The organism is Algoriphagus sp. (assembly GCF_024305035.1).
GTDB lineage: Bacteria > Bacteroidota > Bacteroidia > Cytophagales > Cyclobacteriaceae > Algoriphagus.
This window is the reverse complement of sequence record NZ_JAMWZB010000004.1, coordinates 115343-173013: the sequence shown is the minus strand read 5'-3', so window position 1 is coordinate 173013 and position 57671 is coordinate 115343. Positions and strand designations below refer to the sequence as shown.

Below are 57671 nucleotides of genomic sequence, written 5' to 3'. Positions count from 1 at the left end.
ATCCCTATCGTTCCTTCCGCCGAAACAGCAACAGCTAAGGTGTCCAATTTTCCCTTAGAAGAAACTACCAACTCAGCCTCCTGATTCTTTACTTCATTCAAGGCAGTTTGTAATTCATCAAAAAAGTAAATCTCTTGGCCATTTACGGCAAGAATTTTATCTCCAGGATCAATCCCTGAGGCCTTGGCCGCCCCATCAGGAGCTACGTCCAACACATCAAAAGGAAATCGAATACTGATGAATTTGTCAAAAGCCTCCTCTGAATCAAAGGTGTTGATAAAACCTCGTGGAATCTCCACTTTCAGTTGCTCCCCATTTCGCTCTACCGTGTAGAATCCATTTTCACTTAGAAGAACACTTCCACTGCTAAGTTCATTAATGCTCTCATAAGGCTCACCATTGACCTCCAAAATCTTATCTCCAGTCTGTAATCCGATTGACTCCCCATATTCATAGGCAACAATTCCATTTTCCACAACCTGATCCCGTGAAAAGTACGTTTCCCCATTGTTATAAACCAGAAATACGAAGATGACAATCCCTGTGATGACGTTAACGATTATACCTCCAAGCATGACAATGAGTCGCTGCCAGGCTGGTTTGGAACGAAACTCCCAGGGTTGTGGCTCAGCGGATAATTGGTCGGTATCCATGGATTCGTCTACCATTCCGGAAATTTTCACAAATCCACCCAGTGGAATTGCCCCGATTGAATATTCAGTCTCTCCCCACTGAAACCCTGCGATTTTTGGAGGAAATCCGATGGAGAATTTCTCCACACGCATGCCAAATAGTTTGGCAGTTAACAAGTGACCCAATTCATGAAGCCCGACTAGGATTGACAATCCCAGGAGCAGTTGGCCCACCATAATCAAAGTATCCATTAGTATTTACGCTTAATTAATTCTTTTGTAATTATTCTAGCCTGCTCGTCGGTGGCGATGTAATCCGCAATAGTGGGTTTGGACACAAAATCCACCCGGTCCATCGTCTCGGCAATCAAATCCGACATCTCCAGAAAGCCAATTTGATCTTTTAGAAACGCATCCACAACCACCTCATTCGAAGCATTGAGCATACAGGCCGCATTTCCTCCCTTTTCTAAAGCATCAAATGCCAACTGAAGGTTCCTGAATGTTTTTAAATCCGGCTGCTCAAAGGTCAGATTGGGGTAATTGATGAAATCGAAGCGCTCGAAATCACTTTTCAATCGATGAGGATAGCTCAGAGCAAATTGTATGGGAATACGCATATCCGGCAGTCCAAGTTGTGCTTTTAGCGAGCCATCCTCAAATTGCACCAACGAATGCACGATGCTTTGAGGATGTACGACCACATCGATTTGGGAGGTATTCAACCCAAAAAGCCATTTGGCCTCAATGACTTCCAAACCTTTGTTCATCAGGGAAGCCGAATCGATGGTGATTTTAGCTCCCATATCCCAGTTGGGGTGCTTGAGTGCTTGGACTTTAGTGACTGATTGGAGATATTCCCTGTCCTTTCCTCGAAATGGTCCTCCAGACGCGGTGAGAATAATTTTTTCAATCCGATTATGAAATTCACCTACCAAGCATTGAAAAATCGCCGAATGCTCCGAGTCCACCGGATAAATATTGACCCCAAACTCTTTAGCCAAGGCAGTGACCAAATCTCCTGCGACCACGAGCGTTTCTTTATTGGCCAAGGCAATCTGCTTGCCGGCTTTGATCGCACTAAGGGTAGGCAACAATCCCGAGTATCCCACCAATGCAGTTAAAACCACATCAATAGTTTCCATCTCGACGATTTGCTCCAGTGCCTTTTGACCCGCAAAAACTTTGATGTCATGGGGGATCAATGCCTCCTTTACTGTATTGTAATTTTCGGGGTTGCCAATGACCACAGCATTGGGAGTAAATTCCTTCGCTTGGGCAATTAGCAAATCGCAATTATTCTGAGCGGTGAGTACCTCTACTGTAAAATCATCCGGATGCTGGCGAATCACCTCCAACGTTTGGGTACCAATACTCCCAGTGCTTCCAAGGATGGCTACACGCTTAGCTTCTGTCATTCATTACTTTTTTAAAGAAAATTAACCCCCACAAAACGGGAAGGTTTAGCTGATAGGCTGACAAAATTACAAGATGCCCCGACTTTTCCTTGTACAAATCGTCAGTTTTTCCGTTTGGGAAAAATTTTTGAGAGGACTTTATGAAGAATTCCTGGATTTATTGCTAAAAAGCTTTGCAAAAGCAGGAAATGACTACCCACTATCTTACCTAAAATCAGAATTGATTGGGTTAAAAAATGTGAAGGAAACAAACCGGAGGATTTTTCTTCCGTCAAATTGAAAAACTATGCGCATGGAACATTTTCTCAAAACCACCGGAATATCATTTGTGGCGGGATTGGCAGGTGCGGCTCTTTGGACCACTTCCCTTGTCCATGAACCTCAACCAAACACGATTTCCAGCCCGCCCATTGAATCAGTCAACACCTCTTTCTCCGAGCAGGCGGCCACGAGCCAAGGTTCGTTCCATCGGTCCGATCCTCCGCTTTCTTTTGTGGAAGCTTCAACAAACAGCACCGAATCGGTAGTTTTTATAAAAAATTTCTCAGGTAGCGATCCCCGAAGGAATAGCATGTTTGAGTATTTTTTTGGCACAGGACCCACTCAACAGGTGAGTACGGGATCCGGAGTGATTATATCCGAAGACGGTTACATTGTCACCAATAATCATGTCATTGACCGTGCCGAAACCATTGAAGTGGTTCATAAGAAACGAACCTATCAAGCCCGATTGATCGGAACCGATAAAAATACCGATATCGCCGTTTTAAAAATCGATTCAGAAAATCTTCCTGCCATCAAAAGAGGGTCTTCCCGCGATCTTCAAATCGGTGAATGGGTACTTGCTGTAGGAAACCCCTTTAACCTCACCTCCACGGTCACCGCTGGAATTGTATCTGCAAAAGAACGACAAATCAATATATTGGGGGGTGATTTCCCTTTGGAAAGTTTCATCCAAACCGATGCTCCCATTAATCCGGGAAATTCGGGAGGAGCTTTGGTCAATGTTTCGGGAGAGTTGGTGGGGATCAACACGGCAATTTTGTCTAGAACCGGTTCCTACACCGGATATGGTTTTGCCGTACCCGTGGATATCGCGATGAAAGTAGCCAATGATTTGATTCAATACGGCGAAGTTCAAAAAGCCATTCCTGGAATTGAAGCTGTGGAAATCACCCCTGAGCTGGCTGAAGAAATGGAAATCGCCTCATTGGACGGAGTAATCATCAAACATGTCATCAAATCTGGAGCCGCTGAGCAAGCAGGTTTACAGCGAAATGATGTGATCATTCAACTGGGAGACCAAGCCATTTCAGGGATGGGAAGTTTTGAAGAAGCACTCTCCTATTATTATCCGGGACAAGAATTACCGGTTACCTTTACCCGGAAAGGCAAACGGATGAATGCGACCCTAACGCTACAAAATCTGGAAGGTGGAACCGGAGTCATTAAACGCGAATATTATAGCTCCAGATTACTTGGCGCCCGCCTGGAAGCAGTGAATACGATTGAAAAAGACCGCTTAGGAATTGCCTACGGAATTAAGATCTCCGCCTTGAGCAGGGGGTATTTACGGGATTTGGGACTGAGAGATGGATTTGTGATCACCCAGATTAATCGTGAACCGGCACGCGATCCCAAAGCGGTTGGCAAGTACCTGGAAGAATACAGCGGGAGGCTTTTGCTGGAAGGAGTCGCTCCAAATGGTCAACCTTTTATGCAAAGCTACACGGTCAGGTAAGAAAGGGAGGGATTCCTCCCTCCTTTTCTTTTTTCTAAATAAAGGTTAACTTTTAGAGCAGTTACAAGCTATGTCGAACATGAAATCCCTCCCCCAATCTTGCGAACAGTGTTTTGAGGAATTCAAATCCTCACTGGAAGACCTTAGGGTTTATGGTCAACGAAGTAAAAAAGGATCACTTTCTGAGGCTCAATCCAGAGAACTGATCACTAGTTTTGAGGTAACTCATGAATTAGCACTGAAAGTTTTAAACAGCTATTTTAAAAAATATGGCAAAGGACCTTTCACCGGTTCGCGTGATCTGACGGTGGAAGCCTTTCACGCCGAGCTGATCGATGAGGGCAAACCTTGGCTGGATATGGTGATCGACCGAATTCAATACAATCCTGTCTATGACATTGATACCCAAGGAATTTTTATTGAAAATATTCTAAAGATATATATATCTTTAATGGAGCAATTCGAAGAAACGATGGAAAAAAAGCTGGATCAATAAGACCGCATTTTGAATTTTTTCTTCAACTCGGTGATTGCATTCCTAAACGAACTGTCCGTTTCAATCATATCATTTACGGTATGAACCGCATGGATCACTGTAGAGTGATCGCGACCGCCAAAATGATAACCTATCGATTTTAGAGAGTGATTGGTAAATTCTTTTGAAAAATACATCGCCACCTGACGCGCTACGACAATTTCCTTTTTACGGGTTTTGGCTTTCAAATCATCCAATTTAATCGAATAGTATTCCGAAACCGTTTTTTGGATAAAGTCAATCCCCACCTCAGTCTCAATATCCTTGATGATATTTTTCATCACCGTCTTGGCCAACTGAAGATTGATTTCCATACGGTTGAGTGAGGCATGAGCAATCAAGGAAATTAAAATCCCCTCCAACTCCCGGACATTGGTATCCACCGTGTAGGCCAAGTATTCGACCACATCATCAGGTATAAAAATCCCTTCAGACTGCATCTTTCGACGGATAATTGCTACTCTGGTCTCAAAATCAGGCATTTGAAGATCAGCAGTCAGTCCCCATTTAAATCGGGAAAGGAGTCGCTCTTCCAAGCCTTTCAAGTCTCTTGGAGGGCAATCCGAGGTCATAATGATCTGCTTTTTATTTTGGTGGAGGTGATTAAAAATATGGAAAAACATCTCCTGGGTACGATCCTTTCCAGCCAAAAACTGGATATCATCGATGATCAATACATCCACCTGCATGTAAAAATTAGTAAAGCTTTTTACATTCCCGTCCTTGATGGAATCCATGAATTGATTCACAAATTTCTCAGAGGAAACGTAGAGTACAAATTTAGTCTCCGGACCATTCTTAATTTCATTCCCGATAGCCTGTACCAAGTGGGTTTTCCCTAAACCAACCCCTCCATAAACCATTAAAGGATTAAAAGAAGTGATCCCCGGCTTAGTCGCCACAGCAAAGCCAGCGGATCGAGCAAGTCGATTACAGTCACCCTCAATGTAGGTCCCAAAGGTGTAATTTGGATTGAGATTACTCTGGGTCAAAGCCTCTGCACCTAGAGACTGCATTTCAAATGGGGTAACCTTTTGCTCAGTGACGAGTTGATTATTTCCTTTCTTGGAACCGTGATTTCCTTGTGGATAGGACACCACATAAGGCTGATTGGCAGAGTTCCCTTTATCCACCACTACGGCATATTCTAGTCTGCCACTAGAGCCCAGGGTTGTCTTAATGGCCAATTTCAATTCTTGGATATAGTTATCCTCCAACCATTCAAAAAAGAATTGACTGGGGACCTGAATAGTCAGACTGGTCCCCTCTAGCTTCACTGGATTTATTGGCTTAAACCAAGTTGAAAAGCTCTGCTCATTCACGTGTTGCTCGATGACACGTAAACATTCATTCCAAACTGCGCTAGCTTCTGAACTCATTAGAGAAGATTTCTGAAAAACAAAGACCCGGACGGATTTCTACAAGGGGGTCAAATTTGTAGAAAATTCACTTAAATAAAAAATGTTTTGAAACTTGAAAATCAGGATTTTTGTTTATTCCTCTGATTGACCAAATTAAATTCCGTAATTCTGCTTTACCGAAAAAGTTGAATGAGCTATTCCAACGGAACCCCTTTCATTCAGCTTAAAATATAAATTCTAAGGCTAGCCAGGAAGACAGAATTGATCACAGTAAATTCACAGGGTTTGGGACAATTTATTAATTTTGAAATGCTCCGGTGGCGAAAACCCATCGGGCACTTGACTAAAACCCAATATGACCCATCCCGATTTTTATCCATTTGAACCCAGATCCAAATCCGACTGGATCAAACAGGTGGAAAAAGACCTGAAAGGAAAAGATTTTGAACAGTCGCTGGTAAGCTATGCCTGGGGAGAAATCCGCCAAGAACCTTTCTACACGCAAGAAGATCTTGAAGGCTTCAGCCAAGCCATGAAATTTCATCCAGATCCTGAGCTGCCCGGAGTGGGGGTTAGGTATTGGTCAAATGCTGTCTTAATCCAAAATACGGAGGAAAGTCAAGCGAATAAAATTATCCTAGATCACCTCCAAAACGGGGCCGATGCGCTGATTTTGCAACCTGAAGGAAATGAAAACTGGGATTTGCTTTTCAAAGATGTCTTAGTGGAATACATCGGTGTTTATCTCCTTCCATCAAAAAACAATCTGGATCCTGTTTTTGAATTCATCAATTGGGTAAAATCCAAAAAATTACCCTCCACAGCTTTGCAGGGCGCTGTACTTTGGTCCCCTACGACCTCTCTTTTTGAGGGAGAACCTATTCTAGAAAAGGGGCTAACACTCGGAGTCGAATTACTTCATTTGCTCAGCTCCTTTCCTAAATTCCACGCTTTCACCTTGGATTTGGCGCGCTATGCCAATTCCGGTGCCACTGGCATACAAGAAGTCACCTTCGGATTAGGCGAATTAATTGAGTTGATCGTCCAATTGGAAGAAAAAGGAGTTGATCCGAAAACCTGTCTTCAAACTATCTCCTTTCACAGTGCAGTGGGATCTGAACATTTTCCTCAGATCGCCAAACTCAAAGCCCTTCGAAATTTGATCGTTGAAATCGCTGCCAAATTCAACGTAAAGCTGAATCAAGAAGACATCCATTTACTTTGCTCTACTTCCACCTGGAGCAAATCATTAGTGGACAAAAACTCAAATTATATCCGACAAACTTATGAAGCGATTTCTGCTGTTTTGGGAGGATGTAATGCCCTTTGGGTTTGCCCGGCAGAGAAAAATCCCGGTATTCTGGAACAAAGAATTGCACGAAACATCTCCGCACTCCTTCGGGAAGAAAGTTATTTTGATAAAGTCATCGACCCCGCAGCGGGTTCGTATTACCTAGATAAAATTCAATCCAGTTTCGAAACAGAAATCAAAAACCGAATCGCTGCACTTGAAAAGGTCGGCGGATGGATACAAAATTTTTCTAATCGCACTCTTCATGCAGAAGTCAGAAAAAACCGCGAAGCAATCCAAAGTCAAGTGCTCAACCAAGAAAAAACGGTTGTGGGTGCCAATCGATACAGCCCTGAAGAGAAATTGGTCAACAACTTGGAATTTGAACCGATTCACGAAGCAGAACATGAATTGAACCCAAGCCGAGCAACCTACCTTTTAGAACGCCAAACCTTACGCTCATGAGACCAGATTTCACCCAATGGAACTCCCAAAAAAGTGAGCTCAATCATTCTGAAATTAAGCAATGGGAAGCTCCGGAGCAGATCGCAATTCCCTCAGTTTTCAAATCTGAAAAGATCATCAAGCTTCCACATCTTAATTTTTCAGCTGGAATTGCTCCTTTTCTGCGGGGCCCCTATTCGACTATGTATGTGCAACGGGCGTGGACGATTCGGCAATACGCGGGTTTTTCCACAGCCGAGGAATCAAATGCATTTTACAGGAGGAATCTAGCTGCCGGGCAGAAAGGTCTTTCGGTGGCTTTTGATCTGGCAACTCATCGAGGATATGATTCGGACCACCCCCGAGTCGAAGGGGACGTTGGCAAAGCCGGTGTGGCCATAGATACCGTTGAGGACATGAAAATCCTGTTTGATCAAATCCCACTGGATCAAATGTCTGTTTCCATGACGATGAATGGCGCAGTAATTCCGGTTTTGGCCTTTTACATCGTAGCTGCCGAAGAGCAGGGGGTAAGTCCCGAAAAGCTGAGTGGAACGATTCAAAATGATATTCTGAAGGAGTTTATGGTGCGAAATACTTATATCTATCCACCACTTCCAAGCATGGATATCATCGCAGATATCTTTGAATATACTTCCAAAAAAATGCCTCGGTTTAATTCCATTTCAATTTCGGGTTACCACATGCAGGAAGCGGGAGCGACGGCTGATATTGAGCTGGCCTACACCTTAGCCGATGGTTTGGAATATTTAAAAACAGGTGTTCAAGCTGGACTTGATATCGATGATTTTGCCCCAAGATTGTCTTTCTTTTGGGCAATTGGGATGAACTATTTTATGGAAATTGCCAAACTCAGAGCGGGAAGATTACTCTGGGCCAAAATCGTTCAAAAATTCAACCCCAAAAATCAAAAATCCCTAGCATTGAGGACACATTGCCAAACTTCGGGATGGTCTCTGACCCAGCAGGATCCTTTTAATAATATTGCACGCACTGCCATCGAAGCCCTCGGAGCAACCATGGGACACACCCAATCCCTGCACACCAATTCTCTGGATGAAGCCATTGCCCTACCTACAGATTTTTCTGCCCGAATTGCAAGAAATACGCAGTTGATTTTACAGCAGGAAACCGGAATCACCCAAGTGGTAGATCCATGGGGAGGTTCCTATTATGTCGAATACCTCACCGACCAATTGGTTCAGCGCGCCTGGACTTTATTAGAAGAAGTGGAAAACCTAGGCGGAATGGCCAAAGCCATCGAAGCGGGTTTGCCCAAACTTCGAATAGAAGAGGCTGCGGCAAAAAAACAGGCACGGATTGATGGAGGCAAAGATATCATTGTGGGAGTTAACCGCTACAAGGTCGATGAAGATTCGGAAATTGAGGTCCGTGAAGTGGACAATCAATCCGTTAGAGAGTCTCAGATCAAGCGACTGGAAAATGTCAAGCGAACTAGAAATGCTCAGGAAGTTGCTCTACGACTGGAGGCAATCACCCTAGCTGCCAAAAGCAGAACAGGAAATCTACTGGAACTTGCCGTAGAAGCCGCCCGAAAAAGAGCTACTTTAGGTGAAATTTCTGAGGCGATGGAAAAGGCTTTTGGAAGACATCAGGCCCAAACTAAATCGATTACCGGAGTATATGCCGCTGAGGTGAAAAATCAAGATTCATTTAAAAAAGCTACCGCACTTGCCGATCAATTTGCAGAAATAGAAGGCCGAAGACCGCGTATCATGATTGCAAAAATGGGCCAAGACGGACACGACCGAGGTGCGAAAGTCATTGCCACTGGATTTGCTGACTTAGGATTTGATGTGGATATCGGACCTTTGTTTCAAACTCCAAAAGAAGTGGCGGAACAGGCAATCGAAAATGATGTGCACATCGTTGGAGCTTCTTCATTGGCAGCAGGACATAAAACCCTTGTCCCACAACTCATCGAAGAATTAAAGCACCTCGGCCGATCGGACATTATGGTCGTAGCCGGAGGAGTAATCCCTACAAAGGATTATGACTTTCTCTTTGAATCGGGTGTAGCGGCAGTTTTTGGGCCGGGAACAGTACTATCCGAAGCCGCAATTTCGATTCTAGAAAAAATGCTGGCTGCCAACTAAACTTGAGTAAAAAATTCCGGACAAAAAAATAAGAAATGCCTAAAGTTCGGAATTGTACACCAAAACCGGCCCCCCCCCCCCTGGCAAGCCAGGCTCGAAGGGGGACCTACATACCTACAATCTGAAAAACGATTACTTCGAATATTATCTTCTTGCTGAAGCTCATTGTAGCGTTTGACCTTGGCTAAAAATGCAGGAACATTTATCCGATTGGAATACGCAATATATTTCCAAGGACCTCCGCAGGGTTTACTTCCAAAGGCAACAAAACCCCATTCGGAAGCGTCTAGGCAAAGCTGAGACTCGGCAAGTTCTTCTATTTCCTGTTCAAGCAAAGCCATTTCAGTAAAGAGGTCTACCTGCTGTTCACTTTCAAAGCCAAAGCATGAGGAAAGCAAAAGCATGATAACTAAAACGTAGTTTAACTTCATATCCTTTAGAAAAACAGTTGTGTTAATTACGAGATTTCATCAAAAAACGATACAAAAACTTTTAATTTCTCTTCAGAGGTAAGGCTTTAAAAGCTAAATATCAACACGAATTTACCCCCCCCCCAAACAACAACTCCTCGACCTATTCGCTTATCTTCAACTATGGGGAAAAATTTGGCACTTCTTGTACTTCCGTTAGTTTTAATGAGTGGTTGCACAAAAATTGATTTGCCTTCTATTCAAGAAGCTCCCTATGGGATCTACCACGCTGAGTCCATAATTACTCCTATTCCTATTGATTTCTCGAGATCAGGCAGACTGGTCACCCAACACATCAATGATTTTTCATATGGCAGTAAATATTTTTCCATTGAATGGCGTCTGAATAAAGAAACCCCCATCATGGACGTTGACTATTTCAAATTCGCCGAATGGTATAATGAAGAAACTATGGAAGATGAAATTATCTTGGACTGCTGCGGGATGACCCGAAGAATTGTAAAACTAGGCGAAACCAACAGCCTTGAATTAAGTTTTAATGGGAATGATGGTGCTTACTACCAAGACCCCTATTTGATAAACACTAATTTTGAACTAAAAAAATTAGAATACTCTCCAAATGAACAAGGCATCTTACTTGTGGCCCAGCAGCAGGTTTATGAGTTTGTATCCGAAGAATTTATGGATATAGAAATTACCTACAGATTTAAATTTGGAGAACCCGCTATTGAGTATTGAACTGGGTAAACATAAAAAAACCACCTGGAGTTAGGTGGTTCAATTTTTTTAGAATCTTGATTAAATCACATCTTCTCCACGCAATTTAATTATGGCTCCTTCGAGCAATTCGGAAATTCGAATTTGGCAAGCCAATCGGGAGGTAGGATAATATTCAGGCAAATTCTCCAATTGATCCAACTCAACATCTGTGGCTTCACCTAATTGGTCATTCCCCTCAAGAACTTCAATATGACAAGTTGCACAAAGTGCCATTCCCCCACAGGTCGCCAAAATAGGATATTCAGAGGCTTTCAAAATTTCCATCAAACTAAAGCCCATGTCATCTGGAGCTTCAATCTGTTGACGATTTCCGTCTTGATCTTCAACTGTAAAATTTACCATGCCGCAAATTTAACCTTTAGAATGAATTGACACCATTTACCGTGGTATATTTGAAGCTCAATTTTTGGTCAGGATAGACATATTTAAAAGCAGAGTGCATCATGATCGCTGCCTCATGAAATCCACAAAGAATCAATTTCAATTTCCCCGGATACGTATTGATATCCCCGATTGCATAAATACGCTCCACACCGGTAGAATAATCTCTAGTGTCCACTTCGATGGCATTTTTGTCTATACTTAAACCCCATTCGGCAATTGGCCCCAATTTGGGACTCAAGCCAAAAAGTGGAATCAAATAATCAGACTCGATCTTAATCTCTTCCTTCGTTTTGGACTCCAACGTCACTGCATTCAATTTTCCATTCCCGCTGACTTGTTTCAGATTTGCGGATAATATTAAATTTATTTTGCCTTGATTTGCCAGGTCAAAAACTTTGGCTGCTGAATCGGGAGCACCTCGGAAGGTCTCATTTCTGTGTACAAGGGTTACTTTTTTGGCAACATTGGCCAGGAAAATAGTCCAGTCCAAGGCAGAATCTCCACCTCCGGCCAAAACCACATTTTTATCCCGGAACGTCTCCGGATTTTTCACCATGTAAGTCACGCCCTTGCCTTCAAAAAGCTCCAGGTTTTCCAAAACAGGTTTCCTCGGCTCAAAACAACCCAATCCTCCTGCAATCACAATTACTTTCGCGTGAACATGGGTTTTTTCATTAGTGGTGACAATAAATGATCCGTCCTCCTGTCGATCAAGATGATCTACCCGCTCTCCAAGGGTAAATGTGGGCGAAAATGGCTTAATCTGCTCCATCAGATTATCTACCAACTCCTGTGCTTTTACCTCCGGGTATCCCGGAATATCATAAATAGGTTTTTGAGGGTAAATCTCCGAAAGCTGCCCTCCCACTTGGGGTAGAGCATCAATGAGATGACAGCGCATTTTAAGCAATCCTGCTTCAAATACTGCAAATAAGCCAACAGGTCCGGCTCCGATGATGCAAAGGTCTGTATGAATCATGCTGTGAATACTTTATGGGAAAACCCCTGAATGATGATTTTTGTTCGTATAGAAATTATTAGTACACTAACTTTATTCCTCAAGCAATTGTCCGTCCAGATTCTGGTAGATCGTATTGAGAATCCGCTTAAATTCATCAAAATCCTGCTCACTGAGATTTTCCCAAGCTTTTTGACGAATTTCTAGAATTTTTGGTCGCAAGGCAGTGACCTTGGACAGGCCTTCTTCAGTCAAGTTCAAATGAAAACTTCTTCGATCTTGCGGGTGAGGAACGCGCTCCACATAGCCTTTTTTACTTAGTAAATCCACAATCCGGGTCAAGGTGGGATGATCTTTGAAAACCAAATTCGCTAATTCGGTTTGGCTAAGTTTCCCATTTTCTGAGAGATTTTTCATCACCAGCCATTGATCCACCGTCACGTCAAAAGCTCCGTCTTTAAATTGCTGCTGGGCATACTGCTTTACTTTTCGGGCCGTACGGTCCAGCAAAAAGGAATACTTTGCAAACTGCTCTTGTGTCATACCAATAATTAGTGTGACAAATATATAAATAAAGTTTTTGCAAAAAGCAATTCCCTATAAATTTGATAGGAAAAGCATACTTTTCATTCTGTCAAAAAATCAATCAATTCTCTCAGACTGGTAAATTCCTTTCCTTTGTAGCGAAGAAGAAAAGGATCATTTTGAACTATAATCGGATCAATTAAATTTTGAAAACCCGCCTTCAGAAGCGCTTTTTTTACCCAAAAGGTCAAAAAATCCTCTCCCACTATTTCGATATCTGAGTATTTCTCCCTGAGTCCAAGCCTTCCTCTGAGTGGATCGAACTCGTATCGGTCAGTCGGGAAAAGCTGACTAATCTCCCCAGATATCACCAAGTCTTCGGGCTTGCCAGACCTCAACGGAAGTCCGCAGGAGAGTAACCAAAACTGATCCCCGAACTCTAAGGCAATCTCTAAATCATGCGTTACTACTAAAATCGCCTTATTTTCTAGGTGAGCTATTTCCTGCAAAAGCAGCATAATTTCATGCCGATTGACCAAATCCAAATGAGCGGTAGGCTCATCCAAAATCATTACCGGTGTATTCTGAGCAATGGCTCTGGCTATGAAAACTTTTTGCCGTTGTCCATCTGAAATCTCATTGACCAATTCGTTTCGGATATATTCCAACTGGGTAATTTCTAAAGCGCGATTGACAGCTGCCTCATCCTCCAAATCCAAAACCCCTGACCAAGTTAGATAAGGTGTACGACCTAAAGAAACCAATTGCTCCACGGTCAGTTGACCTGCGATATGAGGTTCTGAAAGCACCACTGAAAGCATTCTTGAACGGGAATGATGGGTAAAATCACAGACTTTCTTCCCCATCAATTCCAAGGTTCCTTCAAAAGGAATCAACTGTCCCATCATGGCTTTTACCAAGGTGGACTTCCCAACCCCATTGGGTCCAAGCAAACAGGTAAGCTCTTTGGTTTTCAACTCAAAATTAAGCTGATCCACTATCACTTTCCGCTGTTTTCCTTTCAGATAACCCAGAGAAAGGTGCTCACCTTTGATTGCTATTTTTCCCATACCTAAAATTCTTTACTAAAGTTCCTTCTCAGGACCAATACAATCACTACCGGAGCACCAATGAGAGAGGTAACTGCATTAATGGGAAGGCTTTCGGCCATACCCGGCAGCTGCCCAATGCTATCACAAATCAATAACAAAATTGCACCTAAAATTCCCGAAGCAGGAAATAGAATCCGATGATCGGCGGTTTTGAAAATAATCCGTGCCAGATGGGGCACAGCAATTCCCACAAAAGCAATCGGACCACAAAAAGCGGTAATCGCTCCAGCCATCAGACCTGTACTCCCGATCATCCACCACCGTAAACCAAAGGTACTAATACCCATACTTTTGGCATAGGGCTCTCCCAGCAAAAGGGCGTTGTATGATCGAATTGAAAACAAAAGTGGTAGCATCCCGGCCAGGACGGTAACCGACAAAACAGCTACCTGATTCCAGGCTAGACTTCCCAGACTACCCATTGACCAAACCGTAAATAATTTGAGTGCTTCTGCTCCCGAAAAATAGGATAGTACTGAAATCACTGCAGAAACCGCTGCACCGAACATAATCCCTACGATCAATAAAGTCATCGAATCCTTCACACGCCAAGCCACCAAACTCACCAAAGAAAGTACCAATCCTGCCCCAAGTGTGCCCGCTAGAGAAATGGTCCATGGATGAATACTGCCCACCGCGTACCCAAAGATTGATCCGGCCAAAATCAAAACCGCTACTCCAAAACCCGCACCCGAACTAATCCCCAACACATAGGGTCCGGCCAAGGGATTCTTAAAAAATGTCTGCATCTGTACTCCGCTCAAGCTCAGACCCATCCCCGCTAAAATAGCCACAATTGCTTTAGGAAAACGATACGTGAGAATAATCTGCTCATAAGAGCTCCTGCTCCATTCCGAAAATAGCAGGCCGGTGATTATCTCTGAAATTGAAATACTGACCGAACCCAAACTGATATTGATCAGAAAGAAAAACAGCATCAGGACGAGCCCAAAAACCAAAAAATATACGGGTCTATTTCTATTCATGGATTTGGGTATAAAAATATAACTCATACTCCGGAAGCAGCTCTGGATGTAAGATTTTGATTAAATCCTTCAGCACCCAATCCGGACGCATGTAGCCTAATTCAAAATATTCAAGTCCTCCTTTGGGTCCTTTCTTCCCGGTATAAGTATATACCTTTTTCTTTTTAAAAGCCTCAAAAACCCGATATCGGGGTTCGGAAGCGACCATTTCGGTCAAACTGTTGAAATCCGCCGAACCAATCCAGAATTCGGCATCCATGCCTTGATCCAAAACATATTCATAACTCAGTTCCAGACTACCTGTACCTCTTTTAGTTTGAAAAATATATTCTCCTCCCGCGTTATTTAGAATCTTCGCACCCCAGCTATCCGCTCCCGGCGCGAACCAAACATCCTGATAAAGGACTCCTGATAAAACGGTGGGATTTTTTCCGCTACTTTTTCCCTGCACCAATTCCAATGCAGCCAAATAATCTTGTTCGATTTGCTCAAAAATTTCAGTGGCTTCCTTGAGGTTTCCGAGTAAAAGCCCGGTAAATTTGATCCATTCGGCTCTTCCTAGCGGGTGCTGCTCTACGTATTCCCCATTGATCACGGCAGGAATTCCCGATCTTCGGAGAAGCTCCAGGTTTTTCAGATTATCACCCAAAGTGGAAATCATCACCCAGTCAGGCTCCAAATCCAGGATCATTTCACTATTGGCTGAAGGACCGGAACCCAAATCGACCAGTTGCTTTTGATCGATCAGGTTCCATACGTTTTCTGATGAAATCAAGTCAAAATTTGGAAATCCGATCAACTTTTCGGTTTGTCCCAGCAAATCCAAATGTGGAATCTGAGTAGTCGAAGTCAGTACCACTTCATTGACGGGTAATTGAATTACTGCATCATAGCCCTGAGGGTTCTGCTGACTTCCTGCTTCCAAAATTAAATACCGAAACTCTTGATCCGCCCCAGTCCATGGCTGAGACACACTCAACACCCAAAAATCCAACCCCCGTTGAATTTCAAATCCTTGCGCATAGTTGAGTTCAATTTGTTCCAGGTCAATCTGTTCCTGTTCAGGGGTAGCGCAGGCGTAAAAAATGCCCATGTTTAGGCAAAAAACGAGTCTAAAATTTAAGAAAGTTTTCAATGGAATGATCAGGTAATTTTGACCCAAATAAACAGGAAGGAAAATCCGAATACAAAAAAATCTTTACCAGTCTTGCATTACCACAAGAATACCCATTATGTTTGCATTGGAAACGGGTTCTTAAAATCGGTTGATTTTAGGATTAAAAGGGAATTCGGTGTAAAACCGAAGCTGTCCCCGCAACTGTAAGTCTGATCCGCCCTGATAAAATCAGGATTTATCGGAAAATGCTTTTGCTCACACCAGCCATTGGTCTCCAATATCGAGACTGAGAAGGCAGCAAAAGTCAGACGAGCCAGGAGACCTGCCTGATTCTGTAGATTCTGTGCTTTCGGAGGAAAAGCGAAGAAGATATGCATCAGCCATCGGATTTTCCGATTACGTTCCATTTCTTCCCATTTCTCTTCAAGCCCGAATCGAATTAACCAATCTATAATTCGATCAGGCATGATTTTACTTCTATGGGTTTTATCCTTTTTCGGCCAAATTCCGGAAAAGCAGGATACGGTTTCTTTATCCGAAATTGAAGTGAATGCGGCTGTCCTGGAGCGATACAGCCAAGGACAAAAGCAAATCACCTGGAAAAAAGAGGATCTTTCACTAGTCGGATCGCAAAGCCTAGCAGACCTGCTTTCAGTCCAAAGCCCGGTTTTCATTCGTCAATATGGCCCGGGGATGCTAGCCTCCCCTTCTTTTCGAGGGACCTCAGCGGGACATACAGCGATTTTTTGGAACGGCATGCCGATAACCAGTCCTTCTCTTGGACAAAGTGATTTAACGCTTCTTCCGGTTTTTGCTTTTGAATCCGCAAGTTTACATTTTGGATCAAATGGTGCCTTAATCGGAAATGAATCCATCGGAGGAAGTATTCATCTCAATTCGGAGAGTAAATTTAATGCCGGCTCTACCTTTTTGTTCACTCAAGAACTCGGAAGTTTCGGCCAATTTAACACCCAAGCGAAGGGGCGGATTTCCACTGAAAAATTGATCGCCCAAAGTAAAATTTATCGTCAGTTTTCTGAAAACAATTTCCCCTTTCGAAATTTAGCCCTCCCTGAAACTCCTATCCAACGACAAGCTCATGGGCAAGTAAGTCAATGGGGATTTGTTCAAGATTTTGGATGGAAAATTACCAGCAACAAAAAACTCAAAACTTCGCTTTGGTTTCACGAGGCGGACCGGGAAATTCAAGCCCCATTGGGATCGGTAACCCAAGATCAGCAGCAGGATCAAAGTCTGCGTTGGGTGATGGATTACGAGCAATATGCAGCCAAGAGCACCTTTCAGCTAAAAACTGGTTTCGTTGTCGAAAATCAGATTTTCAATAAAAGCCTTAACCGGACTAAACAATTTTTACTTGGAACCGAATGGGACTATCAGGTAAATCCGCATTGGTTCTTTCATTTGGGAGCGCGATTTATTCATCAGATCGGAGAGCTCAGCACGTATCAGGCGGTGGATCAACGGGTTGAACTTTTCCAGTCGGTCAAATTTGAACCGGCAGAGAACTTGAACCTTGCATTGAATTTGCGACAAATTTCTTACGATGATCAAGTTCAACCCTGGATTCCTAGCTTGGGAATGGGCTGGACTTTTTGGAAAAAAGGAAATCAGGAGCTAAAGTTAAATCTCTCGGCAGGTAAAGGATTCAAGGTACCCACCTTAAATGATCGATTTTGGTTTCCCGGAGGAAATCCCGATCTCCTTCCTGAAAACTCCTGGACATCCGAAGCTGGATTGGAATGGAAATCCGGAAAACTCAGCCAAAGCCTGACTGGCTACCATATGAGCGTGGATGACTGGATTATTTGGTTGCCACAGGGAAATATCTGGTCTCCACAAAACATCCGAAAAGTGAGATCAGAAGGAATCGAATACCAAGGAACATTCCGCTTTCCTACAGGAAAGGTGAAATGGGAAAACCAATGGCAGTATAGCCTAAACCGAGCAGTTTCTGTTCGAAAAATCTCCGACAACGATTCCAGTGTAGGAAATCAACTTCCTTACACACCCCAACATCAGGCCAATTTTTCCATGAAGGCAAAGTATCAATCGGTTTACCTTTTACTCCAAAACAGTTTCACCGGGGAACGAAATGTTACCGCAGATAACCCTCGGACCTTAGACGCCTATTTTCTCAGCAATTTGACTATGGGATTTTCTGAATTTGCACTTGGCGATTTCAAAATCCCAATCCAATTCCGCATTCAAAATCTTTTCAATACCGAATATCAGGTCCTTTACCTAAGACCGATGCCGGGCAGATCTTATCATTTTAATTTATCCATTCAGCTATGAAAAAACACCTATTTCAATCGAGTAAACTCGTTGTAATCTTACTTATTTTATTTTCCTGCACGGAAAATCAACCCGAAGTTCCCCGTGGCGAATTTGAATCAGGCATCCTAATCCTCAATGAAGGTGCTTTTGGCAGCAATGACGGGGAAGTATTTCATCTAGACCCCTCCACCGAAGAGCTAAAACCCAATATTTTCGAATCTGCCAATGGAAGACCCTTTGCAGGATTACTCCAAGACATCGTTTATGAAAACGATCAACTTTACCTCGTGGCCAACACCGGGAAAATTGAAATCGTGGACGCTGGGGATTTTACCAGCACCGGTGCTGTAACCACTGATTTGGACCAACCACGTTCCTTAACTGTTAATTCGGGAAAAATTTTCATTTCAGATTATGGTCCATACGATGCCGATTTCAATACACCTGAATCCTACATCGCCGTGGTACAAGAAATAAATGGTGGAGGTGTCAGCAAAAAAATCCCCGTATCTAGAAAACCTGAAGATTTGATTTCTGTTGGAAAATTCATTTTGGTAGCCGGCTCAGAAGAAGGCATGGTAGAAGTCATTGACGCGAAACAGGAGGAAGTCGTCGAAACCATTGAGGTAACAGGTAGTCCCAAAGTATTCTTTGAGACTAACGGAATCATTTATCTTTACGCAATTGATGCATCGGAAGTCAGGTTTTATAGTTTTAATTTGGAGAATTTCACCATCGCCTCCACCGATATCTTTCCTATTTCCATGGCCACTGGCAAAATCGCATCTGGAAATGACGGCATGCTGTATTTGATCAGAAGTTCCGGGTTTCCGGATTACGTAGATGCTGTCGCGACACTTTCGCTTTCAAATTCGACGGTAAATCCAAATTGGCATGAGGGTTCCGGTTTTTATGGAATCGGAGTGGACCAAATTAGGGGAGAAATATATTTGGCAAATTCAAATGGATTCCAGGGAAATGGAACAGTCACTGTACTGGACGAGAGCGGGAATGAAGTCGATGAGGTTGAAGTCGGCCGAGGTCCCTCCGGGTTCTTGATCCGCTGATTGATCATGACTCCGCCTCAAAAGGGCGGAGTTTTTTCTTCTTTTCGTGTTCGTGTTGGTTTTCTAGCTCAAAAATCTAGTCTGTAAAGCCCATCCCATCGGGATCAATCTGGAAGGGATGGTAATTCAAGCCAAGTTTTCCGTTTTTGAATCCCATGGCCAGTGGTCAAAAGAAGTTCGATTCGGAGATCAAAAACGGATTCCTTCCATTCTTCAGTCCGAGGGATTTGATGAAATTCACTCAAGGCCTGCCCAGCCTTTCCCCTCAATTTCTTTGCAGTTAAGAGCAATTCCTTTCCCCCACTTCTTAGTATTATTCCTACTATTTTCTTTAATTTTAATGGATCCACTCTCAAAAAGCTCACCAATGAATTAGGATGATCTCCTCCTGAGTTGAGGGAACATTCAAAAAAATGCTGATTTGAGCATCTGCTGGATAGCGAATATTAAGTTTAACTTCCAGTTGCTCGTCCCTTGATGCTCCAGGAAATTCAGCATTTCCTCATCCAATCCCATGTGAATCCATAAAAAACTAACCTTGAAACTTTTTTAGGGATACATTGATCGAGTCACTGATTCCGGATTTGTGAACAAGCCATTTTCTAAAGACAAATGGGCTTTGGGTTTCATAGCGTGTGCTTTAGTGCTAACGTCTAATTTCCTCTCCACCTTTGTATGGTACAGTCCCTGTCCAAAATTTTTAAACCCTTTTTGAGCATATTTTTAATAAAAACAGAAAAAACCTTAGTTATCATCACGCAATCCCCTGCCTTACAGCACGCTGCATTTTCCATCTCCTTTGCTCTAATTCGCTAAGAAAGCACAAACAATTGGAAAGAAATCAAGCCCAGGAGCAGGAAAAACAAATGGTCCTCAGGATAAGAATATTTTTGTCAATTCTCGGGCAAAAGTCATCGGACTTTTTTTTCCGTTTTGCACTTCCTTTTCTCCTCTTTGAAGCATTTTTTTAACCTCAGGATGTGAATAAAAAAGCTTTCCTAAAATCGCTTGCACTGATTCATGAAGCCAAGTTAAGCGTTGATCAGCTCGATTTTTCTCAAACCAGCCCGAACGGATCATATGATCCTGAAAAAGCTGGATGGTATTCCATACCTCATGAAGACCCTCCCGAGTTTGAGAAGATCCGATTAGCACTTTCGGAGCCCAAGAATTTTCTCCCAACGGAAACAAATGTAAGGCATTGGAAAAATTGGACTTGGCCCGTTTGGCTGCAGGAAGATTATCCCCATCTGCTTTGTGAATCAAAAGTGTGTCGGCCATTTCCATAATTCCTTTTTTGATACCCTGCAGTTCATCCCCGGCCCCGGCTAGCATCAGCAGTAGAAAAAAATCCACCATTCCTTTTACAGCCACCTCGGATTGTCCCACACCTACAGTTTCAACTAATATGACATCAAACCCCGCCGCTTCACAAATGAGCATTGCTTCCCGTGTTTTGGCACTGACTCCTCCCAGCGTACTCCCTGAGGGACTAGGTCTGATAAATGCCCGCTTGTCGGAAGCCAGTTTTTCCATTCGGGTTTTGTCTCCGAGAATACTTCCTTTCGTCTTTTGACTACTCGGGTCTACTGCTAAAACGGCTACTCTTTTTCCTTTCTCCAAAAGTAAACTTCCAAAAGCTTCAATAAACGTACTCTTCCCCACACCGGGAACTCCCGTAATCCCAATCCGTATGGACTTTCCTGCATGGGGTAAAAGCTCCTGAACCAATTTCCCCGCAAGCTCAGCATCGGAATTCAAATTACTCTCCACCAGGGTAATCGCTTGAGAAAGAATCACCCGGTTTCCCGCTAGGACACCCTGCTTATATTCATCTAAACTTTTCCTTTTAATCATCACCAAAGTAATTAAACCGTTCTTCACTCATGGGCGTCTTCAAAAAACTAGCCACTAAATAAGGACGGTGAACTGAATCAAAATACGGTTCCCTTGGTCCCACTTTCACCACTTCCTTTATTGCGCTTGAAAAGAAAAAAATCAAAGTTCTACCATATTTGGTATGAGGCATCTGCTTCGCATATTCTAGCATCATTTCTCGGTCTGCATCAATAATTTTGATGGTATAAATCCTCAAAACCGGACCGGTGTTATTTTCATTACGGTAAAAGTCCATCTCTTCCAATTTTCCTTCAAATTGGCTTAGATTACCACCTGAAAAGCTAGCTACAGAAATATAAGCAATTAATGTTACCACGGTAAGAGCGAGAATAAGGAAGATAATGCGGTTAGTTTTCAAAATCTTTGGGGCTTAAACTGTTTAGGCCTTAATTTAGCCGAAAATTCTGACATGGGATTCGAATACATCAAAGCACTTCACATCATTTTTGTTGTCACTTGGTTTGCAGGGCTTTTCTATATCGTCCGATTATTTATCTATCAGACCGAAGCGATGGAACGACCGGAGGCAGAGCAAAAAATTCTCAAACCTCAGCTTGATCTCATGGCCTCAAGACTGTGGTACATTATTACTTGGCCGTCCGCAATTCTTACCCTGATTTTTGGCACCTGGGTGCTGATGTACCGGTTGGGTTATCTGGAGTTAGGCTTTATGCAGGCAAAATTGGGATTTGTCCTTTTGCTTTATATCTATCATTTGGGTTGCCATAAATTATTTAAAGAATTACAAAATGGGCGAACTCGCTGGACCTCCACTCAGTTAAGAATTTGGAATGAAGCTTCCACTCTGCTTCTTTTTGCAATTGTCTTTTTAATTGTGCTCAAGAATACCTTAAGCATGATTTGGGGAATTGCTGGACTAGTAGGACTGGGCATCATCTTGATGCTTGGAATCAGAATTTATAAAAAATATCGCACCAAATCTTAAATTTTAAATGCGCAGGTTTCAACTAATTGTTGGTTTAGCACTTACCGGCACGATTTCATGGCAATGTAGCTCTGGAAATAACGATTCCAATGAGCCTCTACCCAAGTTGGGAAATTGGCATGTGGAAGAAACTAAGGTAAACGGTGAGATCAAACAAGACACCGTTTACCACAAAATTGCCGACTTTTCTTTTATCAATCAAGAAGGTCAGGTTGTTGACAATTCGACCGTCGAAGGAAAGGTGTATGTTGCAGATTTCTTTTTCACCACTTGCCCCACAATTTGTCCCATCATGAAAAAAGAAATGCTACGCGTCTATGAAGCTTATGGTAAGAATCCCAATTTCAAAATTCTCAGTCATAGCATAGATCCAACCCACGATACACAGCAAGTCCTGAAAGAATATGCCGAAAAATTAGGCGTAGAAAATGCCTCCTCGTGGAATTTTCTGACTGGGGATTCAGAAAAAATTTATGAAATCGGTCAGACAAGCTACCTCACCACTGCGATGGAAGATCAAAATGAACCGGGAGGATTTCTACACAGCGGAGCATTTGTCCTTGTGGATCAAAATGGCCACATCCGTGGGGTGTATGACGGCACAAAATCCGAACAAGTAGACCGATTGCTTGGCGATATTCCAAAACTGCTTACTCCATGAAAAAAACGCTATTTGTTTTATTCGCATTAAGCTGTGCCTGCGCTCCCAAATCCACTAATGAAGAAAATGAACTTGCTAAAATATCGGATCCGGAAGTTATGCAATATGCCGTGATTGGAAAAACACTTTACGAAAGCTATTGTGGAAATTGCCATCAAAACGACGGACGAGGATTGGGCAAATTAATACCTCCACTTCGAGAGGCCGACTATTTCAAAAAAAGCATCCATCGATCGGTTTGGATTATGCGCCACGGACAAAAAGGAGAAATCATCGTAAATGGGCAAATCTATGATCAACCCATGCCTGCAAATACTTCGCTCAAGCCTTTGGAGTTAGCCCAAATCACTACCTATCTATATAATATTTGGGGAATGAACGAAGGGGTAATTACATCTTCCGAGATTGAAAAATACTTACGAGAAAAACCCGAAAACTACTGATTCCCCAACGATTTTTCAGCCCGTTCCAATACAGTCTTAATTTCATCATTTACTTTGGAGATTGATTTCATTTGTTCGTTAAGGTAAACCTCCACTTCCTCCTGAGTTTTCTCTCCGTCCTCAATTTCGTATTGCCTCATCCATACAAACATCCCCTCATAGGCTTGGTTAAGATCATAGGAAAGTGCTTTAAGCTCTTCAAGTTGAGTCGAATTTGCTAATGCTGATTGCTCCATCTCCTCTATTTTATCTTTGGCTTGTTTTTCAAAAGATTTTAACTTTCCCATCAGTGGCATCACTTCATCATGCACCGCAATTACCTCTTCTCTCAGCTGCGCATTAGTCTCTTCTAGACTTGGTTTACAGGCAACTAAAAAACCTAATGTTAATAAAATCAAAAGTGGGGTAATTCCTTTCATGATTATTTTCCTTTTTAAAGAATTGGTTATATTTAATCTTTTTAAAATCTTATTTCTCTTTTTATTTCCTCAAATGTATTAAATATACTGGTAGGTTAGTAATTTTAACCGTTCTAAAATTCACCTTTATGAAACCATTTTGTTTTGCTGACGGATTGATTGTCCCAACAGCTTCCGCTACGATTCATCCTTCTGACCTGGGTTTAATCAGGGGATACGGAATTTTTGATTTTTTTAGGACGGTGAATTACAAACCCTTATTTCTTGAGGATTACTTGAATCGATTCATTGCATCTGCTGAACGGACATTTATTCCTCTGCCCTATAGCCGAGAAGACCTGACCAAGATAATTTTTGAATTGATTGAAAAAAATGACCTAAAAGAAGGAGGTATCCGGATGGTTTTAAGCGGAGGAATATCTGAAAACCACTTTTCTCCCGGAGAAGGAAAGCTTTTTATTTTCGCTGAGTCTTTGGTTTTCCCTTCAGAGGAAAAATACCAAAATGGGATTAAACTCCTTACTTTGGAATATGTTCGGCCCGTAGCCGAAATTAAAACCACCAATTATGCCCTGGCGGTTTGGCATTCGGCCGGGTGGAAAAAACAAGGTGCAGAAGATGTACTCTACCATCAGGGAAATTACATAAGCGAAAGCTCACGAAGTAATTTTTTCCTAGTAAAAAACGGAGAACTCATTACTCCAGATAGTAATATCCTTTTGGGAATTACCCGGAAGCGTATAATTGAATTGGCTGGAGGGGCACATGTTCGTCCCATGACCATGCAGGAAATTCGGGATGCGGATGAGGCCTTCATTACAAGTACGACCAAAGTCTTGCTACCGGTGACTCAAATTGATGACCTGAAGATTGGATCTGGAAAGCCTGGCCCCGTGTCGCTAGGGCTCTTAGAAAAATTCAGACAAAAAGTAAAGGAAATCAACCCCAATTAAACTAAAAAACGGCCCGAAAGCCGTTTTTTAGTTTAATCAGTCCAACAATTCCGCATCGGTTAAAATGTACATCAATTTTTCAGGATCTTTGGAATTCAGGGTAAGTTTTCCTCTGACTCTGACTCGCTTGGAAGTATATTTAATCGGAGTAGCCATCATGACTTCCATCACGGTCTCGGGGCCCCCTGACCCACAAAAGAAACATTCCGCCAAAGGTAGGCTGGAAAGGATGATGTGTTCAGGTTTAAACATGCCTTCGAAAGGTATAATGTAACCGTCTGCCTCGACGACTTTACCTTCAAGACTTTTGATTTTATCGGAAAATACCGGTACGTAAAGTTCACCGAAGTTATCCTCACTTATTTCATAACTCACTTCAGAGAGATTTCTCCAGACATTGTCGCTTTGGGCGTGAACGATAAACGGGAGCAAAACTACGACAAGACTTGCTAGGGATACATATACTTCTTTTCTCATTCTATTCATTTTCTGCTGCTAATTACGCTTTTGTCAGCTGCTTTGCAATACTTGTTTGATAAGCAGTCCAGGCAGGAATCAGGGAAGCTGCTATTCCTACCAATAACGCATAAACGACAATCCAAAGTTCTTGTTTCAAAAACACCCAAGGCTGAAGCGAGGCGGCTACACCTTGATCATTTTGGAAAACCAGTAGCGCCAAAAAGGAGTGACCCAAAATTATCCCAAAAATCGCCCCCAAAGTAGTCAGGATTATCCCTTCCAAAAAAACCATCATCAGGAGTTGCAGCCCAGACGCACCTATTGCTCTTAAAATGGCCAAATCATACTTTCGCTCTTTGAGTGAATTATACAAAGCAATAAAAATTCCCAACCCTGAAATGGCAATCAACACAAAAGCTAAACCTTGCAGTAAACTAACCCCTACCCCCAAAAGCTCAAAAAGTCGCGACATCTCAAAAGTTGGCGAAGCGGCCTGCATTGAGGTGGCTGAGTTAATCATTCGAGGCAATTGTACCGCAGCCATTGGGCTACGATATTGGACCAAAAGGGCGGTTACATCCCGATCAATCTCAGTTTTTGGAAACCCAGTTTTGGCTACCGGACTATGGAATTTTGCCTGATGCTCGGCATCACTTTCCTCGACAAGCTCTGTATTTTCCTCCTCATCGTGGGTCAGCCAAACAGATTCCAGGGAAGTCATCACGAGTCGATCCACTACAGTTCCTTTCGGTTCTAGGACCCCCACTACTTTAAAATCATGTGCTTCATGATCATGACTTCCCTCGCTTATCCCGTGACTCCCTGTAAATGAATCTCCTACTTTCAGACCGCTTTTTCTAGCCACAGTCGCTCCCAACACTACTTCAAATGGTTTTTCCCAAGCAATCCCTTCTTGATAATTTACCTGATGAAGTGCCAAATAATCATGATTGGTTCCAACCACACGATAGCCTTGATAATTGTCCCCCAAAGCCAATGGAATGGTACTTTTTACCAGGCGACTTTGATTGAGTCGCATCGCCTCTTTCATGGGAATATTCCCCGTAGGAAAATCAATGTGATACACTGCCGATAGAATAATCTGAAGGGGACTCCCCTTGGCTCCCACGACCAAATCTATCCCTTCAGCATCCTGTGTCATTTTCTTTTCAACCTGATTTTGAATCAACAATAAAACCGTGATGATTGCGAGTCCTAGGGCCAATAACAATAGGTTTAACCCAGTAGACAAAGGCTTAAATGTCAGATACTTCCAACTTAATTTAAAAACATTCATGAGGCTTTGACTTCTATAAAATTGGGAATGTGGTTCTTGACACGCTGATCGTGGGTTACAATAATCAAAGCCGCCCCGATTTTTTGGGATTGGGACTTCAGCAGACCGATGACTTTTTCAGTATTCTGATCATCCAAGCTGGAGGTTGGTTCATCTGCCAGTATCAACTTTGGGGAGTTTGCCAAGGCCCGTGCAATGGAAACGCGTTGTGCTTCTCCTTCGCTCAACGTCCGAACCGAAGCATTGATTTTGGACCCAATCCCCAATTCTTCCAGTAAGGGCTGGATAGCTTGTCCCGAGGTTTTGGCAAAAAAATGCGCCATTTCCAGGTTTTCTTTGACCGAAAGTGGGGCAAGTAAATGAGGCTTCTGAAAGACAATCCCAATGTTTTTCCCCCGAAATAAATCCAATCCAGAACCGCGGAGCTGATTAATTGCTATTTCATCCAGGACCACCGAACCGCTCAGCGGCTGAAGGAGTCCTGCCAGCAAATTGAGCAGAGTGGTTTTTCCACTTCCTGATTTCCCCAAAACCAGTAATGCTTCAGAGGAATTCAATTGAATATCAGGAAATTTTAACAGGGCCTGACCCGGATGGGCAAAGCTCAAATCTTTGGTGGTGAATAACATGAATAAATTTAATCTACGGGTACAGTCACATGAAATATAGTACCTTTTCCTACTTCACTAGTAAAGTTAATATCTCCTTTGAGTACTTCAAGACACTTTTTGACAATGGACAACCCCAATCCAGAACCCTCAACGATCCCGACATTGTGTGCTCTAAAAAAACGATCGTAAAGCTGACTTTGCTCTGCCTTTGGTATCCCAATTCCTTTATCTTGAATTTTTGCAATCAAACGACCATCCTCATAGGTAAGGGTAAATTTCACCTCCCCTGCTTCTTTGGAGTATTTGACTGCATTGGATAGGAGATTTTCAAAAACCTGATAAAGCAGCTCACTATCGGAAACGATCACTTTGGGTAGATCGCCTAACTCGGCTTTTATTTTGACATCGTTTTCGATCCCTGCTTTGACCGTATCGAGTACTTCCTTGATAAAAGCCTGGACAAACATCTTTTTGGGCTTGTATTCCATTTTGTTTGCGTCAGCTTTCCCGAAAAAGAGAACCGAGGTCAGCAAATTATTAAGCGCTCGAACAGAATTTTCAATTTTCATCGCATGTTTTGCGATTTTCTGTTTGAACGGGTGATCCTTCTCGGCATAGAGTTGCAGGAGCTGGGCTGAACTCAAGATTGAGGTGAGGGGTGTTTTAAATCCATGGGAAACATTCAATACAATTCGGGATTTCAGCTCATTAATTTCACGTTCCTTCTCCAGGGCTTTGGTCAGTTCTTTATTGGCCTCGTAAAGTTCAGCAGTTCGTTGTTTTACTTTTTCCTCCAGTTCATTGTTGAGTTTCTGAAGTTCTTTTTCCTTTCTATCTTTAAAGATCGCCAACTCAATTACCATGTTTAGTTCACGGATATTGAATGGTTTGATAACGTAGGCGCTCGGATTAGTTCCCACCACTTTATTGAGGGTTTCTGCATCAGAGCTAGCACTCAAATAAACCACAGGGATATCAAATTTCTCATTGATTATTTCAGTCGTTTTGATTCCATCAAGCTCTCCTGAGAGATTGATATCCATCATGACGATCTCTGCGGGATCCTCTTCCAATATCTGCAGTGCCATCTCTCCAGAATCCGCAATACCTATAATTTGATGGTTATTTTTTTCCAACGCTCGCTTCAATAAAAGTGCAGAAACCGAGTCATCTTCTACGATTAAAACCTTTAGGCTAAACATGTATTAAAATTTGTTTTTTGAAAATACAAAAATTATGAATTTGGCAAGGGAATTTCTACGATTACTGTGGTTCCTTCGCCTTTTTGGCTGGCAATACTGATTTTACCGGCAAGCAGATCTACCAAATGCCTGGTAATACTCAGCCCTAGTCCCGTTCCTTCGAATTGCCGCTGATGGCCTGTACTTTCCTGCTCAAAGGGATCAAATACCTTCTCCAAAAACTCCTGAGACATTCCTACCCCCTGATCGCTTACCTCCATTTTCAAAGCTTGATCACTGATCGCTACCTTGATCAAAACATTCCCTTTCCAAGAATATTTGATGGCATTACCCACTATATTATTTAAAATAATCTCTATAAATCTTTTGTCAATCCAAACCTCTTGATCTCGGTCGGGCAACTCGACCTTTAAATCCAACTTCCGATTATGGGCCAAAACTTGAAACGATTTTATCAAGTAGGTAATGAATTCTCTGATGGGAGTTAGCGTATAGACCACTTCCATTTTATTGGCCTCAATTTTGGCCATATCCAAGAGAGAATTAATCGTCTGAAGTAGTCGTTCCCCACTTTGAAGGATAATATCAAGCTGAGAAATCAGTTTGGGATTTTCAGAATGTGTCATCATGATATGTTCGGCACCACCAATGATCCCGTTGAGTGGCGTCCGGATTTCATGACTCACATTACTCAGCAAACTGGTTTTAAATCGATTGGCTTGTTCGGCTTCCTCTTTGGCTTCTCGGAGTTTGGTAGCAATGGCCTTTTCTGAAGAAGTATCCCGAATCACCGTTAGAATTACTTTTCGATCTTTTAATCCATCCTCCTGAATCACCCGGTTGAACAAGGCCACATCCAATTTTCCTTCAGGCACCACAATCTGGGCTTCCATTTCAAACCCTTCCTCATCGATTTGATTCATTCGATTTTCAAACTTACTCCTAAAGGAATCCTGACCATTCTCCTTAAAAATCAAGTCACTGAATTTTTTACCTGATAATTCCTCTGGATCAAGTTTCAGCCAGTTGGCCATTGCCGGATTGGCCGCTATGATCGTGTCCCCATCGTAGCTGAGTGCCAAGCCATCTTTTGAACTGTTCCACACATTTTTAAATTGCTCTTCGATAAATAACTTTTCCTTATCCGAGCGGTCAAACGCAGTTTTGAGCGAACCTACTTTTTGGAATTGTCTGTACAGCACATTGATCAAAATACCGATGGCAATAAAAACCAAAGCCACCAAAACCAAGAACCAGGCCCTTAAATAAAACGGTTTTAGAATTCGAAAAGGAGCACTGACAATGGTTTTGGAAAAGGAATTTCCGGAATAGGAAGATTTTAACTCCAACTGGTAATCACCAGGAGCTAAATTCCCAAAAAACAAAGTGGACGACTTGGGATCGGTAATGATTTGCCAATCCTCTCCCATTCCCTTAAGCCGATAATGGATCCACAGGGGCTGAGATTCATTGAATCCCACTGCCGTAAAATCAACTTCAAGAGAGTTTTTACTTGCTGGAAAACTCCTGTTTTTCTGAGTTAACAGCTCATCCCCGATCTTCATTTTCCCCAAACTGACTTTCGGATTTCCCTGGGCCAAAAAGTCCTCTGACTGGAAAAACATCGAAAACCCTCTCACCGTACCGATCAACAAATTCTGATCTTCGGCTTCAATCAAAGCTCCCCGGTTGATTTCATTGGCAATTAACCCATTGGACTCATTATAGTGAAAGAACAGATCTTTTTGTATTCCAAAAATCCCATCATCGGTCCCGGCCCAAATCCTGTTTTTACTATCTTTCAACAGAACAAAAACTGGTCGATTGATCAATTCATCGGTCAGGGAATAAGGCATGACTTGATCATCTTTGATGATTTTCAGCCCACTTTCAGTTCCCAAAAGAATTCCTTCCTCCGTTTCTAGAAAATCATACCCTTCGGCAATGACCATTCGATCATTTTCCACAAAGGGGACAGGATTGTCCAGCTTGGAGGCACGCAAAATTATCAATCGCCCATCAGAAAGTAGGGAGGATTTGCGGAGATAGAAAAAAGAATCTCCCAATAATTCTGTGATTTCCTTTTTTAGATTTCTATCGTAGAGCCTTTGTCCACGGGCGGAAATTGGCGCAACGAATACATCTTTTGGACCTGTGATGATCAAACTATCTCCGACGGCTTGCACATTGGATATACTAACCCCGGAACCTGGTGGAAATAACTGGACTCCTTTCGTTTTTGTATCCACCAACCCCACTCCAGACCAGTTTGCCGAAAACCAGACCTGCTCCTCTTTCCCTTTTGTAAAATTAATGATTCGTCCAGTTGGAATCCCATCGGGAAACTCATCCCGATAGAGAGTTTGGAGCTGATAGCGAGAATAGTATTGAATGCCATTATTGAAGCCGAAAAGGTATTCCCCTTCTTTTACCCGGTGAATGGCCGTGACTTCTTCACCCAAAAGCTCCGAATTCCAATAGCCATAATTCTGAAAAATAAGGCTATTGATATTGACCAATCCCCGATTGGTGCTCATCCACAGAATCCCCTCTCGATCAATAAAATAATCCTGGATATTAAAGGAGTTGAGAATAAATTCCAGTCCCAATTCCAATGGCCGATTTTCACCGGTTTTCAGTTTTCGCAATGGGGAATTGAAATGATAAAAAATATTTTCCTTGTCAAATCCCAACCCGAAATACTCAGTTGCAAAAAAATAATCTTTCGAAAAATTCCGATCCAAAAATTCCTCTGGAAATCTCAACCCCTTTCCTTTCGCCAGGTAATTTTTCCCTAAAAAATAATACTGATCATCAGGTCCTTTTTTCACATTTACCGGTAGCGATGGCAAGGTGAGTCCTTCCAAAGAAATGGGGATCAATTCCCTCCCATCTAGTAAGAAGATTCCTTTTTCAAAAAAACCATAAATTTGATTGGAAAATTTTTCAAGCGAGTGCAATCGCCCTATGGTCTCGACCTCACGGTTAATTTTTGCTACTTCTCCCCCTTCAACCCAAGTAAAAAACTCAAACTCCGTCTCCAGGAAAAAAAGCTGATCCTTCCCACTTCCAAAAGATTGAAAGTGAATATTTGAACTAAATTCGGCAGTGACAGGTTGGTTAAAATCAAATTCTTCCCATTTTCCATAGCCGCCTTTAAAAAGTTTGGGAAGACCAGAGTTATTGTAAATCCAGACGAAGCCCTGCTCATCGACATGAAGCGATACCTGAAAATCAAAATTGGAATACAGCGAATCCGGCAAAGCAAAAGTCTGGATACCATCAGAATAAAAAACACCTCTCGATGTTGAAAACCACATTCGCCCCAGGCTGTCCTGCTCAATCTGAAAAATGTTTTGAACTGGTAGTTTCACGCCTTTGGGCATCGTGTTATACTTAAAGGATTGCCCAAATCCCAAAGAAATATCCACCCATAAAAGTAGAAAGAGTAACGAAAATCGAACACGGTTTCCCACGGGAGCGAAGTTAAAAAAAGAAATTCGATGTCAAATAACCTAGAGAATGTTAATCAATTCTTTTGTCAGCGGGTGGTTTCTCTTATTTTTGTGCCAAACTTTAAAATTCGAAGCATGAGTGTACTAGTCAATAAAAATTCCAAGGTAATCGTACAGGGATTTACCGGGTCTGAGGGCTCATTTCACGCCCAGCAAATGATTGAATACGGTACCAACGTCGTGGGTGGTGTTACGCCAGGCAAAGGCGGAACAACTCATTTGGAAAGGCCAGTTTTTAATTCGGTAGAAGAAGCTGTTCAGAAGACTGGTGCAGACACCTCGATTATTTTTGTACCACCGGCTTTTGCCGCTGATGCCATCATGGAGGCTGCAGATGCTGGAATTCAAGTCATCATCACCATTACTGAAGGTATTCCTGTGGCGGATATGATGAAAGCTAAACCTTACATCAAAGAGCGTGGTGTTACTTTGATCGGCCCCAACTGCCCGGGAGTCATTACTCCGGGAGAAGCTAAGGTAGGGATCATGCCTGGCTTTGTTTTCAAGCCGGGACGCATCGGCATCGTCTCTAAATCGGGAACTTTGACCTATGAAGCAGCAGACCAAGTAGCTAAAGCAGGTCTAGGCGTATCCACTGCCATCGGAATCGGAGGAGATCCTATCATCGGAACTTCCACCAAGCAAGCGGTACAACTTCTGATGGAAGATCCAGAAACGGACGCAATCGTCATGATCGGTGAAATCGGCGGGAATTACGAAGCCGAAGCAGCTAAGTGGATCCGTGAAACTGGAAACAAGAAACCAGTGGTAGGATTCATCGCCGGACAGACAGCTCCTCCGGGAAGAAGAATGGGCCATGCGGGTGCAATCATCGGTGGAGCGGATGATACCGCTGCTGCCAAAATGAGAATTATGAAAGAAAATGGCATTCACGTAGCCGAATCGCCTGCTGAAATCGGAGCCGTGATGGCTAAGGTTTTGGGCGTAAACGCTTAAGGATAGACCTTTTAAAATATAGAAAACCCGCTTTGAAATTAATCAAAGCGGGTTTTTTATTGATAATTTTTATTCAACTAGAGCCATCTTAATCCCTCAGGATAGCTGTATCCATTTTTTGAGTTTTCTACTCCGCTTGCAAAATGGATTCAATCATCTCTTCAATATCCTTTAAATGATATTGCATGATTCCAGCACTGTAACGAGCACTCGCAGAAGCAGCCGCTGATTGGATATATTTCAACTCAGCACGAACTGCGGCGCTGATATCAGACCGATTGCCAGCATCCTGCTCCATTAGGGAAACTAACCTTTCGACATGAGCCCGTTGAAGATTTCTTCGAAAGGCATCTATGGGTTTTGTTCCGGAAAGCTCCAACCACAGTCCCTTTCGTAAATCACTCAGCATAGCAGTCAAAGTGTACGCTTCATCCCCATTGAGCGCTTCATTTTCAATCATACGTTCCAAACGGTCTCTTCTCAGTAGATTTCCAAGCATTCTTGACTGCATGGAGCCAATCGCGTCAACCGCACCACTAGGTTCGATATTATTGAGGATTTCCTTTTGCAGCAACCATTCCGGGGTGGTAAATACATCTTGGATCAAGAAATCCATGGATTCTTTTTGAGATGCTTTGGCGATTGGCTGATAAGTAAATCCTTCCTGATCAGAGGTTTTCAACTCCTCATATACCCCTCCAACATTAGTGACCACATGCCCTGCAAACCGGGACCACACTCCAATCAATTCCCCATAAAGCTCTTCCAAATCAGCATATCCTTCCCCCGGTTTTGTGGTCCATTTGGCTAAATTGGGAGCTACGATTTTCAGGTTAGCCAATCCATACCGGGTGGCTTTGACCGGATCATTTCCGACCGATTCGGTTTGCGAACTCGGGTCAAAGGAATTGGAACCCCCGAATAGAAATTTAGGATCACCAGCTTTTTCAGCGATCCACTGATTTAGGGTCTCCTTTTCTGCTTCCGGAGAATCGGCTCCAGGGATATATCGATAGCCCCAGTTAATCGCGTACTCATCATAAGGCCCCAACATTCTCACCCAGCGAACTCCCTCATCACCTGGTTGAGCGACATAATTGTAGCGGGTATAATCCATGATCGTAGTAGCCAATCCCCATTTTTGGGTAAACGTTGCCGATCGAAGAGAATCCGTGGGATAAGCAAAGGAAGCTTTCATATTATGGGGCAAACCCAAAGCATGCCCTACCTCATGAGAAATCACTCGTCGCATCATTTCACCGATTTCGGCTTCAGGAGTATCCAGGGTTCGGGCCGATGGGTTGGCAGCTCCTGTTTCTAGAAGGTAGCGATTTCTGTAAGAGCGAAGGTGGTTATGATACCAGATAATATCACTTTCGATGATTTCACCTGAGCGCGGATCAGAAACACTAGGCCCAACTGCATTTCGGGTGGTCGAGGCAACATACCTCACCGTAGAGTATCGAGCATCCTCAGGACTCCAATCCGGATCCTCTGCCTTGCTTGGTGCATCCTTAGCAAGGATCGCATTTTTAAATCCGGCCGCTTCAAAAGCCACCTGCCAATCCTCAATGCCTTGTTTAAAATATGGCCTCCATTTTTCCGGGGTAGCTGGATCCAAATAATACACAATCGGCTTCACAGGCTCGACCAACTCTCCTCTTGCATACGCTTCAGGATCTTTGGGTTCCAATCTCCATCTTCTGATGTAGGTTTTCACCTCAGACTTAAGTGCCTCGGATCCATAGTCAATCTGACGAACGGTAAACCAGCCAACCCGCGGATCATGAAGTCGAGGCTGCATGGGAACTTTGGGCAGCAAATACATGGATTGACTCATTTCCATTGAAATCGTCCCAGATTTAAAATTAGAAGGAGGGGAAGTTGCATTGTAGGTCATGTCATGACGCACTTCGATATTTTCCGGATAGCTTTCCATTCTGCTGATGTAGCTTCTGGCTTTGTCCAAATTCCTGACTTTGTAATTGGTTCTCATGCCAACAGAAAGGCCACTGAGTGAAGGATTGTCAGAAAGGAATAAATCACTAACCTCAATCAAAGCTGCCGTAGAATCCGCATTGAACGCTTCGATCGAAAATGCCGCTAAAATAGGATCGTAATTATTGGCTGAAACGGACAGCTGAATAGGCAGGGAATCATTTGCAACACTTCCAAAAGATATAGATCTTAAGTGAATCTTATTTTCGACTCTTGACCATCGAATGACCTGCTCATTAGTTTTAGATCCGGCATTCAAATATCCTCCTCCGAGACCTTCCGCGATTTTGGAGATACGACTCACCCATAGCATATCGGTATTGAGCAATTCAAAAGGAATTTCATAGTACCGCTTCTCCCCTACGGTGTGGACCTTAAATAAGCCATCATCCGAAACCGCGTCAGCAGTGACGATATCCCCATACTTTTTAAAAGGACTCTTTTTTTCTGGTTTTGCCACCTGAGTGGTCTGTGCAGGAGAGGCTCCCGCGTTTCGTTTATTCTTTTTTTGACCGTAACTCATCCCTGAATTCAACAGGAACAAGACCATCAATAGTTTGGAAATATTTTTCATAGAATTTTAAGTAAAATCAATAAGAAAAGTAGAGTTGAACTCAGTAGAAAACAAGCGGACATTTATGATCGGTAAGTTCAGGTATTTTAATGCCGGAAATCGGACTTCCTATTTCCCTGGAAAAAAACGGAACAGTAAAAATTGGTCGTCCTAAATTCAATTGTGGCGCATAAGTAGAAATGCCGGTAATCACCATTTCCTCATCTAATTCCCTACCTTTGCGGCTTCAATATCCAGAATATGATTTCAGTCGATAATGTGACCGTACAGCATGGCGGCACAGCCCTCTTTAGCAATATTTCCTTTGCCATCAATGACAGTGATAAGATCGCCTTGATGGGAAAAAACGGTGCCGGAAAATCCACCTTGCTTAAAATTATAGCAGGTCAGTCCAAACCAACCTCCGGTGCGGTTTCTGCTCCAAAAGATTACGTGGTTGCCTACCTGCCCCAGCATTTGCTGACCAGTGATGACTGCACTGTCATGGAGGAAACTTCCAAAGCCTTTGCCTCCTATCTGGAAATGAAAGATGAAATTGAACGTATTAATGAGGAGCTGACCGTTCGGACAGACTACGAGTCGGAGGAATATTACAAACTCATCGAAAAGGTCTCTGAGCTCAGTGAAAAATTCTATGCGATCGAAGAAATCAATTATGAAGCGGAGGTTGAAAAAGTACTGCTGGGTCTGGGATTTGAGCGCGAAGATTTGATTCGTCAGACTTCAGAATTTTCCGGCGGATGGAGAATGCGGATTGAGCTAGCCAAAATCCTACTTCAAAAACCGGATTTGATTTTACTCGATGAGCCGACCAACCACCTGGACATTGAATCGATTCAGTGGCTGGAGGATTTTTTGATGAATAAGGCTAAGGCGGTTGTGGTGATTTCTCACGACAGAGCCTTTGTGGACAATATAACCACCCGGACTATTGAGGTAACCATGGGTAGGATTTACGATTACAAAGCCAAATATTCCCATTATTTAGAGCTGAGAAAAGAGCGTAGAGAGCAGCAGCAAAAACATTACGAAGAGCAACAAAAATTCATAGCCGACACCACTCAGTTCATCGAGCGATTCAAAGGCACCTATTCCAAAACCCTGCAAGTTCAGTCCCGGGTTAAAATGCTTGAAAAACTGGATATCGTAGAAGTGGATGAAGTGGACTCTTCTGCGCTCAAGCTACGTTTCCCCCCATCCCCGAGATCAGGGAAATACCCCGTGGTGGTGGAAGAATTGAGTAAGCGCTACGGGGATCACTTGGTATTCAAAGATGCCTCGATGACCATTGAACGAGGACAAAAAGTGTCTTTTGTCGGTAAAAACGGTGAAGGTAAATCCACCCTGATTAAAGCAATCATGGGCGAAATCGATTATGAAGGAAAATGCGAATTGGGACACAACTCCATGATTGGATATTTTGCTCAAAATCAAGCTTCGCTTTTGGATGAATCACTGACCATTTTCGAAACAATTGATCAGATAGCTGTCGGTGAAATCCGGACCAAAATCAAGGATTTATTGGGCGCTTTTATGTTTAAAGGCGATGATATCAACAAAAAGGTCAAGGTTCTATCCGGCGGTGAAAAAACCCGATTGGCTATGATTAAACTTCTCCTTGAACCGGTCAATCTTTTGATTCTAGATGAACCAACCAATCATCTGGACATGAAGACAAAAGACATCATCAAAGATGCCCTAAAGGCTTTTGACGGAACCTTAATCGTGGTTTCTCACGATCGGGACTTTTTAGATGGTTTGGTGACCAAAGTTTTTGAATTTGGCAATAAACGTGTCAAAGAGCATTTTGAAGATATCAATGGATTTTTGAGAAATAAAAAATTGGAAAACCTCAAAGAGGTTGAGCGATAAAAAAATCCCGGAATTACTTCCGGGATTTTTCTTACTTCATTTTCGAAAATGGTAAAGCAGTAAAAAATTTGGCATCAACTCGTTCGACGATTTTACCGCTTTCTTCGGAGGCATCCCGCACTTTGATCCATTCCGGATCATTGACAAAGCGCCGAAAAGCTTCCTCAAATTCAGATTGATTCTCATGTCCCAACAAATAGACGAGTTTGGGTTGATTCCCATCTTTTTCCACCGTTAGAAAATAGGGATAATTTTTCAGCCCTTGCTTTTCAAAAAGTGCTCGGGTATGGTCCTTAAACCGCGTTTGAATAGATTCGATTTTTCCCTCAAAACAGTGATAGGTTCTGAGCTGAAAAATCCCGCTTGCAGAAGGCTTGGGCAAGTCATTGAGCCCTGGTGCCAATACCAGGAAGGTTTCCTGAATTGATTTGACTAAGGGACCATTTTCTCTGGACGCTTCATAAACTTTTTTCCACTCTGGATCATTCAAAAAAGATTCCCACATTTGATCTCTGGAGGCTTTATCAGGATAGCCTAGAATATAGGTCAGGGTATTATCCGATTCATCTACAGGCAGAAAATAGCCGATATTTTCCATACCGGCTCGCTCAAAAAGTTTAGTGGTGTGATTTTCAAAACGTTTGATCAAATCTGGCAATTTGCCTTCATGAGCAGTGTAAACCCGCATTTCAAAATAGTTCGAATCTGTAAACGGTGAATCCTGTGCCGACACAGAAAAAACGAAAATGAGCGAGAAAATCGCAGTAATTAGCTTGTTCATAGGTAATGGGTTTGATCATTGTGATTTCAGAAAAGTAAAGTACTGCGAAAAATTTACCTTTGAAACCAAAATTGAACAAGAAACTTAAAAATCCGATTTTTTTTAAAGTCAACTTGACTCCCTTACATCAATCGCTTAATGGTCCACACAATAATGGCTAATAGAAAAACAATGATGGAAATTTTATTGATACCATGCATCATTCGAAGATTGATATTTGATTTTTGATTAGGGTCAGGCTTTTGGAATACCCGAACGAAGTAATTCCCTACTTCACCCAACTTGAAGAATTCTTTCAGTTTTGAATTATTGGACATAACGGCTTAGTTTTCGTTAAAACAGCTTGTGTAGGAGAATAGTTTGCGCTGGAATCGGAAGATTTTAAATGGTTTCCTGTTCGATCCACATGCCATCTTCTCGAATAATATTGATCAGCTCGTCTACAGCTTTCTCAGAAGGTACAGATCGCTTGACCACTTCTTTTCCTTTGTAAAGGGTAATTTTTCCTTTTCCCGAACCAACATATCCATAATCCGCATCTGCCATTTCGCCCGGGCCATTAACGATGCAACCCATGATTCCAATTTTGACACCTTTGAGGTGATCGGTTCGCTTTCTGATCATTGCAGTTGTTTCTTGCAAGTCAAACAGTGTTCGACCGCAGGAAGGACAGGAAATATATTCGGTTTTTGACATGCGGGTTCGTGCGGCTTGCAATACCCCAAATCCTACCGAATTGTGCAGCTTGATTTGCTCAATTACATTTTCGCGCGAATGAAAACCTTCCTTTTCGAGCGAAAGCATTATGCCATCTCCAAGGCCATCCACCAGCAATCCTCCTACATCTGTGGCCGCGTAAAGCATAGTTTGATCGGCTGCCTGATCGGGATAACTCACCTTGACGGTCACAGGAATCTGACAATCCGCCTGAATTAACTTGACAAATGCACGTCTCAAAGCCGGCATGGCATGCGTATTTTCTGTTTTCAAAATAAGGACCGTGTCTTTTCGATCCCGTACAGCCTGAATCGCCTCATCGATCTGAAGATCTGTGATTTCTAAAAAATTCAATTCCGAATGAAAGGTCTGAAATACGTTGAACTCATCAAGTGAAAAAAGAGGAAATTTATTTTTTTGATCTTTTAAGTGCATCCAAACTGAGGCATTTTGAATTTCCTTCATGCCATTCGGTAGCATAAATGGAATCGGATTGATGCCGGAATAAACAAAGTCACAGCCTTGGTCATTCATTTTCCATTTATCCAGTTCGGGCAGATAAAAATGCCCAACCGCTTTCATTTCTTTTTCGGTAATCCGATCTATTCGGGAAATATCTGTAATCACGCGTGGCACATTGTGATCCCCAAAATTGAAAACTTCCCAACTCTTTCTTTTGGTATATTCAAAAGGATTAATGGGATAATCGGATATTTCGGCAATGGAAGCATGAGCGTTCCGCTTGGTATAGCGATCGATTAGCGCTCTGGCTACTGGGGCTTCAAATTCGGGATCTTCTGTCAAGGAAACCCGAACAGTATCTCCCAGTCCATCTTCCAAGAGCGTCCCGATTCCCACTGCGGATTTTATCCTTCCATCTTCTGCCTCACCTGCCTCAGTCACACCTAAATGAAGCGGGTAAGGCTTGAACCCCCCTTCATCCAGCTTTTGGACCAACAAGCGATAGGCCTGAACCATGACCTGTGTATTGGAAGATTTCATGGAAATGACAATCTCATGGTAATTCTCATCCGCACAGATCCGCAGAAATTCCAAGGCAGACTCCACCATTCCTAAAGGCGTATCGCCATATCGGCTCATGATTCGATCCGATAGGGAACCGTGGTTGGTTCCAATCCGCATGGCAGTACCATTCTCTTTGCAAATTTTGATCAGCGGAAGGAATCGCTCCCGTATTCGCTCCAATTCCTCCTGATAGCTGGCATCGGTATATTCAATTACTTCGAATTTCTTCTTGTCAGCATAATTACCGGGATTGATCCGAACTTTTTCCACAATTCCAGCGGCAATCTCAGCGGCATTTGGGGTAAAATGAATATCAGCCACTAAAGGTGTATGATATCCGAGTTTTCGCAATTCCGCCTTGATATTCCGGAGATTTTCAGCCTCTTTGATACTGGGAGCGGTGATTCTGATCAACTCACAGCCTGATTGAATCATCCGGATACACTGCTCCACCGAGCCCTTGGTATCCATCGTATCCACGGTAGTCATGGACTGAACCACAATGGGATTATCTCCTCCAATGATCACATCACCGATTTTTACCGGAATGGTTTTTCTTCGGGAATAGCTCGTCAAGCTATTGCAATAATTTGAATTCAGGGGTTTGATTAGGGGTTCCATAGCTTATAAATCTCCAAGTTGTGGACGGATAATTACTTCCTCAACTACCGTTTGAGGAGAAAGGTTGTAGGCAGACCACACCGACTCAGCCACATCACTGGCTTTCATGAATCGCTCGATCGGCAAATCAACTCCTTCCCAACTTGCCGTATACGTAGCTCCGGGCAAAATAGAAGTCACCTTGACTTGATGGGGTTTCATTTCCTCCCGAAGACACTTGGTCATTCCCAGCATAGCCCATTTAGAAATAGCATAGCTCCCACCATTGGGATAGGCTGTGAGTCCAGCAATTGAACCGATACTAAAAATATGTCCAGAGCGACGCTTCATCATTTGCCCAATCAATGCCCTGGTGAGGTAATAGGAAGAAAAAAGATTGGTGTGCATCATCAATTCAAAATTTCCATCCGGTTCGTCATGAATTGCCCCAGGCAGAAATAAGCCGGTATTGTTAACCAAAACATCTACTTCACAAAAATTTTCCACCTGCTTGGCAAAGCGCAATACCTCTTCTTTTTGAGACAAATCGGCCACTTCGGCCAAAACTTGAATCGATGGAAAATGATGTTCCAATTCCTGTTTGAGAATCTTCAAATCTGACTCATTTCTAGAACAAGTAGCGATCGAAAATCCTGCTTCAGCAAACCGTTTGATAATCGCTCTTCCGATGCCTTTGGTACCACCGGTAACTAAGATGCTTTTGGGCATTTTATTTCGTATTTTAATAGTTAGTATGACAACTATCTGCCGGCGACAAAGTTACATTTTTTTATCAAAAGAGTGCAGAAACCTGCATTCTCCCAATATGAACGATTCGATTGAGTCCCTGGGAATTTCGGCCCTCGTAAGCCAAATTGACCTGCAATCCATTTCCGACTTTTTGAAGCCAATTGATCGACCAGGTCACATTGGTTCCCGGTGTCAGTGCCTGAAGCATTTCATACCCCACAGGGGAATTTGGTTCACCATTGTAGTTGATCTCTATCCATTTCAAACTACCTGTCAGGGTCGTTTTTATAGCTTTGGCAAAACGCAAATCCAACCCCAATTCATGCGTGCTTGCTTCCTCGGAAAAGTCTTCATTGGCCCTGTTTATTTTGGAGGTAAACGAATAGGTCCCGGTAGTCCGAAAAAAAGCAGATGGCTGCCAGGCAAATTCCGGCCCAAAACGCTGTTGCTGAATCTGATAATTTCGGTTTTCTAAAAAATCAGAGGCAGAAATTCTCCTCCCCACTCCTCCCAAAAGCCGAAGCGTGGTCCTATTGGAAAAATTGTATCGGGTATTCAATTTCCAGTCTTTTTGGATCAAATCCTCAAATCCACCTGACAGCAATTGCTTCAGCTGAGAATCATACAACGAAAGATCAAAACCATAGGAAGCCGAAGCCCGATTAAAGAAAAAACTCGACCGGATAACTTGCCTCAATGACAATATCTGCGTTCGTTCTATTCCTCCGATAAACGGTGATATTCTAGCCAAAAAATCAGAAGAGGTGATTTTTTTCTCCACGCTTAAGCTGGAGGTGTTGGAGAATTTATACAAAAATGATTTTAGCACACCTCCCTCTTTCCAACCTTCGGGGAATCTCGCCTGCACTCTGTAATTCAGCAGTGAAGTATAGGCCTGCACATAAGTATCGGTAGGCACAAAAATCTTGATATACAGTTTTTCTTCCGGATTGATTGCCAAATAAAATTCATTCAACTGCTGAATTCCATCCTCATTGTCGTCTCGCCAGGTGTGCGTCCCATCGCCATTGGGAGCGGGGATAAAAACATACTCCCGCTGCAATTCCCGTCCATTTCCAATCGCGTAACTCAATTCATTTCGAATTAAGTTTTCGCCTAAAGTCCCACTGTAATCTAACTTTCCCATGACCGTTTCCTCAGTGGTCAATTCCCGCTGAACATATTCCAGCTTTCGAAAAGTGAACGTACTGGTCAATTGATGTTTTTCCCATTGCTTTCCAAAGGAAAAGTTAGAAGTAAACGCATCGGTATCATCTTGCAACACCCCGTCAAAGGGAAGTCGATCTTTTCTCCAAGCTGCATCCAAACGAAAAGTGGTAGAAGCAGTGTCGGGATTCTGAAGATAGAATAAGTGCTCGGCAAAATTCATCGCTGTACTGATTACCGAATCCGTTTGGGTATCGATCAAGGAATTTCTATCTAACCAAAATTGGTAACCGGGCACTAGTAATTTGGACCGAAAAGAAATATTCCCCAAGTATCGGATCCATTCCGAATGGGTAGAATCCAAGGTACTTTGCAGATTAAAAAATTCATTTTTCACCAGCAACCGATCTCCTATTTCAAAATTCCATGTTGCCTTATGTTGGGTACCATCCACAACACCCCGTCGATTTCGTGCGTAAAACAGGTAATCAAATCGATTGGAATTATCTTTTTCCAGGTTAAACCCAGCTTTAAAAAGTCGCTCAGATGCTGCCTCGGAAAGGATTTTGTTGGTCAACCCCCAGTCTCGGTCAAATTCAATGTATCGAAAGCGATCTATAAAATTAAAGTTGGACGAGTTGTATTCCAGTTCCGTCAATCCGGAAATTTTATAGCCCTCGATCAAATTCAAGTCCCGCTGCTCAGATTTGTAACCCAACTTCCAGGCTAATCCCTGATTGTCTTCATTATCCAGTTCGGAAAACAAATTTTGATCCCGATTCGAAAATGCAAATTCGGTATAAACCTGATCCCAATCGCTAAGATTGACTCGAGCTCCCGCCGTGAGCATACTTCGGCTATCAGGGGCTGGCAGCTGTGTCAATATCGAATAATCTCCCTGAGAAACCCCATTGATTGGCGGAATATATTCATAGACTGTTCCATTGGAAAGCTGATTGACTCGGCGGTAATTCCCATTTCCCTGTCCTACTTGGGCAAATGACAAATCAAAATTCGCACGCTCAGGATCGGTGGAATACCGGTAGTAAATCAGCAGGTTGCCTTGCCCATCCTCTTCGGTGACTCGCTCGTACAAAATCCGAGTTGGATCAAAAGCCACACTATCCATACGGGGGATTTGGGCATTTTGCACCTGATCCCCAACTGAAGCCAAAAGTGCGGTTTCTTCGGGAGAAAATTCAGCAAATAAGGGGCGGTTTCGATTATCTTTTTCTTGGTAATAATTCAGGTATAGTTCTACTTTTCCATTGGTCTGCAAATGGTTGGCACCCACAATAGAGCGGGAATAATTTCGCTCAGCATATTCAAAATCCACCCGAAGACGAGAATATTGGGTAATCAAAACTTTGGGAGTAAAGGTGATTTCAGCTTGATTATAGTCGATCACATAGTCTGCATTAAATCCTCGCTGAAGAAGTTTCCCATCCAAGAAAACCCGTTCAGAATTTGCCATGACAATGATAAATCGCTCATTATTCGGGCCAATTAAGCGGTAGGGTCCTAAAACTCCTTCCAGGACGGGTACCTGAATCGAGGCGAATTTCCCTTTGGCAATTGAGGCGAATCCCTGCGTGCTGGCTTTCCATTTTTCACCTATGTCATACTGGGTGGTCAGCTTAAGACCCTGCACGTTTTTATAGTACCTAAGAAATTCTGACTTTCTTTCCTGCAAAACAACGTCTCCGGCAGCCAATCGAAAGTCATTATTGAAAAGCTCAATCAGCACATTGTCAAAATCCTGAATTTGCTGGGTATTTCCTTCTGGCTGAAAAGGCACGTTTTGATCGGTAATACTCGCACGAATGTTAAGGTTTTCGGCAATTTCACCTTCAAGCTGTAAATTCAGACTGGAGTTGATAAAAACATTTTGTGCATTGCCAAAGGATATCCCGCGGGTGAGACTTCCACTTTTGTATAGGTTACTCGAGGGAAAAAGTTCTTCATTCAAATCCCAATCACTCCGATGAATAGTTCGGTTATCAGTAAATCGAGCCAAGGAATCATAATCACGGCTCAAGGTTCTCAAAGCGACTGGCCGATCCAATCTCGTAGCAAAAGTTCGGTAACAAAGCCATAGGGAATCTAAATTTGTTGAAGCTGAAGAATCCAGCCTGATCTGATTGGAATTGAGGTCAAAAAGAAAGGCTATGCTAGTTCCCTCCGGATCACTGAGCCGAATGCTTTCCTCAATTCCAGAAAGCGAGTCCAGTTCTATCCCTTTAGACAAAGACATCGCCGAAACCCAACGACATTTTTCTTGGGCCAGCCCGTTCAGGTTTACCGCACCCAATAAAATCATCATCCCGAATAAAACCTTTTTTTTCAAATCAGCCTCTTTTGTCCGTCAAGGTACTAAAATAGGTGATTATTCAACCAGGGGAAAGGTTAAGTAAAAAGTAGTCCCCTTATCAATCTGTGTTTCATACCAGATCTTACCGCCAGCTGTTTCTACCCCACTTTTTGCGATCGCCAATCCTAGTCCGGATCCGGTGGACTTGGTGCTGAAATTGGGAATGAAAATCTTATCTCTCAACTCTGCCGGGATACCTTTTCCATTATCTGTGATTTCCAGAAAGACGGCTTGTTCGGACATCCAAAGCCAAATTCTGATTTCAGCTTGCTGATCTTCTTCCACTGCTTGAATCCCATTGATAATCAGATTTGAAATTACTCTTCCAAATAATTTATCATCACCCATAATCGGAATGTCCTCGGCAAAAGAATCATCCTGAAAATGAAGGTGAACTCGGCCATCGTTCTTAAACAAATTCAACACCCGTTCTACCAGTGCTTTAAAATTGAGACGCTCATTTTTAGGAAGGGGCATTTTTGCAAATGTACTGAATGAGGAAGCAATCCCGCTCAAGGCATCCACTTGATGAATCAAGGTCTCCAGTGAAGCCCGAAGTTTCTGAAGATCAGTCAGACCACCAGCCTCCTGCAAACGAATCAAATGCTGCAAGGTCAGTTTCATCGGAGTAAGCGGGTTTTTGATTTCGTGGGCAACTTGTTTGGCCATTTCTCGCCATGCAGATTCTTTTTCGGTAGAAGCCAGCACCTTTTTGCTGTTCTCCAGCTTAAAGAGCATGTTATTATATTCATTTACCAGCAATCCGATTTCATCCTTTGACTCCCAAAGCATCGGCTCGTTATTTTCAAGATTAGTGGTCTTTAACTTCTGAGTCAGCAGCTTAAAAGGTAGGGTCAAATTTTTTGAAACAAAGTAGGAGACAATCAAGAACAGGATGAAAATGATTACAAATGCGTTGAAAATATTGCTGATTACATCAGAAATTAGGGAATTTAACTCCGTTTCAGACTCAAAAAACGGAACAGAAAGAATACCCGCTATTCCTTGATCACTTGCAGAAGGGATGGCAAGGTAGACCGCCTTGTAATTTAATTTCCCGATACGCTCCTCAGCTAAAAATTGAAGTTGATTTTGCTCTATAATCTCAGACAGGGCTTGGGGATTGATCCTTGGAGCAAGAATTTTTTTATCAAAAATATTGTAGCGATTGGTCGCTTTGAGTTCTCCGGCCGCCGAGTAAATATGAATATCCGCAGCAATGGTATTGGCAAGAGAAACAACCTCTTCATTGAGCTGGTCTTGATCGATTTGGCCCGGAGTACGATTACTTAAAAAGCCCGACAAATTACCCCGAATCAGCGCTGCCTTTTGAATATATTGACGGTCCAAATCTTCCCGATAACTATTGGCCAGCAGCCCCACAGTGATGATAGAAATAATGATAATGGGAAAGAAAAACGCAAAGTTAAGGTAAAGTTGCAGCTTGGTGGAATAGTTAAACTCAAAGGTTTTATACCCTTTAAGTATTGTATTCACTAAAATCGTCACAAAAGTCAAAAAGACAAATGCCACAAAGTAAAGTGAAATATTCCCCAGAAAATACGAAAATGGTTGATTGGGTGAAGAAATTACAATGAGCTCATCTCCATTCTTAATTCCCAGGTGATGAAAAGATGCCTCGTGAATTCCTGATCGGAAGAGCTTATCTTCAGACAATCTGCTGATGAGTTTTGAATTCAGGTAGTTAAACGATCCAGTATTGCGGATCAATTCCCCCTCTTTGAAAATAGCATAATCATACCGCAAGGGGTCCAGCTGATCATTGTATTTTTTATCCAAAAGTAACTTAGGATAAACCGATCCCGGGTGCACACGAAGTTGCCTCAATTCTAAATAAATGGTCCCTAAAGCATTCCCTTCCCTGATGATAGGTAAGAAACCCACAAATAAACTCCCCATGTTCCCATCGGTCCCACGAATAAAATACAGGTCCTTCAAAGAGGTGAGAAAGTCCGATTTAATGTATTCATCCCGTAATTGAGAAAGAGACCGAGCATCTGAATTCCCTGCCAAATCTTGCCCATTGGCTGAAAAAATCCTGATTTTTACTTCAAATTGATCAAAGTAATTATCCAGATAAATTCTTCGGATTTTAGTTTCGATAGGTTCCTTAGAAAGGAGTGGGTCAGCCAGCCTATTTTGAATAAATAAATCAGACTTTACCTGGGTAAAAATCTCACTCAGAAAAAACTCCGTCATCACATCACTTTCAATCAAATTTTGGTTGGCAAAGCGAATTTTACTTTGATTCAATTCCTGCTGCTGGGTTTGAAAGGTGCTCACACCAGAGATCAAAGCAACAATCAAACTGGTAAAAAAGAAGGTCAAAAAAGTATTTAATCCGAGGCGAAAGACATTTTGATAGAGTTGAAAACGGACTACCAAAGCCAAAAAGGATAAATGAACCACCCAAGAAATACCAAGCCAACCTTCCCAAAAAAACAAACCTAAAGCAATGGGGAGGCCATAAATCAGAATGCCTTGGTAGAAAAAGGATTTTCTTTGCTCCAACTTAAATAGCAAACTGATCAGGGTCAAGGCTAATAAACCATAGACAGCTGCCCACAGAAAGATGATCAAAAAACTAATGCCTTCAAACCAACCAAAGGTAGGAATAGCAGTGATATCCAAGGGCCATTGGGAATTAGCTATCAAATCCCCCGGAAGTCTCCAAATCAGTACAAAACACAAGGAAAGTAAGACAAATACAATACTGCCAAATAAAACTAGATCTTGACGCTGATTAAGAATTTTGATTTTTCGATGGGTTTTTTCGGAAGCCAATTGAAAAATCACCATACCCACAATAAAAACTCCGAAGATGGTATTGAGCAACAAATCCCCCAAGCTGGGATTGAGCCAAGAGGAGGCGTATTGAGCAGGGTTGAATAACTCGAAATTAAAATAAGTACCAGGGAAAGCTAAAACCAACATGACTACCCTAAAGGCAAACACAATTAAAAACCCGTAGCCTATGGCTTTCCAGCGACGACCCTTTTTCCACTGATTGAGCACAAAACTGGAACTCAAAATGAAATACAATAAAAAAATAGAACTAAAGAAAATCAAAATCGCAGGGTTAGCCAGACGTCCAGCCGGTCGGTAACCAAGTTCAAAATCAATTCCAAAAAGAGGAATACCGGCAGTGTTAGTGATTTTGAAACGAGATTCTTCTTCCAGTGTCTTGATACTCAATTGATCATTTCCAAAGAGCCGCCGGTTAGGACCAGACTCCAAGTATTCATTTTCAATCGTTCCTGGCCAGATTAATCTAAAAACATGAACCATGTAAAAACTCTCTCCATTCCGGCTAATCTTTCGATTTTTCAGCAAAAAAGTTCCGTAAGGATCCTCAAGCAATTGGTATTCGCGACTCAGGTCAATCGTTTCAAAATCTAACCAAACCGTAAAGTCAGACCAAAACCGCAATTGCTTTTCATGGTCAATGATAAAAAAAGGGTGTCGATGAAAAGGATCACTGATTTTCTCGAAAGAAATATCTTCATCAGGCCGAATGGCCATCAAAACCTGAATAAAATCTTCATCAAATTCCCGATCAATTGCTAAAACCTCCTCTTGCACTGCTTCAAAAAATGATTCCTCCTCACTTTTCTGGAAAAAGAAGAAGTTCAAAATTAAAACTCCCAGGAGAGAAAATGCACTGACCAGGATGATCAGACGACGAGGCTGTTGATTCATTTGACTTAAAAATAGAAAAAGCAAAGTCCTTGATCAAACTTTGCTTTCCACCTTTTACCGAATTACCAATTTGGCTTTTCTTTTTTTGGCGGCTCGATACCATAAAATACCGATTACCATAGCGATCAAATAGGGCATCACAAACAAATACAAAATGCCATTATTCAGTCCCGCTCCGATGCTTGTGTCTCCGTTGCTGACGTTGTTTTCAACAGATGCCCGACACATGGCACATTGGGCCCATGATTGGATTTGAAAACCAAGTACCAACAGAAAAGTCCAAACCGTCGCAATGATTTTATTCTTTGTCATAGTCAATTTATTCAAAACCCATAATAAGGACTGATCATTAGGTAAACAATCACCCCAGTCACCGAAACATACAACCAAATCGGATACGCATATTTAACTACTTTTCGATGCTTCTCCCGCTGATTGGTATATCCATAATAATAAGCGAAAAGAATAGGAAAAAGTGCCACTGCTGCAAATATGATGTGTGTGATCAACAGAAAATAATAGACCGAACGGATCCATCCCTCTCCGCCAAATGAGGTGCTTTCAGCCGAACCGTGGTAAATGACATAAGAAATCAGAAATATTGCTCCCAACCCAAAAGCCACACTCATGGTCGCCCCGTGATACGAATACATCTTCTTCTTCACAAAAATCAACCCTAGAATCAAGGCAAAACTAGCCGCAGTATTCATAATCGCATTGAGGTGTGGCAAAAAATAAATCCAATCAGCTCCTAGGTCGACTTTCTGAGGCATAAATAAAAGGACAGCTACTGCCACCGGAATTAAAATTGAAATGAAAATGATCCAGTTTTTAACTTTCCCTTCTTGGGCTATCAGTCTTTTATCTACTTCCATATAACAACACTTTAGTCTCTAACATTAACAAATCTACGTCCTCTCTGTTTGTGCCACTGTAATACCCCCTGATCCTGCCTTGCTCATCAATCAAAACAAATTTGTCACTATGTACAAAATCGTCAGGGTTTCCTGCTCCATCGAGCGTAGGAAGTGCAAATCCACATCGAGCCAAATCATAGGTCTCTTCCTTTGGGCCGGATAGAAAATCCCACTTTCCAGGATTTGCACCATGACGCTCAGCATACTCCTTAAGAATCTCAGGTGTGTCATACTCCGGGTCAATACTGATAGACATAATTCTTACCTGATCTTCATTTCGGAACATGTCATTGACCCGTTCCATTTCCTTTGACATCACAGGACAAATACTCGGGCAGGAAGTGAAGAAAAAATCCACGATAGTGACTTTCCCCTCCATATCTGATCGACCGGTAGCATTTCCTTCCTGATTGACAAAAGTAAAATCCGGAATAACATGTTGGGTAGAATCCACACTGGTGCATTCCCCGAAGGGATCGTCAATTCCATTTTGATATAAAACTGGCAAATCATACTGATTTTCACCAAAGCTTCTTAGAAATAAAACGATTAAAACAGGAACCATTAAGATACAAACCAGCACCAGTCCCTGTAAAATTCTCAAACTTCTCATAATATGGATGTAACAAAAAAGAAGGTTGAAGTGTCACACTCCAACCTCTCTTTTTTTCAAAATTTTAGGATGATTTTACCAACGCATTAAGAATATGTCAGTTCCTTCTTTGGCCAAGGCAATCAAAAGCCAAACCAAGAAAATCAAAGGAACAATAATGGAGTAAAACAAGGGTTTGGCCTCATCTCCCAAGTGCATGAATTCCATCATGATGTATTTGGCTTTCCAAATGGTCAAAAGGATAAATAGGACGTAAAGCAAAATTCCGCGATCCATGGTAAATGCCATAATAAATTCGGCAACCGTAAGCGCAAGAAGAATCCCTGCCGTTTTCCAAATCTTTTTGATCTTCTCGTTATTTCGAGGAGTTACCTCAAGTGTTGATTTTGTATCTTGAATTTCCATGATAGAAGATTTTTTCAGTTAGATCAAATAGAAAAGTGTAAAAACAAATACCCAGACCAAATCTACAAAGTGCCAATATAGGCCGATTTTCTCGATCATTTCGTAATGACCTCTTCGGTCGTATACGCCTACTGCTGCTTGGTAAAAGGCTAAGAAGAGCAAAACCACGCCAATGGTCACGTGAAAACCATGAAAGCCGGTTATAAAGAAAAACAACTGTGCAAATGCGGCTGGTCCATACTCGTTCACCACCAAATTAGCGCCGAAGACCGTTTCTGTAACTTCTCGATTCAAGCTGTTGATGTAAGTTAAAACAGATCCAGCATCGGTACCATGGATAAAGTGAGACCATTCCCAAGCCTGACAGGCCAGGAAAGTGATTCCTCCCAACATCGTCCAAAGCATCCATTTGACCACATCATTTCGGTCATTTCGGTGACCCGCTTCCACAGCTAAAACCATGGTAACGGAACTGGAAATGAGAATAAATGTCATGATCCCCACAAACACAAGAGGAGCATGAATTCCATGAAGGAATGGAACTGCCTCAAATACCAATTCAGGTACTGGCCAATACTCATTGGAACCGACAAAGGTATCCGCAGGCCCAGCATAGGCTGGATAACTTACCCGTATAGCCAAATAGCTAATCAGAAAAGCAGCGAATGTGAAAATGTCGGAGAGCAAGAAAAACCACATCATCAGTTTTCCATAGCTGGCTTTCAAGGGTTCATTTCCTCCACCCCAGATGCCTCTTTTTGAGCTTACTCCTATTGCAGTAGAATGCGCAGACATAATTTATTTATTTGTACCAGGTTAATTTTAATGATTCAAAAGAAGAAACATGAATAGATAAATCCACAAACCTCCCAGAAAATGCCAATACGTAGTGGCCATTTCCATGGTAGTTAATGCTTGGGAATGGACTTTATATCTAAAGGTCGAAATTAATACAATAATCAGAAATATCACACCGCTAATTAGGTGAAGCGCGTGCAATCCGGTGAATACATACAGAAAAGAACCCGCCGGGTTTCCCACAAAGAACACTTCCCTATCCACCAATGCAACCCAACTGTACCATTGCCCCACCAAAAAAGCAATTCCCAAACCCACTGCACCGATCATTCCTATACGAAGCTGAATCAACTCATCTCTTTTCGCCGAGCGATACGCCCAGTGCAAAAACACCGAACTTAAAAGCACAATTCCAGACGTAATCCAAAATACGGATGGCAATTCATAATCCAGCCAATTCCCCTCTGCTTGTCTGACGATGTAGGCACTTGTCAATGCGGCGAAAATCATCACCACGGTCACCATAAACAACCACAGTGCGAACTTTTTGGGATGCATCGAGATGGGCTGCTCCACCAAATCGCTATATTTTAATTCTTTTTCCATAGGTATTAAGGCATTTTATCGAGTAGATATGCGATTTGCACGATCGGCAAATAAAGAAAAGAACCAAACATAATTTTTAGTGCAGATTTTCTTGAGCAATCACGCATCAAGGAAAAGGTCTGTGCCAAAAACAAGACACCACAAATAGTAGCCACAATTCCTGAATTCAAACCTGTCAAACCAAAATAGGATGGCAACAACCCCAATGGGAGTAAAAACAAGGTATAAATCATAATTTGAATTGCTGTGTTCAAATCTTGCTCTCCTCCATTGGGAAGCAATTTGAAACCAGCACGCTTGTAATCTTCGTCACTAACCCAAGCAATCGCCCAAAAATGCGGAAATTGCCAAATAAACTGGATTCCGAAGATAATCATGGCTTCGTAGGAAATCGCACCGGTGGCGGCAGTCCAACCCAAAAGTGGGGGCATGGCTCCAGGTATTGCCCCTACAAAAACAGCGACAGGACCGACTCTTTTTAATGGGGTATATGCAAAAACATAAAGCACCATGCTCAAAATTCCCAACCAAGTCGTCAGCGGGTTGGTGAAAACCCAAAGCAAGGAAATGCCTAGAATGGCTATAATCGTGGTGAACCAATAGGCCTCTTTTAACGAAATAAGCTGCAAAGGAAGAGGACGATTTTGAGTTCGCTTCATCAGCTTGTCTAAGTCCCGCTCCATGATTTCATTCGCCGCACCAGAGGCACCCGAAATCAGAAAACCGCCCAAGGAAAGGCCTATTAAACCAGACCACCCAAAACTCATTCCTGTGTACCCCAAGACATATCCAAATACAGCCGAGAAAGTCACTAAGGCAGATAATCTAAATTTCAACAGATCAGAATATGCTCTGATTCTACCAGAAATTAAATTTATAATCGTATGGTCAGTTACTTCAACTGTCCTCATGTTCAAGTATAATTAAGCTTAATTTTATTTGTGGCTCTGATTTGGTAAATCAATAGAAACTGTACACCCAAAATCAAAGACCCTAATACTAAATGAACAGGCTGTAGAAAGGCAGGTATCCCGAAATACGCCATACCCACTCCAGTGGCAATTTCAAGTAGAATCAACAAGATCAGAACTTGGGTCCAATTATTTATGGGAGATTTCCTTAAGGTATATTTAAATGCCCAAAAGAAATACAAGAGATGAACTCCAAGAAGTACCAAGGAATAAGAGCGATGAATGATAAATTGAATACCCAACTCACCAATCCATTGGTCTCGAAGCAAATTACCCAAGCTTTCACTTACCCGATCCACTTCTTCCCTTACTTGAGTTCCTAGTATTACCTGCACAAACATTAAAATTGTACCGATAATTAAAACCCACTGAATTTTAACAGGGAGAAAAGAAGATTTGGTTTTTGGCCTCAGGAGAAAATGCGAACGCTGATTGACATACAACAAGATCCAAACGAGAATCAGCGCTAACACCATATGAATGGTAATCATCCAAGGCAACAGGTTGGTCGATACGACCAATGAACCTATCCAACCAATGAACAAAACCAGAACCAAAGAAAATAGGGAAAGCAAAGTAATCCGCTTATCCATTTTCCACAGTTTAAATGATCTCCCAACGGTCAGCATAATCAAGAAACCAATCAAAACTCCGATTAATCTATTGATATACTCAATCCAGGTTTTGGTGGCATTAAACTCTTCCTCAACCAAAATGGATTTATCGTTAGCTATTTTCTCCGCCGTTTTTTGAAACCCCAATTTTTCAAGACTGGCTACAAACCGTTCGTTTTTAGCAAGGCGTTTTTCAAGATATATTTCTTGATAATTTTTTGGGAGCTGATCCACATGAGTAGGTGGAATCACACTCCCAAAACATTTAGGCCAATCAGGACATCCCATGCCCGAGCCCGTACTTCTAACTATCCCACCCACTAGGATGAGAAAATAAACAGCGATCACCGTAATAGAACTTATGCGGCGAAAGCTGTTTAAGGATTTATCAATGCTTTGATTCATTTGCAACCAAAACCTCTGACTCTTCTTCCTTCATGATTTCCAACTCCATTTTTACCTGCTCTTGTTCATGAGGTAAGTTTGACTCCGGAGTTGCAGAAAGAGGAACAGTTTGAGGGATGAAATCTTCTTCAGCACCAGGCTTGGAGTAATCATAAGGCCATCTGTAAACTGTAGGAATTTCACCAGGCCAGTTTCCATGACCAGGCTCAACAGGTGTAGTCCATTCCAGGGTAGTAGATCTCCATGGATTTGAAGAAGCCTTTCTACCTCTATACATACTGTAGAAGAAATTAAACAAGAAGATAAACTGTGCTCCAAAGGTAAAGATTGCAGCCACGGACACGAACATATTCAAATCGGTATACATATTTGAAAACTCGAAGTTCGTCCACGAATAATATCTTCTTGGGAAACCTGCAATACCGATGTAATGCATCGGGAAGAACACCATATATACGCCCACAAAAGTCAGCCAGAAGTGAACATACCCCAAACGGGCATCCATCATTCGACCAAACATTTTGGGGAACCAATGGTAAATCCCTGCGATCATTCCAAAGAAAGAAGCTGAACCCATTACCAAGTGGAAGTGAGCCACTACAAAATAGGTGTCATGCAGCTGGATATCAATGGCAGAGTTCCCGAGGAAAATACCTGTCAAACCACCTGATATGAAGAAGGATACCAAGCCGATTGAAAACAGCATTGCCGGGGTAAAGATCAAATTACCCCTCCAAAGTGTGGTTAGGTAGTTGAATACTTTTACCGCAGAAGGAACCGCAATAATCAACGTCAAGAACATAAAGATCGAACCCAGGAATGGGTTCATCCCCGACACAAACATGTGGTGAGCCCACACAATAAAGGAAAGTATGGTGATCCCCAACATGGAAATAATCATCGCCTTATATCCAAAGATTGGCTTTCTGGAATTGGTCGCAATGACTTCTGAGGTAATTCCTAAAGCAGGCAAAAGAACAATGTAAACTTCCGGGTGACCTAGGAACCAAAATAAATGCTGATACAAGACTGGGCTACCTCCTGTATTTGGTAAAGCCTCACCTCCAATATAAATGTCGGATAGGTAGAAAGACGTACCGAAACTTCTGTCAAATACCAAAAGTAAGGCAGCTGCGAATAATACAGGGAAAGATAAAAGACCAATAACAGCGGTCAAGAAGAAAGCCCAAATCGTCAAAGGCAAACGAGAAAAGGACATCCCTTTCGTTCGCAAATTGATGACTGTGGTAATGTAGTTAATTCCCCCCATCAAAGACGAAGCAATGAAGAAAGTCATCGCAATCAACCACAGTGTCATTCCCAAGCCAGACCCTGGAATTGCCTGCTCTAGTGCGGAGAGTGGCGGATAAACCACCCAACCACCGCCTGCAGGACCGGTCTTAATGAATAAGGAAATAAACATGATCACTCCAGAAATAAAGAAGAACCAGAATGAAAGCATGTTCATAAATCCTGAGGCCATGTCTCTAGCACCAATTTGAAGCGGAATCAGGAAATTGGAAAAAGTACCGCTCAATCCAGCCGTCAGTACAAAGAAGACCATGATGGTACCATGCATGGTAACCAAAGCCAGGTAAAAGGTTGGATCCAGTTTTCCCGCTTCATCAATCCAGCCGCCCAATAGCGGACGCAGGAACTCCAAACTCATATCCGGAAAACCCAACTGAAGTCTGAAGAGAATGGATAGAAACCCACCTATCAATGCCCAGAACATTCCTGAAACCAAATACTGTTTGGCGATCATTTTGTGATCAGTCGAGAAAATATATTTGGTTACGAAGTTATCATGATGCTCGTGGTGATCATGAGCCCCTGTATCATGAGTTGCAACTGCTGCTGTAGCCATAATCTTTATGTTAATTGTTTTACTTTCTTATTGTTGAATATCTGCCACTTCCTTCACCTCAACCTCAATCCCATCAGCCAGTGCAGGATTCGCTTGTATGAAAGTCTTTTGTTCGGAAACCCACTTTTGATACTCCGCAGGTTCTACAACTTCGATCACTCTTCTCATAGAATTATGACCTCTTCCACAAATTTCGGTACAGGCGATTTCATAATTGAAATCCGGATTACCAAGTTCTTCCCGCATTTCTGCTGTAGTCTTTGTCGGTACAAACCAGAATCGGGTAGGCATACCAGGTACTGCATCCATTTTCAATCTCATGTGAGGAGCAAAAACTGAGTGCAACACATCACGAGCTCGGATTTTGAACAAAACAGGTTCGCCTTTGGGAATTACCACCACGGGAGAAGCGAAGTCATCAATTGCATTTTTGTCAGAAAAATCAACTCCCATCCCGTTTTGGGCAGTAGTTAATCGATAATCATAATCTCCCAAAATATTATCCTTTCCAGGGTAGCGAATATCCCATGCAAATTGATAGCCCATAATTTCTACCACATGGGCATTCTCGGGAGCTGGTGCTGTAATATCAGACCAAGCCATCCAACCTGAAATCACCAAACCTGCCAAAACTACACCCGGGACCACGGTCCAAATAATTTCTAATTTGTTGTTATCGGGGTAAAAAGTAGCCTTGCGATTTTCTTTATACTGATATTTATAAGGGAAAATGAATAATAACACATGAGTGATCAGAAATACTACTCCTGTCACGGCCATGGTTATCCAAAACAACTGATCAGTAACCACTCCGTGTTCGGAAGCAATCGGAAGCTGATAATTATCAAATTCCTTGATCGAATACCAAAACATCAATGCACCTACCGCTACCAAGAAAACCACAAATAGGATTGCATTGACCTTATTACTGCTGGAAGCAATTTTCTTATCTGACCCTTTTACTACTGATACCAAAGTCTGAATCCGATACACCATCCAAATGATGGATAATAGTAAAAGAACTCCGACTGCTATAAGAAACCCGTACATACGATTCTATTTAGGATTAGTTTAATTAAATGTGATGATTATAGCTTTCTTCAAGCATTGGGTGGTTTTTAGGAACCAAATTCCCTTTGGCTAGTCCTCCCAACACTACCAACGCCACAACTGAACCAAATACTAAGAGAGATCCAACTTCCATTAATCCTAGGCCTCCGTTATGACCCAAAGTACCGGGTTGAACCATCAATATGAAATCAATCCAGTGTCCCACGATCAAAAGCGTACAAACCAGTTTGAGGAATACACCATGTCTTTTGGAATCTCTTGTCATTAAAACTAAGAACGGAAGTACAAAGTTCAACCCAATATTTACAAAAATAAACGGTCCATACACATCACTTGTCAGTCTCTCAACAAAATAAACTGATTCTTCAGGTATATTGGCATAATAGATCAAAAGGAACTGCGAAAACCACAGGTAAGTCCAGAAAATAGAGAATCCAAACACAAACTTTCCAAGGTCATGAATGTGATTTTCATTGACCATTTCCAAATAACCTAGCCCTCTTAGGAAAATCGTCAACAAAGTAATTGCTGAAAGTGCGGCAACAAACCAAGAGGAGAATACATACCATCCAAATAGCGTAGAGAACCAGTGGGTATCAATGGACATCACCCAATCCCAAGCCGCTACCGAAGATGAAACGGCAAAGAAAACCAAGAAATAAGCAGACCAGCTTCTCATTTTAAACCAATGGGAAGTTCCTCCCAGTTGATCTTCAGCGGCAGCAATTTTTTTGAATTTATTGAAGAAGAAAATCCAGAATGCAAAGAATATCACCATTCGAGCCACATAGAAAATCGGGAAAGTCCCTTTTTCCATCGGCCAGTAAAAGAATGCACCCTTTCCGTCAATAATGGAGTCATATTCAGAGGAATTCGGATCGAATAATTCAGCATGCCACCAATGAAATAAATTGTGTCCCATCAAGAAGAAGCCTGCAATCATCAAAATGGCTGCAAATGGCAACCAGCTACCCAAGGACAACATGACTCGCGTAATTGGTGCAGACCAACCTGCTTGCGCAGCGTATTGGATTGCAAAGAAGAACACACCGACGATAGCGATTCCTGTGAAATACACATTATTGATCCAGATATTGGCAAATAGGCGCTCATACCAATGAAATGCATGGGCTCCAGCTTCTGCACCTTCTTGGCCATGTCCGCCACTTGTCATGGCAAGCACTATCCCAATACCCAGCAAAACGGCGCCGATAATCAAAACTGTCAATATTGGCTTTTTAATGCCAG

At 42.3% G+C, this 57671-nt stretch carries 49 protein-coding genes and 1 riboswitch (2 of these 50 running past the window's edge); of the genes, 13 read left to right on the top strand and 36 right to left on the bottom strand.

The features are described from left to right. Positions 1-884, bottom strand: partial view of an RIP metalloprotease RseP gene (gene rseP / locus Q0L00_RS03515; RefSeq protein ID WP_297335478.1) — the 5' portion only. It extends 436 nt beyond the left edge of the window; 884 of the gene's 1320 nt are visible here — the first part of the coding sequence; its start codon is at positions 882-884; its stop codon lies off the left edge, out of view. Further along, a complete protein-coding gene (locus Q0L00_RS03510) occupies positions 884-2050 on the bottom strand; it encodes a 1-deoxy-D-xylulose-5-phosphate reductoisomerase (RefSeq protein WP_297335477.1) in 1167 nt (388 codons plus the stop codon). The genes rseP and Q0L00_RS03510 overlap by 1 nt, the downstream gene beginning before the upstream one ends. Positions 2051-2342: 292 nt before the next feature. Here Q0L00_RS03510 and Q0L00_RS03505 point away from each other — a divergent pair, with 292 nt between their 5' ends. Both Q0L00_RS03505 and Q0L00_RS03500 read left to right on the top strand, forming a co-directional pair. Further along, a complete protein-coding gene (locus Q0L00_RS03505) occupies positions 2343-3791 on the top strand; it encodes a trypsin-like peptidase domain-containing protein (protein ID WP_297335476.1) in 1449 nt (482 codons plus the stop codon). 79 nt (positions 3792-3870) lie between these two features. Next, a complete protein-coding gene (locus Q0L00_RS03500; protein WP_297335475.1) occupies positions 3871-4287 on the top strand; it encodes a nucleotidyltransferase substrate binding protein in 417 nt (138 codons plus the stop codon). Here the strand turns inward: Q0L00_RS03500 and dnaA are convergent. Further along, positions 4281-5705: a chromosomal replication initiator protein DnaA gene (dnaA, locus tag Q0L00_RS03495; protein WP_297335474.1), complete on the bottom strand. Its 1425-nt coding sequence runs from the start codon at positions 5703-5705 to the stop codon at positions 4281-4283. The two genes, Q0L00_RS03500 and dnaA, sit on opposite strands and share 7 nt — an antisense overlap. A gap of 337 nt (positions 5706-6042) precedes the next feature. On the opposite strand from dnaA, the gene Q0L00_RS03490 reads away from it, so the two are divergent. Then, complete coding sequence (locus Q0L00_RS03490) at positions 6043-7443, top strand: methylmalonyl-CoA mutase family protein (RefSeq protein WP_297335473.1); 1401 nt, start codon at positions 6043-6045, stop codon at positions 7441-7443. Then, positions 7440-9560, top strand: coding sequence for a methylmalonyl-CoA mutase (gene scpA / locus Q0L00_RS03485; RefSeq protein ID WP_297335472.1), 2121 nt, complete (start codon positions 7440-7442; stop codon positions 9558-9560). Before Q0L00_RS03490 ends, scpA begins: the two co-directional genes overlap by 4 nt. Here scpA and Q0L00_RS03480 read toward each other — a convergent pair. Next, on the bottom strand, positions 9557-9991 hold the full coding sequence (locus Q0L00_RS03480; protein WP_297335471.1) for a hypothetical protein: 435 nt from the start codon (positions 9989-9991) through the stop codon (positions 9557-9559). The genes scpA and Q0L00_RS03480 overlap by 4 nt on opposite strands. A gap of 162 nt (positions 9992-10153) precedes the next feature. Here Q0L00_RS03480 and Q0L00_RS03475 point away from each other — a divergent pair, with 162 nt between their 5' ends. Then, a complete protein-coding gene (locus Q0L00_RS03475) occupies positions 10154-10729 on the top strand; it encodes a hypothetical protein (protein WP_297335470.1) in 576 nt (191 codons plus the stop codon). A gap of 60 nt (positions 10730-10789) precedes the next feature. Here the strand turns inward: Q0L00_RS03475 and Q0L00_RS03470 are convergent, their stop codons facing one another. The 6 genes from Q0L00_RS03470 to Q0L00_RS03445 all read right to left on the bottom strand — a co-directional run bounded on the left by Q0L00_RS03470 (position 10790) and on the right by Q0L00_RS03445 (position 15829). Beyond that, on the bottom strand, positions 10790-11113 hold the full coding sequence (locus Q0L00_RS03470; RefSeq protein ID WP_297335469.1) for a 2Fe-2S iron-sulfur cluster-binding protein: 324 nt from the start codon (positions 11111-11113) through the stop codon (positions 10790-10792). 16 nt (positions 11114-11129) lie between these two features. Beyond that, positions 11130-12134 (bottom strand): NAD(P)/FAD-dependent oxidoreductase, encoded by a 1005-nt coding sequence (locus Q0L00_RS03465; protein ID WP_297335468.1) that lies wholly within the window; start codon positions 12132-12134, stop codon positions 11130-11132. A 72-nt stretch (positions 12135-12206) separates the two neighbouring features. After that, entirely contained in the window at positions 12207-12656 is a 450-nt protein-coding gene (locus tag Q0L00_RS03460) for a MarR family transcriptional regulator (RefSeq protein WP_297335467.1), read from the bottom strand. A gap of 83 nt (positions 12657-12739) precedes the next feature. Then, positions 12740-13708: an ABC transporter ATP-binding protein gene (locus Q0L00_RS03455; protein ID WP_297335466.1), complete on the bottom strand. Its 969-nt coding sequence runs from the start codon at positions 13706-13708 to the stop codon at positions 12740-12742. A 2-nt stretch (positions 13709-13710) separates the two neighbouring features. Next, positions 13711-14736: an iron ABC transporter permease gene (locus tag Q0L00_RS03450; protein ID WP_297335465.1), complete on the bottom strand. Its 1026-nt coding sequence runs from the start codon at positions 14734-14736 to the stop codon at positions 13711-13713. Further along, positions 14729-15829 (bottom strand): ABC transporter substrate-binding protein, encoded by a 1101-nt coding sequence (locus Q0L00_RS03445; protein ID WP_297335464.1) that lies wholly within the window; start codon positions 15827-15829, stop codon positions 14729-14731. The genes Q0L00_RS03450 and Q0L00_RS03445 overlap by 8 nt, the downstream gene beginning before the upstream one ends. A gap of 139 nt (positions 15830-15968) precedes the next feature. Continuing rightward, a riboswitch (cobalamin riboswitch) is annotated at positions 15969-16198 on the top strand. 120 nt (positions 16199-16318) lie between these two features. Here Q0L00_RS03445 and Q0L00_RS03440 point away from each other — a divergent pair. Further along, on the top strand, positions 16319-18169 hold the full coding sequence (locus tag Q0L00_RS03440) for a TonB-dependent receptor (protein WP_297335463.1): 1851 nt from the start codon (positions 16319-16321) through the stop codon (positions 18167-18169). Next, positions 18166-19218, top strand: coding sequence for a DUF5074 domain-containing protein (locus tag Q0L00_RS03435; RefSeq protein ID WP_297335462.1), 1053 nt, complete (start codon positions 18166-18168; stop codon positions 19216-19218). Before Q0L00_RS03440 ends, Q0L00_RS03435 begins: the two co-directional genes overlap by 4 nt. Positions 19219-20091: 873 nt before the next feature. Here Q0L00_RS03435 and meaB read toward each other — a convergent pair. Both meaB and Q0L00_RS03425 read right to left on the bottom strand, forming a co-directional pair. Then, a complete protein-coding gene (gene meaB / locus Q0L00_RS03430) occupies positions 20092-21075 on the bottom strand; it encodes a methylmalonyl Co-A mutase-associated GTPase MeaB (protein WP_297335461.1) in 984 nt (327 codons plus the stop codon). Next, entirely contained in the window at positions 21068-21475 is a 408-nt protein-coding gene (locus tag Q0L00_RS03425) for a hypothetical protein (protein ID WP_297335460.1), read from the bottom strand. The genes meaB and Q0L00_RS03425 overlap by 8 nt, the downstream gene beginning before the upstream one ends. 51 nt (positions 21476-21526) lie before the next feature. On the opposite strand from Q0L00_RS03425, the gene Q0L00_RS03420 reads away from it, so the two are divergent. The 3 genes from Q0L00_RS03420 to Q0L00_RS03410 are packed head-to-tail and all read left to right on the top strand — an operon-like array spanning position 21527 to position 23167. Then, the gene (locus tag Q0L00_RS03420) at positions 21527-22063 is read left to right on the top strand and encodes a CopD family protein (protein WP_297335459.1); all 537 of its coding nucleotides are present in this window, start codon (positions 21527-21529) and stop codon (positions 22061-22063) included. Between the two features lie 7 nt (positions 22064-22070). Further along, entirely contained in the window at positions 22071-22724 is a 654-nt protein-coding gene (locus tag Q0L00_RS03415; protein ID WP_297335458.1) for an SCO family protein, read from the top strand. Then, positions 22721-23167: a c-type cytochrome gene (locus Q0L00_RS03410; RefSeq protein WP_297335457.1), complete on the top strand. Its 447-nt coding sequence runs from the start codon at positions 22721-22723 to the stop codon at positions 23165-23167. The genes Q0L00_RS03415 and Q0L00_RS03410 overlap by 4 nt, the downstream gene beginning before the upstream one ends. Here Q0L00_RS03410 and Q0L00_RS03405 read toward each other — a convergent pair. Next, entirely contained in the window at positions 23161-23586 is a 426-nt protein-coding gene (locus Q0L00_RS03405; protein WP_297335456.1) for a hypothetical protein, read from the bottom strand. The two genes, Q0L00_RS03410 and Q0L00_RS03405, sit on opposite strands and share 7 nt — an antisense overlap. 128 nt (positions 23587-23714) lie before the next feature. Between Q0L00_RS03405 and Q0L00_RS03400 the strand changes: the two genes are divergently transcribed. Then, positions 23715-24539, top strand: coding sequence for an aminotransferase class IV (locus Q0L00_RS03400; RefSeq protein ID WP_297335455.1), 825 nt, complete (start codon positions 23715-23717; stop codon positions 24537-24539). 36 nt (positions 24540-24575) lie between these two features. Here the strand turns inward: Q0L00_RS03400 and Q0L00_RS03395 are convergent, their stop codons facing one another. Genes Q0L00_RS03395 through Q0L00_RS03375 form a run of 5 tightly spaced genes read right to left on the bottom strand, consistent with a single transcriptional unit; the run spans position 24576 to position 31584 of the window. Next, on the bottom strand, positions 24576-25016 hold the full coding sequence (locus Q0L00_RS03395; protein ID WP_297335454.1) for a hypothetical protein: 441 nt from the start codon (positions 25014-25016) through the stop codon (positions 24576-24578). Positions 25017-25038: 22 nt separating this feature from the next. Continuing rightward, complete coding sequence (locus Q0L00_RS03390; protein ID WP_297335453.1) at positions 25039-26295, bottom strand: FtsX-like permease family protein; 1257 nt, start codon at positions 26293-26295, stop codon at positions 25039-25041. Then, on the bottom strand, positions 26292-26924 hold the full coding sequence (locus Q0L00_RS03385) for an ATP-binding cassette domain-containing protein (RefSeq protein ID WP_297335452.1): 633 nt from the start codon (positions 26922-26924) through the stop codon (positions 26292-26294). Before Q0L00_RS03385 ends, Q0L00_RS03390 begins: the two co-directional genes overlap by 4 nt. 8 nt (positions 26925-26932) lie before the next feature. Further along, positions 26933-28108, bottom strand: coding sequence for an ATP-binding protein (locus Q0L00_RS03380; protein ID WP_297335451.1), 1176 nt, complete (start codon positions 28106-28108; stop codon positions 26933-26935). A gap of 32 nt (positions 28109-28140) precedes the next feature. Then, a complete protein-coding gene (locus Q0L00_RS03375; RefSeq protein ID WP_297335450.1) occupies positions 28141-31584 on the bottom strand; it encodes an ATP-binding protein in 3444 nt (1147 codons plus the stop codon). Positions 31585-31698: 114 nt separating this feature from the next. Here Q0L00_RS03375 and sucD point away from each other — a divergent pair, with 114 nt between their 5' ends. Further along, positions 31699-32580, top strand: coding sequence for a succinate--CoA ligase subunit alpha (sucD, locus tag Q0L00_RS03370; protein WP_297335449.1), 882 nt, complete (start codon positions 31699-31701; stop codon positions 32578-32580). 127 nt (positions 32581-32707) lie between these two features. Here sucD and Q0L00_RS03365 read toward each other — a convergent pair whose 3' ends face one another. Continuing rightward, a complete protein-coding gene (locus tag Q0L00_RS03365) occupies positions 32708-35152 on the bottom strand; it encodes a zinc-dependent metalloprotease (RefSeq protein ID WP_297335448.1) in 2445 nt (814 codons plus the stop codon). 240 nt (positions 35153-35392) lie between these two features. Here Q0L00_RS03365 and Q0L00_RS03360 point away from each other — a divergent pair, with 240 nt between their 5' ends. Further along, positions 35393-37024 carry an ABC-F family ATP-binding cassette domain-containing protein gene (locus Q0L00_RS03360; protein ID WP_297335447.1) on the top strand — a complete coding sequence of 544 codons (1632 nt, stop codon included), beginning with the start codon at positions 35393-35395 and terminating at the stop codon, positions 37022-37024. A gap of 31 nt (positions 37025-37055) precedes the next feature. On the opposite strand, the gene Q0L00_RS03355 is transcribed toward Q0L00_RS03360, so the two are convergent. From Q0L00_RS03355 to Q0L00_RS03275, 17 genes are all read right to left on the bottom strand, one after another. Next, positions 37056-37805 carry an NIPSNAP family protein gene (locus Q0L00_RS03355; RefSeq protein ID WP_297335446.1) on the bottom strand — a complete coding sequence of 250 codons (750 nt, stop codon included), beginning with the start codon at positions 37803-37805 and terminating at the stop codon, positions 37056-37058. A gap of 122 nt (positions 37806-37927) precedes the next feature. Continuing rightward, positions 37928-38122 (bottom strand): DUF6728 family protein, encoded by a 195-nt coding sequence (locus Q0L00_RS03350; RefSeq protein ID WP_297335445.1) that lies wholly within the window; start codon positions 38120-38122, stop codon positions 37928-37930. A gap of 64 nt (positions 38123-38186) precedes the next feature. Continuing rightward, the gene (ispG, locus tag Q0L00_RS03345; RefSeq protein ID WP_297335444.1) at positions 38187-40169 is read right to left on the bottom strand and encodes a (E)-4-hydroxy-3-methylbut-2-enyl-diphosphate synthase; all 1983 of its coding nucleotides are present in this window, start codon (positions 40167-40169) and stop codon (positions 38187-38189) included. A 3-nt stretch (positions 40170-40172) separates the two neighbouring features. Next, positions 40173-40877 (bottom strand): SDR family oxidoreductase, encoded by a 705-nt coding sequence (locus tag Q0L00_RS03340; protein ID WP_297335443.1) that lies wholly within the window; start codon positions 40875-40877, stop codon positions 40173-40175. A 64-nt stretch (positions 40878-40941) separates the two neighbouring features. Continuing rightward, positions 40942-44412, bottom strand: coding sequence for a hypothetical protein (locus Q0L00_RS03335; protein WP_363318500.1), 3471 nt, complete (start codon positions 44410-44412; stop codon positions 40942-40944). A 39-nt stretch (positions 44413-44451) separates the two neighbouring features. After that, positions 44452-48156, bottom strand: a complete 3705-nt coding sequence (locus tag Q0L00_RS03330) for an ATP-binding protein (protein WP_297335442.1) — start codon at positions 48154-48156, stop codon at positions 44452-44454. A 54-nt stretch (positions 48157-48210) separates the two neighbouring features. Then, on the bottom strand, positions 48211-48468 hold the full coding sequence (locus Q0L00_RS03325) for a hypothetical protein (protein ID WP_297335500.1): 258 nt from the start codon (positions 48466-48468) through the stop codon (positions 48211-48213). A gap of 11 nt (positions 48469-48479) precedes the next feature. Next, positions 48480-49031, bottom strand: coding sequence for a DUF420 domain-containing protein (locus Q0L00_RS03320; RefSeq protein ID WP_297335441.1), 552 nt, complete (start codon positions 49029-49031; stop codon positions 48480-48482). Continuing rightward, complete coding sequence (locus Q0L00_RS03315; protein WP_297335440.1) at positions 49018-49686, bottom strand: SCO family protein; 669 nt, start codon at positions 49684-49686, stop codon at positions 49018-49020. The genes Q0L00_RS03320 and Q0L00_RS03315 overlap by 14 nt, the downstream gene beginning before the upstream one ends. A gap of 75 nt (positions 49687-49761) precedes the next feature. Then, positions 49762-50091, bottom strand: a complete 330-nt coding sequence (locus Q0L00_RS03310) for a cytochrome C oxidase subunit IV family protein (RefSeq protein ID WP_297335439.1) — start codon at positions 50089-50091, stop codon at positions 49762-49764. A gap of 18 nt (positions 50092-50109) precedes the next feature. Then, a complete protein-coding gene (locus tag Q0L00_RS03305; protein WP_297335438.1) occupies positions 50110-50886 on the bottom strand; it encodes a cytochrome c oxidase subunit 3 in 777 nt (258 codons plus the stop codon). A gap of 27 nt (positions 50887-50913) precedes the next feature. Continuing rightward, the gene (locus Q0L00_RS03300; protein WP_297335437.1) at positions 50914-51495 is read right to left on the bottom strand and encodes a cytochrome c oxidase subunit 3; all 582 of its coding nucleotides are present in this window, start codon (positions 51493-51495) and stop codon (positions 50914-50916) included. Positions 51496-51500: 5 nt separating this feature from the next. Next, positions 51501-52406, bottom strand: coding sequence for a heme o synthase (gene cyoE, locus Q0L00_RS03295; RefSeq protein ID WP_297335436.1), 906 nt, complete (start codon positions 52404-52406; stop codon positions 51501-51503). Between the two features lie 2 nt (positions 52407-52408). Next, complete coding sequence (locus Q0L00_RS03290; protein WP_297335435.1) at positions 52409-53485, bottom strand: COX15/CtaA family protein; 1077 nt, start codon at positions 53483-53485, stop codon at positions 52409-52411. Next, positions 53469-55352: a cbb3-type cytochrome c oxidase subunit I gene (locus Q0L00_RS03285; RefSeq protein WP_297335434.1), complete on the bottom strand. Its 1884-nt coding sequence runs from the start codon at positions 55350-55352 to the stop codon at positions 53469-53471. The genes Q0L00_RS03290 and Q0L00_RS03285 overlap by 17 nt, the downstream gene beginning before the upstream one ends. Before the next feature lie 27 nt (positions 55353-55379). Next, positions 55380-56402: a cytochrome c oxidase subunit II gene (locus tag Q0L00_RS03280; protein ID WP_297335433.1), complete on the bottom strand. Its 1023-nt coding sequence runs from the start codon at positions 56400-56402 to the stop codon at positions 55380-55382. Positions 56403-56427: 25 nt separating this feature from the next. Continuing rightward, positions 56428-57671, bottom strand: the 3' portion of a protein-coding gene (locus Q0L00_RS03275) for a quinol:cytochrome C oxidoreductase (protein WP_297335432.1). It continues 52 nt past the right edge of the window; only the last 1244 of its 1296 coding nucleotides appear in the window; its start codon lies off the right edge, out of view; the stop codon is at positions 56428-56430.

Coding starts and splice junctions, on each gene's coding strand:
- Q0L00_RS03510 (WP_297335477.1), bottom strand. CDS start 2,050: ATGACAGAAGCTAAGCGTGTAGCCATCCTTGGAAGCACTGGGAGTATT.
- Q0L00_RS03505 (WP_297335476.1), top strand. CDS start 2,343: ATGGAACATTTTCTCAAAACCACCGGAATATCATTTGTGGCGGGATTG.
- Q0L00_RS03500 (WP_297335475.1), top strand. CDS start 3,871: ATGAAATCCCTCCCCCAATCTTGCGAACAGTGTTTTGAGGAATTCAAA.
- dnaA (WP_297335474.1), bottom strand. CDS start 5,705: ATGAGTTCAGAAGCTAGCGCAGTTTGGAATGAATGTTTACGTGTCATC.
- Q0L00_RS03490 (WP_297335473.1), top strand. CDS start 6,043: ATGACCCATCCCGATTTTTATCCATTTGAACCCAGATCCAAATCCGAC.
- scpA (WP_297335472.1), top strand. CDS start 7,440: ATGAGACCAGATTTCACCCAATGGAACTCCCAAAAAAGTGAGCTCAAT.
- Q0L00_RS03480 (WP_297335471.1), bottom strand. CDS start 9,991: ATGAAGTTAAACTACGTTTTAGTTATCATGCTTTTGCTTTCCTCATGC.
- Q0L00_RS03475 (WP_297335470.1), top strand. CDS start 10,154: ATGGGGAAAAATTTGGCACTTCTTGTACTTCCGTTAGTTTTAATGAGT.
- Q0L00_RS03470 (WP_297335469.1), bottom strand. CDS start 11,113: ATGGTAAATTTTACAGTTGAAGATCAAGACGGAAATCGTCAACAGATT.
- Q0L00_RS03465 (WP_297335468.1), bottom strand. CDS start 12,134: ATGATTCATACAGACCTTTGCATCATCGGAGCCGGACCTGTTGGCTTA.
- Q0L00_RS03460 (WP_297335467.1), bottom strand. CDS start 12,656: ATGACACAAGAGCAGTTTGCAAAGTATTCCTTTTTGCTGGACCGTACG.
- Q0L00_RS03455 (WP_297335466.1), bottom strand. CDS start 13,708: ATGGGAAAAATAGCAATCAAAGGTGAGCACCTTTCTCTGGGTTATCTG.
- Q0L00_RS03450 (WP_297335465.1), bottom strand. CDS start 14,736: ATGAATAGAAATAGACCCGTATATTTTTTGGTTTTTGGGCTCGTCCTG.
- Q0L00_RS03445 (WP_297335464.1), bottom strand. CDS start 15,829: ATGGGCATTTTTTACGCCTGCGCTACCCCTGAACAGGAACAGATTGAC.
- Q0L00_RS03440 (WP_297335463.1), top strand. CDS start 16,319: ATGATTTTACTTCTATGGGTTTTATCCTTTTTCGGCCAAATTCCGGAA.
- Q0L00_RS03435 (WP_297335462.1), top strand. CDS start 18,166: ATGAAAAAACACCTATTTCAATCGAGTAAACTCGTTGTAATCTTACTT.
- meaB (WP_297335461.1), bottom strand. CDS start 21,075: ATGATTAAAAGGAAAAGTTTAGATGAATATAAGCAGGGTGTCCTAGCG.
- Q0L00_RS03420 (WP_297335459.1), top strand. CDS start 21,527: ATGGGATTCGAATACATCAAAGCACTTCACATCATTTTTGTTGTCACT.
- Q0L00_RS03415 (WP_297335458.1), top strand. CDS start 22,071: ATGCGCAGGTTTCAACTAATTGTTGGTTTAGCACTTACCGGCACGATT.
- Q0L00_RS03410 (WP_297335457.1), top strand. CDS start 22,721: ATGAAAAAAACGCTATTTGTTTTATTCGCATTAAGCTGTGCCTGCGCT.
- Q0L00_RS03405 (WP_297335456.1), bottom strand. CDS start 23,586: ATGAAAGGAATTACCCCACTTTTGATTTTATTAACATTAGGTTTTTTA.
- Q0L00_RS03400 (WP_297335455.1), top strand. CDS start 23,715: ATGAAACCATTTTGTTTTGCTGACGGATTGATTGTCCCAACAGCTTCC.
- Q0L00_RS03395 (WP_297335454.1), bottom strand. CDS start 25,016: ATGAGAAAAGAAGTATATGTATCCCTAGCAAGTCTTGTCGTAGTTTTG.
- Q0L00_RS03390 (WP_297335453.1), bottom strand. CDS start 26,295: ATGAATGTTTTTAAATTAAGTTGGAAGTATCTGACATTTAAGCCTTTG.
- Q0L00_RS03385 (WP_297335452.1), bottom strand. CDS start 26,924: ATGTTATTCACCACCAAAGATTTGAGCTTTGCCCATCCGGGTCAGGCC.
- Q0L00_RS03380 (WP_297335451.1), bottom strand. CDS start 28,108: ATGTTTAGCCTAAAGGTTTTAATCGTAGAAGATGACTCGGTTTCTGCA.
- sucD (WP_297335449.1), top strand. CDS start 31,699: ATGAGTGTACTAGTCAATAAAAATTCCAAGGTAATCGTACAGGGATTT.
- Q0L00_RS03365 (WP_297335448.1), bottom strand. CDS start 35,152: ATGAAAAATATTTCCAAACTATTGATGGTCTTGTTCCTGTTGAATTCA.
- Q0L00_RS03360 (WP_297335447.1), top strand. CDS start 35,393: ATGATTTCAGTCGATAATGTGACCGTACAGCATGGCGGCACAGCCCTC.
- Q0L00_RS03355 (WP_297335446.1), bottom strand. CDS start 37,805: ATGAACAAGCTAATTACTGCGATTTTCTCGCTCATTTTCGTTTTTTCT.
- Q0L00_RS03350 (WP_297335445.1), bottom strand. CDS start 38,122: ATGTCCAATAATTCAAAACTGAAAGAATTCTTCAAGTTGGGTGAAGTA.
- ispG (WP_297335444.1), bottom strand. CDS start 40,169: ATGGAACCCCTAATCAAACCCCTGAATTCAAATTATTGCAATAGCTTG.
- Q0L00_RS03340 (WP_297335443.1), bottom strand. CDS start 40,877: ATGCCCAAAAGCATCTTAGTTACCGGTGGTACCAAAGGCATCGGAAGA.
- Q0L00_RS03330 (WP_297335442.1), bottom strand. CDS start 48,156: ATGAATCAACAGCCTCGTCGTCTGATCATCCTGGTCAGTGCATTTTCT.
- Q0L00_RS03325 (WP_297335500.1), bottom strand. CDS start 48,468: ATGACAAAGAATAAAATCATTGCGACGGTTTGGACTTTTCTGTTGGTA.
- Q0L00_RS03320 (WP_297335441.1), bottom strand. CDS start 49,031: ATGGAAGTAGATAAAAGACTGATAGCCCAAGAAGGGAAAGTTAAAAAC.
- Q0L00_RS03315 (WP_297335440.1), bottom strand. CDS start 49,686: ATGAGAAGTTTGAGAATTTTACAGGGACTGGTGCTGGTTTGTATCTTA.
- Q0L00_RS03310 (WP_297335439.1), bottom strand. CDS start 50,091: ATGGAAATTCAAGATACAAAATCAACACTTGAGGTAACTCCTCGAAAT.
- Q0L00_RS03305 (WP_297335438.1), bottom strand. CDS start 50,886: ATGTCTGCGCATTCTACTGCAATAGGAGTAAGCTCAAAAAGAGGCATC.
- Q0L00_RS03300 (WP_297335437.1), bottom strand. CDS start 51,495: ATGGAAAAAGAATTAAAATATAGCGATTTGGTGGAGCAGCCCATCTCG.
- cyoE (WP_297335436.1), bottom strand. CDS start 52,406: ATGAGGACAGTTGAAGTAACTGACCATACGATTATAAATTTAATTTCT.
- Q0L00_RS03290 (WP_297335435.1), bottom strand. CDS start 53,485: ATGAATCAAAGCATTGATAAATCCTTAAACAGCTTTCGCCGCATAAGT.
- Q0L00_RS03285 (WP_297335434.1), bottom strand. CDS start 55,352: ATGGCTACAGCAGCAGTTGCAACTCATGATACAGGGGCTCATGATCAC.
- Q0L00_RS03280 (WP_297335433.1), bottom strand. CDS start 56,402: ATGTACGGGTTTCTTATAGCAGTCGGAGTTCTTTTACTATTATCCATC.